Source organism: Halorubrum sp. 48-1-W, assembly GCF_003287355.1.
In the GTDB taxonomy this organism is placed as follows: domain Archaea; phylum Halobacteriota; class Halobacteria; order Halobacteriales; family Haloferacaceae; genus Halorubrum.
On the sequence record NZ_QMIM01000008.1, the window covers coordinates 1 to 56,268 of the forward strand.

Consider the following 56,268-nt stretch of genomic DNA (forward strand, 5'->3'; position numbering starts at 1 on the left):
CGAAGCCACTCCCGTCCGTGCTCCCCATCAGGAGTGTAATCAACTCGGATCCGATGGCCAAGTGTGTCCAGATCCATCTCGTCGCGTTCACCGAGGAGTCGAACGATCCGACCACGGAACTGCCGACGGCTCCCCTCGAAGCTCGGCTGGGTGGGTACGTCGGGCGCCACACCTTTGGGGATGGGTGTTTCTCGGGCTACTATTCCTCTACTATCGAACTGATGTCGACTTCGAGCGTATCATAGACTGAGTTGAACTCGGGAAGATCCGCAACCAGGTCGGGAAGCGTATTCTGCCAGCCGTCACGGATCTCATCCCGTTTCTCTCTGGGAAGTCCATCTCGGAGGTCAATGTCCAGACCGTCGTGTTCACACTTTCGCGTGAATGCCGGAAGGATAACCGAGTCATCAACGTCAGCCTCGGTAATCATCCGATAGAGATCGTAGTAATCCCGAGCCTGTGATCGCTGATAGAGCGCCCGCAACTTCTCTGCGAAAATCTCCTCCAAGCTGTACGTGGTCAGCTTGAATTCAGGGACGTCCTCGTAGCTGTGGCGATGATCTACCGAGGGGAACGCAACGTATTCGTCTATCATAACGTCCAGACTCGTCGTGTTCTTGTGACCGAGCACAGCGGTGTACTGGATGTCGATATCGACGTAGTGCGTCCGATACGCTTCTTTCTGTAGTTCGCGGTGTTTGGTCACCTCGAAGTCGATGCCGGAGGCTCTGGCAGCGGCTTCTAATGCGCCTTGTAACTCCGTTTCGCTCCCTCGGTAATTCCCTTCCACACCGAAATCGAGATCCTCCGAGTATCGCCACGTCTCCGGGAAGTACAACTTGCTGAGGGCAGTTCCGCCCTTGAACAGCAGGTTATCCCCGTATGGGCTCGTGTAAATCGCCCACAAAATCCACGAGTTGACGTAGTTCTTCTCCGCGTAGCCGAGGCGAACATCCAGTTCTCTGGCCAGTCGTCGTAGTTGTGCTTCGGAGATCATTCTGAGAAGTTCTCCGGGAGGAACGATTCGGGGCTGACATTCAGGCGAATCTGGTAGTTGCTGTCGCGGGTTCCTGTCGCTTCTCTCGTCGGATCGAGCAGCGGGTACCCGGTCGTGAAGTTCTCGACGAGCTCGTCGCACTCCGGAAGATCGATGTCCAACTGGTCGGCGAGGTAGACGATTCGTTTCGTTGCAGCACCGTTCCCTACTCGCCGCAGGTACTCGACGACTCGTTCCCACGAACATCGCGTTTCGATCGCGTTCTGCATTGCCTTCGCAAGCTCACCGATACCGCCGCAGAACTCCGGATGGTCGGCACAATCGACCAACGTCTTCTCGATACTCGAAATATTCACCTGACTTGACCCGACCGCAGTCGGTTGATAGCCGAAGAACTTCTGTTCAGTGACGGTCACCGGTCGATACGTCACCCCGTGGATCTCTCGCTCTTGAGCCCGCTTTGTCGTCACGATGTACACAGTCCGGGACAGCTGCTCTGTTAGCCCGTGGTGATTCATCGCACTCCAGTACCCGATGTACATCGGCTCCACGAGTGCAGACGCGATCACGAACTCGTGTTCGGTATAGACGGCGTTTTCGCCCGCAGCGAGTGGCAAGATGAGATACTTCCCGTGAGCGATTCGCTCAAGCCAACCTTTCTCTTTGAGCGTATACGCCATGTCCTTGGCCGACTTCCGGTGGATGTCGAGGACGTCCGCGAGGTCACCGATGGTAACGATCTGTCGGCCCTCGCTTGCGAGCCGCGAGAGTGCCTGCGATTCACGTGTCGACAGGCTCTTTCTTAGGGTATCTTCCTCGTTTGTAGGCTCCATAGCCGCTTAGCGTACATAGTATCTAAATCCGAACGAGAATAAATGTATTCGTTGAGATCGGGTTTACCGAAAGTCGCCTTGATAAACGCTCAGAATACATAGACACAAATAGGGTGTGAAATAAAACCGGCCTTCTCGTATGTGAGTCGTTCAGCAGATCTGAATCGGACTACTGGAGGCGAGCAGTTGTCTGATCGTCCTCTTCCTCGATCTTGACGAGACCGTCGTCGTCGAGGTCCGAAAGGAGACCCCGAAGCCACTCCCGTCCGTGCTCCCCATCAGGAGTGTAATCAACTCGGATCCGATGACCAAGCGTGTCCAGATCCATCTCGTCGTGTTCGCCGAGAAGTCGAACAACGCGCCCGCGGAACTGTCGACGGCTCCCTTCGAAGCTCGGCTGGGTGGGTACGTCGGGCGCGGTGAAGTCCCCGGTTTGGTACGCGTGGCACCACTCGCGCCACGGGCAACCGGCCTCGTCACATCGCGGTTTCTTCCCGCAGGCGACGCCGCCGAGTTCCATAATGGCGTTGTTCCAGATTCGGGACTCTCCGTCCGGCATAAGCGCGTTCGCAACGGTTTCGTAGTCCGGATCGTCCGCATTATGGATTTCTGTAAACGCGCGGTAGAGCACGCGTTTCACGTTGGTGTCGACGACTGCGTCACCCGCGTCGAACGCGAAGGAGGCGACCGCGTTGGCGGTGTACGGGCCGACGCCCATCAGCTGTCGAAGTCCGTCGGGAGTCTCAGGGAATTCGCCGCCGTACTCCGATTCGACCTGCGTCGCCGCCTCGTGGAGGTACGTCGCGCGGTTGTTGTATCCGAGCGAGTGGTCCGACCAGAAGGCGACCACGTCGCTCCGGTCGGCGGCGGCGAGGGCGGCTGCCGTCGGCCAGCGTTCGAGGAAGTCCTCCCACGCGGGGACGACCCGGTCGAGTTGGGTCTGCTGGCTCATCACCTCGCTGACGAGGACCTCGTACGGGTCGGTCGTCCGCCGCCAGGGGAACTCGCGGTGGTCCTCCTCGTACCACGCGACGAGCGCCTCCCGGACCGCCTCGCGGTCCGCGGGAAGCGACGGCGCATCGCCGTCGGCGGGAGTGGAGGTGTCGCCGTCGGCGGGGCACGGACGGCGGGAACCGCCTTCGTCGGGTCCGGTCGTACCCTCGTCGGGTCCGGTCATATCCACCGTCGGCGCGCGTGCGGTTTATCGGTGATGGTCCGAGGTGACCGGCGCTGATCCGAGGCGGATTTCGAGCCATCGTGGGGGTGCCCGAACGCCCCCTCAGGCGACTTCCTCTATCGCCGTCGTCAACAGGTCACAGCCGAGTTCGATCTCGCGTTCGGTGACGTCGAGCGGCGGGAGGATCCGGATCACCTTCTGCCCGCACGCGAGGGTGAGCAGGCCGTGTCGAACCGCCCGATCGACGACCTCGTCTCTGCGGTCCGTCGTGTCGAACTCGACGGCGAGCATGAGCCCCTTCCCGCGCACGTCGACGACGCCCTCGGGGTCGGCGTCGCGCATCGTCTCGAGGAACTGCCGGCCGCGTTCGATCGCGTTCTCCATGAGCCCCTCCTCGCGGATCGCGTCGATCGTGAGCGAGCCCTGGAGCGCGCCGATGACGTCGCCCGCCCCCCACGTCGAGGAGATCCGGCCGGTCTCCTCGGGGAACACGTCCGACCGGGAGACGGTCGCCCCGACGCGCAGGCCCTTCGCGCTCGTGATCACGTCGGGTTCGATCGCGTAGTTGTCCGCGCCCCACATCTCCCCGGTGCGCCCGAGCCCGGACTGAATCTCGTCGGCGATGAGGGTGATGTCGTGTTCCTCGACCAGGTCGGCGATCTCGTCGGTGAACGCCTCCGAGGGGAACCGGTAGCCGCCCTCGCCCTGGATCGGCTCCATGATCAGGTACGCGACCTCGTCGGGGTCGATGTGGCCGCTCTTCGGGTCGAGCCGCTCGCGCAGTCGCGACTCCCCGTCGGCGAAGAAGCCGCACGAGCAGGTGTCGGGTGAACACGTGCGGTCGTCACAGTACGGCGCGTCGTGGACGCCGCCGATCTCGGGGAAGTCCCGACGATAGACGGACTTCGAGCGGTTGAGCGAGAGCGCGCCAAGGGTCCGGCCGTGGAACGCGCCCTCGAAGGTGATCGCGTACTTCGCACCGTCGGCGTCGTCGTAGGCGACCTTGATCGCGTTCTCGACCGCCTCCGCCCCCGAATTCGAGAGGAAGACGGTGTCCATGTCGTAGTGGGCGGTGATGTCAGTGAGCCGGTCCATGAGGTCGGCCGGACCGGGAACTGCCTCGCCAGGGGGGTTGCCGTCGGAGACGTAGAAGTCCTGACCCGCGATCTTCGTCGGGTCGACGACGTCGAACTCCTCCATCGGTTCGGTGATGAGCGGGTTGTTGTACCCGAGCGGCGCGGCGGCGACGTGGCTCGTGAAGTCCATGAGGACGTTGCCGTCGACGTCGGTACAGAAGGGTCCCGTCGCGGGGGCGGTGCGGTCCCATACGAACTCGTAGACGTACGTGCTCGGCGCCGCCGATCGGTGGTGGTGGTCGACCCACTCTTGGGCTCGCTCGCCCGGGAACTCGGTCACTTCGGGTGTTACGGTATCACGGTCCATACCACGGTGTACGTCCCGACCGCGAAAAAACGGGGGGCGACCATGGGAGGAGGGTCGGCGGTGAATCCGACAGCGGTCGAGGGGGAGGAGGGTCGGATCGGTCAGTGCTCGATATACGTGGTCTCCCACTCCGTGCGCGCGTCGATCTCGCGTCGCCCGCGGCGGGTGAGCGTGTAGTAGTTCGTCCGTCGGTCGCGTTGTCCCTTCTCGACGAGCCCCTTTTCGACGAGCGTATCGAGGTTTGGATAGAGCCGACCGTGGTGGATCTCCTTTTCGTAGTAGTCCTCCAGTTCGTCCTTGATGGCCAATCCGTGCGGCTCCTCGAGACCGGCGATCACGTAGAGCAAGTCGCGCTGGAAACCTGTGAGGTCGTACATGCGGCTGTGCGGACATATATGTTGAAAATAAATAAATATACCGTTACATAGATCGGAATACGAGGTAATCCGACTCATACCGCGGTGGCGTGAGGCGTTCGGAACTACCACGTAATGTACACTAGTTCTCGGATCGGCCGCCGTTTTCGGCGGCTCGGGTATACACTATATCTAACATGAATCCGACGGATCCGACCCGCCCGTCATCGATGATCGATGAGTTCGGCGCCGACGAACCGGTGGCTGGGGGTTCGATCCTCGAGAACGAACGCAGGCCCCACGCGGAAAAAAGCCGCGTGAGGCGCACGTTCGAAATTGGTCCCCGCTGACGCTTCGGCCCTCCAGACGAAGCGTCACGTGACGGTATTGGGTTGATAGTAATAAACCTATCGAGGGTGCGCTACATGTGTTCCTCTTCTAACACCCACCCGAGCGCGCGTTTGTAGTGGGTGAAAAGCTCCTCGACCCCACGGTGGGACATGTCGTCGTCGGCCAACTCCTCACACAGGAACTCGTACTGCTCGCGGACCTCCTCTTCCGAGCGCATGGGTGCGGTACGGGCGCCCGACTCAAAGGGTTGTGGTCGCCCTCGAGCCGTAGTCGGCCGTGAGTCGGCTCGGCCGCGAGCGACACGTCTATACGGCGACCCCGGATACACGGTGGAACGATGGACGACCGGACGCGCGAGTACCTCCGGGGGCGGTTCGGCGACTACTATCGGGGGACGTCGCTGTCGCCGCCGCCGGACGCACACCTCCGCGAGTGGGGACACATCCCGTGGACGCCCGGCGCGGGCACGACGATGGTCCGTCACCAGTCGACGTACGACCTGGGCGATCTCGACACGTTCTTCGCGGACAACGCCCCGCGACACGCGTACTTCTCGACTGCGCGATACGACGACCCCGGCGCGTCGACCATGGCGAAGAAAGGGTGGCGCTCCGCGGACCTCGTCTTCGACCTCGACGCCGACCACCTCCCTGGGGTCGATCCCGCGGAGGCGACGTACCGGGAGATGCTCGAGGCGTGTCAGGACGCGCTCCGTCGACTGCTCGACTTCCTCGAGACCGACTTCGCGTTCGAGGACCTCACGGTCGTCTTCTCCGGGGGACGCGGCTACCACGTCCACGTCCGCGACGAGTCGGTCCGGGAGCTGGAAAGCGAGGCCCGCCGGGAGGTCGTCGATTACGTCCGCGCGATCGACCTCGACGTCGACGGGCTGGTCCGCACCGTCTCCGACCGCGGAACGACGAAGCGGATGCTCCGAACCGAGGGCGGCTGGGGCGCGCGCGTCCACGACGCGCTCGTCGGGTACGCCGACGACCTCCGGGAGATGGACGACGCGGACGCCCGCGAGCGGCTCATGGAGCTCGACGGGATCGGCGAGGGTCGCGCGGAGACGATCCTCGGCGCGTTCGATCGGAACCCCGACGCGGTCCGCGAGGGCAACGTCGAGGCCGGCGGCCCGGGCGTGCGCCGGCTCGTCTCCGCGCTCGCCGCCCGGGTGGCTGCGACCGACGCCGCCCCGATCGACGAGCCGGTGACGACCGACACGCGCCGGCTCATCCGGCTACCCGGAACGCTTCACGGTGGGTCGGGTCTCGTCGTCACGCCAATCGATCGCAACGACCTCGACGAGTTCGACCCGCTCCGGGACGCGGTCCCGGACCGCTTCGTCGGGCGCGACATCCGGATCGAGGTCGACGAGGACGCGACGGTAGAACTAAACGGAAAGAGGCACACAGTCCAAGCCGGCGAGAACACCGTACCCGAGTTCGCGGGCGTCTTCCTGATGGCCCGCGGCGAGGCGCGGAAGGCCCCCGAACGATGAACCTGGACGAACTGCGCTCGGTACAGGCGAAGGAACGCCGCAAGGACAGCCTCCAGCACCTGCGGGACGCCTTCTACGACGACGTGGCCGGCTACGTCTCCGACCTGCGCGCAGCGCGGGACCGACGCGCCGACCAGGTCGACAACCCCTTCTCGGACGACGACGTCCGGCGGATGTCGGACGAGCTCGAGACGGCAGAAGAGGTCGCCGAGGCGCTCTACGAGCGCCGCGTCGGCAAGGTCGTCAAGCTCGCGTCGTTCGCGGCGGCGGACATGTCCGTCGAGACCGACGGGATGACGAGCCCGGAGCGCGCCCTCTTCGACGACCTCGTCGCGCGGATCCGCGACAACAAATCCGAGGTTCTCGCGACGCTGGCCGGCGAGGTGCCGCCCGCTGGTGACGACGAGCCGGTCCCGGATCCCGAGGTCGGGGACGAACCGGAAGGGGCCTCGACCAGCCGTGCCGATGCCGCTGGGGCACGGGAGGCCGACGCCTCCGTTCCGTCGGACCCCGTCGACCCGGCCCCGCCGGAATCCGATCCGGGTTCGGACGTCCTCGCGGGAGCGATGGGCGGTGACCCCGCGGGATCGGGCGACGACGGCTCGCCCGACGAACCCGCCGAACTGCCCGACTCACACGCGTCTACAACCGACACCGAACCCGGCACCGCGAGCACCGACGGCGGCCCGACGACCGTAGATCCCGACCCGGCTCCCCCCGGCGCGCCGGGCGTGGACGGCCCGGAGGTCGACGGTTCGGAGCCGACGGCGACCGACCCGGCCCCGTCCGGGGACAGCGAGTCGTCGTCGACGCGCGACCCCGCCACGACGACGATCGATCGCGAGACCGTCCGCATCACTCGCGACGTCGGCGAGATATTCGGCGTCGACGAGCGCGAGTACGACCTCGCGAGCGAGGACGTCGTCACCCTCCCGACCGCGAACGCGGAGCCGCTCGTCGAGCGGGACGCCGCCGAGCGGATCGAGTGAGGCCCGTCGCGGTGTGGATGCGTCGACGTTTTTATTCCACGGTCAGGTAGGGTACGGTCATGGAAGACGACGGACCGACGGACGGCCCGATCGGGTTCCCGTCCCCGGTCACAGCCCGGGTCTTCGGCGCGGTCGCGACGCTGGCCGCGCTCGGCGGGATCGTCGTCGCGATACGTCTCGATCCGACGTTCTCGTGGACGACGGACGCGCTCTCGGACCTCGGCGTTCGCGAGCGGAGCGCCCCGGCGTTCAACGGCGGGCTGGTCATCGGCGGCCTCGCGGGGCTCGGCTACGCTGTCGGGCTGTGGGAACGCGGCCGAGCACGCACCGCGGGCCGGCTCCGGGCAGTCGTCTTCGCGCTCGCGATGGTCTCGATGGCCGGCACCGGCGTCTTCGATCTCACGCGGGCGCTCCACGGCCCGGCGGCCGTCGGCTTCTACCTCCTCGCCACGGTCGCCTTCGGGATCGACGGGGTCGTTCGCCGGAACGTCGCGACCGGCCGGGTCGCGCTCGGGTTCGTCCCCGTCCACGTGGCCGTCTGGACCTCGTTCCTCGCGGGACTCTGGCCGGTGACGGGGCTCGCGTTGCCCGAGCTTCCTGGCGCGCTCATGCTCGCCGTCTGGGTGTGGCTCGTCGGCCCCCTGCCGGTGCTCGGGAGGCGTTCGATCGAGTCCGAGCCCGCGACCGACGGACACTAACCCGGTCGCGGGCTAGGGTCGGCCGATGGAACTCGAGTTCCTCGGTGGGGCCCGGGAGGTCGGCCGGAGCGCGGTCCTCGTCGACGGCTCGCTCCTCCTCGACTACGGTGTCCTGACCGCCGACCCGCCGCAGTACCCGATCCGCGACCCGGAACCCGACGCGGTCGTGGTCTCGCACGGCCACCTCGACCACGTCGGCGCGGTGCCGGCACTGTTGAAAGGGTCGCGTCGCCCCGCGGTCCACTGGACGCCGCCGACGGCGGACCTCGCGCGGGTCCTCGCGCGCGACACGTTGAAGCTCCACGGGCACAGCCCACTCTGTCCCTTCTCGGCGGAGCACGTCGCGCGCCTCGGCGAGGTGGCGGTCCCGCACGGCTACGGGGAGCCCTTCCCCGTCGCCGGCGGGATCGGGAGTGGCGGCTACGAGGTGACGCTCCGCACTGCGGGGCATATCCCCGGCTCCGCGCACGTGCTCGTCGACGACGGCGACACGCGACTGTTGTACACCGGCGACTTCCACACCGACGACCAGCGGCTGGTGGCGGGGACGACGGCACGGCCCGACGCCGACGTCGTGGTCTGTGAGTCGACCTACGCGGACGTGACCCACGAGGACCGCGCAGTGGTCGAGGAGCGCTGGGCCGAGCGCGTGCGGACGACCCTCTGGGAGGGCGGCACCGTCGTCGCGCCCGCGTTCGCGATCGGGCGGACCCAGGAGCTTCTGCTCGTCGCTCACGCAGGCGACCTCACCCCCTACGTCGACGGGATGGGCAGGGAGGTCACCCGCCTGCTCCAGCGGCATCCCGCGTTCCTGCGCGACGCCGAGGCGCTCCGGCGCGCGGCGGGGGCCGCGCGCTTCGTGACCGGCCGGGACGGCCAGCGCGAGCGGATCGCAGCCGAGAACGCGCTGATCGTCACCACCTCGGGGATGCTCGCCGGCGGGCCGGTCCACTCGTACCTCCCCGAGATCCGGGCGAACCCGACGAACGCGGTGACGCTCACGGGCTACCAGGTCGAGGGGACGCCCGGGCGGGAGCTTCAAGAACACGGCCGGATGGAGATGGACGGCCGGGTCCGACCCGTCGCCGCGCGGGTCGATTCCTTCGATTTCTCCGCGCACGCGGACCGCGGCGGGCTGGAGTCGTTCCTCGACGCCTACCGCGACTCGCGGGTGCTGGTGACCCATGGCGACCGCTGTGTGGCGTTCGCCGAGGACCTGCGGGAGGACGGGTTCGACGCGAGCGCGCCGGCGTTGGGGGCGCGGGTCGAGGTGTAGATGGCACGCTCGATGGCGGAGGACGCGTACGATACGATCTCGCCGTTAGTCCGGGGAGAAGTTTGGGGCGTGTTTCTCGATCCCGTACTCCGGAATCCGAACGGTCTCAATCTTCCCCGAGACGTTACCTCCTTTCCGTACCTGTCCGTCTGAGACCTCAACGGTGGTATTGTAGGTCCCCTGATTCGTTTCCACTTCGACGTCGAGCGGGAAGTACCGCTCCGGACCGTCGATCCTGGCGTTCCCGTTTCCGCTCCCGTTACCGACGAACTCGATATCGATCTGATCGTCGGGCGAGAGACACGTCACGTTGTGGGTTCGATCCAGCGAGACGCTCACCCCACCACCGTTTCCGTTCGCCTCGAACAGGAGTTCGACGTCTGCCCCGGTGGAACAGGTCAGGGTGACGAACACCGAACTCGCGTTCACCTTCCCGAGTTCGTCAGGTGTGTTCGTCGACTCGATCGACGCGTCGGTGTTCCCGGAGTTCACGATCGACACGTCGACGTCGAACTCGTCGAGATCGTTGCCGAACTGGTTTCGATACTCGACGACTGCCGTGGATTCCCCGCTGGCAGTCTCGTTGGCGGTCGGTTCGTAGCCGAGGTACGCGTTCCCATCGTCGGTCACGTTGGCGGTGAGGCCGCGGTCGGCCTCCATCGCGGAGAAGCCCGCGGTCCCGAACACCAGCCCGACGGCCGCCGTGAACGCGAGCAGGATGCTCAGGGTACGGAGCGTGCTCACCTGGGCCGACGGCGTTCGGGTGCTGGTGCTCATTCTGATTCACTCGATCTTGCGGAGTTCGGGCGGCTTCTCGGTGTCCCCGAGGCGGGCGCGTCGGCCGACGACGTGGTGGACGACGGAGGACACGCCGAAGGCGGTGGCGGTGAAGACCCCGACGTCGAGCGATTCGAAGCTCGCGAACCCCGGAACGCCGGTCGCGACCGCGAGCAGGAGCGCGAGGGCGACGCCCGCGAGCCCGACGTAGTAGAGGCTCCACGGGATCTCCCTGCCCTCGAGGGCCTCGATGTAGATGTCGAGGTTCCGGAGGGCGTGCGTGGCCTCGACGACGTTCTCCTCCTCGTCGAGGTCCACGACGTCCTTCTCCTCGAGTTTCGGGAGGTGGGTGCGCTGGAGCGTGCTGTACACGTTCCGCCGGTCCTCGTACTCGACCGCTTCGGGTTCGACGTCGAGTTCCCAGGCGGTGACGTGCGTGGAGAGCTCGGACACCTCGATCGGTTCCTCCGCGCGCTTGAGCGCGTGGATGACGAACCGCCGCCGCCGGTTCGACAGCACCTCGAAGATCTCGTCTTCGGACAGCTCTCTTCCGTTCGAATTCGACCCGTTGACCACAGCGAGATCGGATGACATTGATGTGAACCCCTCGTTCCCCGGTCGAAGACCCCCGACCCCCCAACCGGCGACTCTCGGTCGTAGGGTATGTCTGAGTCCGACATAAAGCAGTTGGATAGTTTATCTGTTATTATATCCAATCTTTCAACAGATGGGGTCGCTCGCCGTCCGCGAGGGGATCGCCTGAACTGGGGTAATGGCTCCATACGGTTCGATCGGTGGTGGCCGACCGCGAGTAAACGACTGCCTGAAAAGCGACATGGAGAGCCTATACGGCCAACAGGGTTCGATCGATGGAGACGCGAGAGGTGCTCGGTCGCGACGAGCCAGCCCCGAGGTGCTAACGAGGTAGCCTCGCGAACGTGTCGAGGATCTCATAACGAAGTACCATCCCCCGTATGGGTTATCCGAGCGCTCCCGGCCCGGACGTCCGGGTTGCGGGGGTGCGTGAACACAGGTGAGATACGACATGGAACGTCGCAAATTCGTGATCGGTCTGGGTGCATTGGCAAGTGGAAGCGCGGCCGCGATGGGTACCGGGGCGTTTACCGCCGCGGAACTCAGCGGTCGGGAAGCGAACATCGAGGTCGTGGATGACACTGACGGGCTGATCGGTCTCGAAGCAGGTGATAGCGAACTCGTCTCGGACAACGGCGGCGACAACGGCAACGAGCTCGTCATCGATTTCAACCCCGACGACCCGGACGGAATGGGTGTCAATCCGAACTCGAAGTACCAAGTCGGCGGACTCGGAGGGATCGATAATCTCGACGAAGTCCCCGGCAACCCGACGCTGGAGACCACCGTCGAGGACGTCGCGATCGACACGGACAGTGACATTGAGGACAACTGCGCGTTCGAACTTGTCAACCAGTCCGGATCGGACCAAGCGATCGAAGTGGAGTATGAGGCCAACTCGGACTTCCCGCAGGATGCTGAAGTGTACATGGTCTCTAAGTACGCGGAGGGGAGCGGTGACTCGGAGCAGACGAGCTCGCTCATCGCGTCGGCGACGCCCGATGCCCGGGAAGCGAGCATCATCTACTCCGACGACACCGACTACTCGACGGATGTCGATTCGGGGAAGGACGTCAAGGTCAGCCTCCTCGTCGTCGTCGGCGACGCGGCGACGGGTGCCGATCTGGGCGGCAGTATCACTGTCCGCGCGGGGAGTCACGACGATTTCTCCACCGCTGATCAGGAGTCGTAACGCCACCACAGGGATTCAACCATGAATCGACGCGACGTGGTAGTCGGGCTGGGAGCGCTGGTCGGTACGGGAGCGTTCGCTTCCGGAACCGGTGCGTTCGGCGCCGCAGAGGTCTCCCGGCAGGCGGAGATCGAGGTCGTCGACGACAGCGACGGGCTCGTCGGTCTGGTCGCGAACGAAGCGGTCGCGGGTGTTCGGATGGACGAGGGCGGCGAACTGACGATCTCGATCGGTGACGACGATCCCGGCGTGAACGTCAACTCGGTCTATCAGTTCGGGGCCTTCGTCAGTGACGACGACGTAGAAGATATCACGGGAGACACGTTCTCCGTGGTCACGGACGACGATCCTGCCGATATGAGCGACGGTCAAGAGTCTCTCGAATCCGCGCTCGCCGTCGTGAACCAGTCCACAGAAGACCTCTCGATCACGATCGACTTCGAACTGAACGAGGACATCGACGGCGGTACCGAGTACGCCTTCGAGCTCCAATCTTCCCAAGACGGAAATAGTACACGCGAGGGGCACGCGACGAGCCCGATAACCGGTCAACTCTCCGCGGAACTGGCTATCGGTGAGTCGATCGGAGTGTCGTTCATCGTCAACGCGCTGGAAGGCGCGACGGCAGACGAGATCTCGGGGAGCCTGAGTCTCTCCGCTACCGCCGTCTAACAGCCGCGTTTTATTTTAATCGAACTCGTCTTCAAAATTCACTCATTCTTAGAGGCGTCGGTAGCCGTCAGAATCCCGCCTTCGAGACGAGTTGATGACTCCTCGACGAACACGATCACGGTACTGACGATCGTGCCGGCTTGTCGCCATGACTACCACACCGACGACGCGAGATCTACGGCTCTCAAGATGGCACTTGTTACGAATCATCGCGAGCATTCCTCGTTGCTCCATCGAGGACCGATTACTTTGGTGCCCGTAGCCCGTTTCCTTTCCCACAATGTCGGCCCGTGGATCGGCGACGCTGTTAGTTCTCGTCGTCCTCGTAGCGACCGCGCTCGTCGTCTCCACCGGCGCGGTCGTCCTCGACGGACCCACCGACCCCCTCACCGACGAGGTCGCCCTCCAGCCCGGCGACAACCCGTACACCTACCTCGACGAGGACGGCGAACTCGCGATCGACGTCACCGAGGACAACCCGAACCTCTCCGCCGGCGGGGTGAACCCGAACGCCCTCACGGCCGAGAACGACCTCTTCTACGTCGTCTACGACGGCAACGAGACCGCCGAGGCGTGGATCGAACACGACTCACAGGCCGTGACCTTCGTCGTCGACGGCGAGCCGATCGAGAGCGACGAGGAGCCGTTGCTCTTGACCCCCGAAGACGAGCGGGTCGCGGTGGGCGTGGAGGTCGACACCCGCGTCGTCGACGTCGTCCCCGGCGACCGCCTCATGGACGACATCACGGTACACGCCCGTCCCGCCGAGCCGGAGGCCATACCCCAGGACGAGGGCGGGAGTGATGGAGATGGCGAGGACGACGATGGCGAAGACGGCGACGATGACGGCGATTCCGATCCGAAGTGATCGGGTCCCGGGTACCGGACGGGTCCCACGTATCGGTCGGGTCCGGTGTCGTAGTCGGACCCCGTACACGGAGCGGGTTCCGTACGCCGGGGCGGACGGACCCCAGCCTCGGCTGACGGTCATCGATCAAAAGACGTCCACTGGAGGAAACGCGGGCCGCGATCTGGGGGAAATGCGGTGGGGGGAACGCGGGTCGTGGTCCGGTGGTCCGCGTGGCGACTACTCTCCGCCGTCGGTGTACGCCCGGTCGGCGAGGACGCGCTCGGCGGTCTCGTTCGCCTCGGCGGGGCTGGGACAGTCCCCGCCTGCGACCTCCGCGGAGAGGTCGCAGGCGAGCGCGTACACGGCCGAGCCGTCGGCGCGATCGGCGACGCGCTCGAACGTCGGGCGGTAGCCCGCGGCGGCGCGCTGGCCGATCTCGTCGAGCGAGGCGTCGATGGCGTATTCGAGTTGACGGACCGCTTCCTCGGGTCTCATACCCACTACTCCCCGCCCGACGCACTTAAAGGTACTTAGATTCGGAACTGAGTTAATACTGTCGCGGGTCCCCCCTCGCCGTCGGGGTCGTGTCCAGCCGTCGGCGCGTCCGGTCGTCGGGGTCGTGTCCAGCCGTCGGCGCGTCCGGTCGTCGGGGTCGCGTCCAGCCGTCGGATCGACGTATATAGACGTTCGGGAGCCGGACCCGCGGGCATGACCGACGTAGCCGAGCGCACAGCCCTCGCCGAGCGGGCCGCGCGGGCGGGGGCCCGCGTCGCCAACGACGCCTTCCGGACCGACGTCGCCGTGGAGGCGAAAGGCGAGGACGACGTGGTGACCGAGGCCGACCGGGCCGCCCAGCGGACCGCCATCGAGACGATCCGCGAGTCGTTCCCGGACGACGCCGTCGTCGCCGAGGAGGAGGACGCCCGCAAGCGCGTGCCCGACGAGGGGGCTGTGTGGGTGATCGACCCGATCGACGGCACCCACAACTTCGTCCGCGGGATCCGCGTCTGGGGGACCGCGGTGGCGGCCGTCGTCGACGGCGAACCGGTCACAGCGGCGACCGTCTGTCCCGCGCTCGACGACGTCTACACCGCCGACGCCGACGGGGCGTACCGCAACGGCGAACCGCTCCGCGTCAGCGACGTAGCGGAGCCCCGACGGGCGACGGTCGACCCGACGCTGTGGTGGGGCCACGACGCCCGCGACGAGTACGCCGACGCCTGCGAGGCGATCGTGACCCGTTTCAACGACATGCGCCGGTTCGGCACAGCCCAGGTCGTCCTCTCCACGGTCGCGGCGGGCGGGCTGGAGGGCACGGTCTCGAACCTCCGGGCGAACCCCTGGGACTCCGTCGCGGGCGTCTTCATGGTCCGACAGGCCGGCGGCCGGGTAACGGACCTCGCGGGGAACCGCTGGCGACACGACTCGGTCGGGCTCGTCGCCTCCAACGGCCACCTCCACGACGAGGTGCTGGCCGCGGCGCGTGCGATCGGCAGGGACGCCGCCGTCGACGGGGGCGGGTGACGCAAACCGCCTACCGTCCCAGGTCGGCGTGTGCGGACGCCAGGTGTCTCGACCCGAGCGCGGCGAGGAGCGAGAGCTCGCCCGCGAGCGCGCCGACCGCGATCGCCTCGGCGAGCGCGTCCGCGTTGCTTCCCGCGGGGTCGCCGCCCCCGCGGACGCCGAGCACGTCGAGGCCGGCCGCCTGCGTCGGGAGCTTCGTCCCGCCGCCGACCGTGCCGATCTCGAGGCTGGCGATCGACACCGAGACGTAGAGGTCGCCGTCGGCGGTCGCCTCGGCGGTGGTGATCGCGTTCGACCCCTCGACGACCTGCGCCGCGTCCTGGCCCGTCGCGAGGAACATCGCGGCCACCGCGTTGGCGACGTGGGCGTTGAAGCCGAGCGAGCCGGCCTTCGCGGAACCGACGTGGTTCTTTCGCGTGTTGATCTCGGCTATCGCCTCCGGCGTCGTGTGGAGCCGCTCCTCGACGACCTCGCGGGGGATCTCGACGTCCGCGGTCACCGACCGCCCCCGCCCCTCGACCGCGTTGACGGCGGCGGGCTTCTTGTCCGAACAGAGGTTCCCCGAGAGCGCGACGAGTTCGGCGTCGGTCTCCGCCTCGATCACGTCGCAGGCCTCGCCCGTCGCGATGGTGACCATGTTCATCCCCATCGCGTCCTTCGTGTCGAAGCGGAACCGGAGGTAGACGTTGTTGCCGACGACGTAGGGGGTGACCTCGAGGAGTTCGCCGTGGCTCGTCGTCGACTCGGCGGCCTCCCGTAGGGCCGGCTCGTTGTCGCGGACCCACTCGACGAGCGCCGCCGCCTCGGCCACGTCGGCCACGCGGAAGACGGGCGCACGGGTCATCCCGCTCTTGGTGACGCGGGCGGTCGCGCCGCCCGCCGTGTCGATCACCGAACAGCCGCGGTTGACCGAGGCGACGAGCGCACCCTCCGTCGTCGCCATCGGGAGGTACCGGTCGCCGTCGAACGCGCCGCCGTCGACGGCCACCGGCCCCGCGACGCCGAGCGGGACCTGGACCCCGCCGATCATGTTGTCGATGTTGGGGTCGGCGTCAGCGGCGTCGAAGGCGTACTCGCCGACGGCGTCGAGGTCTGCTCCGGATCGGTCCGCGACCAGCCGGCGGCGGACGGTCACTGCCGTCCCGGCGTCGACGTGGCCGTCCAGCTCGTGGAGCCGCACGTCGCCGTCGCGGACGCGCTCGAGGAGGTCCTCGACTGTGGGGTCGGTCATGCCCGCGTCTCCTCGCGGCGGGCGCTAATGCGTGTCGGTTCCGGGGCTCGTAGGGTGTGGCTCGACTTAGCCCCGGACGAACTCGGAGAGCCGCTCGCGCAGGCTGTTGGGTCCCAGCGTGAGGTAGTAGGCGTCGCCGCCATCCTCGTAGTAGCCGTCGATCCGGCGTTTCACCTCGAAGCCGACGTGTTCGTAGAAGCCGAGCGCCCGCTCGTTCGTGGTGCGTGCGTGACACGAGACGGACTGGTACTCCTCCGCCACCTCGGCGATCAGCCGCTCGGCGAGTCCGCGTCCCCGGTGGTCCGGGTCGACGGCGAGAAAGAGCACGTAGCCGTCGCGCCGGACCGAGGCGAACGCGATCACCTCGTCGTCCTCGAGGACGAGGTGCGTGGTGGACCGGCGGTAGGCGTCGGTGAAGAACCCGCGTCGTTGCCGGAGGACGCCGTCGACCCGGTGGATCCGCTCTTTGAGTTCCCACGCCTCACGGACGTGTTCGGAATCGCCGGGCGGGTCCGTCCGTCGCTCCACGTTGACGCTCACTGGGAAAACGTAACACGTCTGTGGAATATAACTCCACCGGCCGAGCCGTGCGTCGCGGGCGTTTCCGCCGGAAGCTCGAAGCGCTTCGGCGGGATCCGGCGCGTATCCGTCCTGGCGGAGACGCTCCGATCACTCCGGATCGAGTGACTGCCGTCGGCGACGATGGCAACGCGGAAACCGGTCCGCCTCGAAGGACGGACCGTGACGTACGAACTCCGCGACCACACCGCCGACGTCGCCGTCGAGGCGACCGCGCCGACCCTCTCGGCGCTGTTCGCGTCCGTCGCCGACGGACTGACGGCCGCGAGCTGTGAGTCGATCCCCGCGGATGGCGGCGAGCGGTTCACCCTCGAGGAGACCGCCGAGAACCGCGAAGCCCTGCTCTTCGATTATCTCGACCGACTGATCTACGAACGCGACGTACGGCTCGTCTTACCCGCGGACCACGAGTGTCGGGTGATCCCGCCCGGAGACGTCGCCGGCTCCGCGTGGCGCGTCGAGGCCAGCGCCCGCGGCGTCCCGCTCGACGCGGTGAGCGCCCGGGAGGTCAAGGCGGTCACGTACTCCGAGATGACGCTCGAACGGCGCGAGGGCGACGGTGGGGGCGGTGACGACGACGGCCGGGGCGGTGACGACGACGGCCGGGGCGGTGACGACGACGGCCGGGATGGGAGCGACGACGACAGCGGTGACGGTGACGACGGCGCGTGGTACGCGTACGTCGTCTTCGACGTCTGAACACGGCCTCTCGTAACGCCCTTCCCCGCCGGGGTCGAAGCCCCGCCCATGACCACACGCGAGTTCGACGGGATCCGGCTGGAGAAGCTGCGAGAGCACGTCTGGGAGGTCCCGCGCGAGGGCGACATGAACGTCCCGGCGCGGGTGCTCGCCAGCGAGGCGTTGCTCGAGGAGATCGGCGAGGACGACACGCTCCGCCAGCTGAAGAACGCGACGCACCTCCCCGGGATGGTCGAGCCCGCGCTGTGTATGCCCGACGGCCACCAGGGGTACGGCTTCCCGGTCGGTGGCGTCGGGGCGATCGACGCCCGGACCGGGTGTATCTCGCCCGGAGCCATCGGCTACGACATAAATTGTGGCGTCAGAATGATGAATACAAATCTCACCTACGACGACGTCCGCGGCCGTGAGACGGAGCTCGTCGACGCGCTCTTCGAGGCGATCCCGTCCGGGCTCGGCGGCGGCGGCGTGATCGACGGCGACGCCGACGCGATCGAGGGCGCGCTCGAACGCGGCGTCGAGTGGGCGATCGAGGAGGGGTACGGGATCGAAAGCGACCTCGCGCGCTGTGAGGACGAGGGACGGCGGCCGGACGCGCGACCGGAGTACGTCTCACGGAAGGCCACGGACCGGGGTCGCAACCAGCTGGGGTCGCTCGGGTCCGGCAACCACTTCCTCGAGGTCCAGCGCGTCACGGACGTCTTCCGCGAGGAGGTCGCCGAGGCCTACGGGCTCTCGGAGGGGCAGGTCGTCGTCCTGATCCACTGTGGCAGTCGCGGGCTCGGCCACCAGACGTGTAACGACTACCTCCGGCGGATCGAGACCGAGCACGCCGACCTGCTCGAGTCGCTACCGGACAGGGAGCTTGCCGCCGCACCCGCCGGCTCCCCGCTTGCCGAGGAGTACTACGGGGCGATGGGCGCCTGTATCAACTTCGCGTGGGCGAACCGCCAGCTGATCACCCACCGGACCCGCGAGGTGTTCGGCGACGTCTTCGACGCCGACCCGATCGACGACCTCGGGATGGAGCTGTTGTACGACGTGGCCCACAACATCGGGAAGAAGGAGACCCACGAGGTCGCCGTCGGCCCCGACGGCCTGCCCGCCGTCGGCGACGAGGCCGTCGACCGCGCCGAACGCGAGCTCTACGTCCATCGAAAGGGGGCGACGCGGGCGTTCCCGGCGGGCCGCGAGGAGGTCCCCGAGGCGTACCGCGCGGTCGGTCAACCCGTGATCATCCCCGGGAGCATGGGCGCGGGCTCGTACGTGCTCCGCGGCGGGGCGGAGTCGATGTCGGTCTCGTTCGGCTCGACCGCCCACGGGGCCGGCCGGCTGATGAGCCGCACGCAGGCGAAACAGGAGTTCTGGGGCGGCGACGTCGCTGCCGACCTCGAGAGCGAGCAGGCGATCTACGTGAAAGCCCAGTCGGGCGCAACCGTCGCGGAGGAGGCCCCGGGCGTGTACAAGGACGTCGACGAAGTGGTCCGCGTCAGCGACGAGCTCGGCATCGCCGACAAGGTCGCCCGGACGTTCCCGGTGTGTAACATCAAGGGTTGACGTCACCCGCGTCGACGGCGGACCGAGGGGCCCGGCAGTCCCTCAGGCTCGCCGGTCCAGTCGTTCCTCAGGCTCGCCGGCCCGGCCGTTCCTCGCGCTCGCCGGTCCGGACGACGTGGCAGTCGCGACACCGCGACTCGTAGGACTCCGCCGCGCCGACGAGGATCGTCGGGTCGTCGACGTGGGCGGGCTCGCCCTCGATGAGCCGCTGGTTTCTGGTGGCCGGCTCGCCACACACCGTACAGATCGCCCGGAGCTTGTCGACGTACTCGGCGGTCGCCATCAGCTGTGGCAGGGGCGCGAACGGTTCGCCCCGGAACGTCTGGTCCGTCCCCGAGACGATCACCCGGACGCCGCGATCGGCGAGCGCGTTACAGACCTCGACAAGCGCGTCGGAGAAGAAATTGGCCTCGTCGATCGCGACGACCTCGGCCGCCGGGTCGGCGTCGACGATCTCCAGCGGTCCGTCGCCCTCGTTGTCGACGACCGTCGCGTCCCACTGCCGGCCGTTGTGCGTCCCGATCGTGGTCTCGCCGTAGCGGTCGTCGACCGCGGGCTTGTAGACCGCGACCGACTGACCGGCGATCTCCGCGCGCCGTAGCCGCCGGAGTAGCTCCTCGGTCTTCCCGGAGAACATCGATCCGGAGATGACTTCGACCCACCCGGACTGGGTGATCGCGTGCATGCGCTCACCGGGTGGATCCAGCGACTAAACCGTTTCTCTCCGCGCGGACGGTCCTCGGATCGAGATAACGAAAACCGCGTCCCGACTTCACGCCCGGTGGACCGTCTCGCCGCCGATCACGACCCGCGAGACGTCGGCGCTCCCGGCGCGGCGCACGACCGCCCGGACGACGTCCTGCGCGCCCGAGAGGTTGTCGGAGTCGCCGTCGAGCACCAGCAGGTCCGCCGTCCTCCCCGGCTCGATGACGCCGCAGTCGAGCCCCGCGATCGCCGCCCCGTTCAGCGTCGCCATCCGGAGCACCTCGCGGGCCGGAAGGTCCGAGAGCTTCGCAGTGAACTCCATCTCGCGGAACATCGACGGCGAGTCGAGCATGACGTTGTCGGTGCCGAGCGCGACGGTCGTCCGTTCCGCCAGCTCGCGGATCGGCGGGACGCCGACGTTCGTCACGAGGTTCGAGCGCGGGCAGACGACGACCGGCGTCCCCCGGTCGGCGATCCGGTCGAGGTGTAGCGGCTCCGCGTGGACCATGTGGACGAGGAAGTCCGGGTCGAGGTCTATCGCGGGGTTGACGTCGGCGGCGTCGCGCTCGCCGGCGTGGATCCCGAACAGCTTGCCCGCCTCCCGGGTCGCGGTCCGGACCGACTCGAAGTCGGCGTCCCGCGCGCCGGACGCGCCGTAGCCGTCCGCGACGGGGAGCACGTCGGGGTCGTCGCGGCCGAGCACCACCGCCCGGAGGTCCCGCGTTCCGAACTCGACACCGTCGCCCGCGAGCGCGTCCCGGAGCGCGCGGACCCCGTCGACGCCCCCCTCGCGGAACTCGAGGAAGGCCCCGGTCCCCGTCGACTCCATGTACCGGAGGGTCCGCGCCATCGCCGCCACCTTCTCCTCGTGGCTCGCTGCCCGCAGCAGTCGGTGTTTCAACCCGTCCGGCGGGGCGACGAGTTCGTCGAGCGACAGCCCCGCGCCGGCCTCCTTGGCGATCGAGTCGCCGATGTGTGTGTGGGCGTTCACGAACGCCGGGAGGATCACCGCGTCGCGTTCGGTCCGCCTCTCCTCGACGGCGACGATCTCGCCCCCCTCGACGACGACGCGTCCCTCGACGGGCTCGAAGTCGGGGCCCCGGAGGACGGTCCCTTCGATGTCCATACGCGGGCGTCTCCGGCCCGGTCATAAAGCGTACCGGGACGGATCGACGGCGGCCGCGACGACGGCCGTCGCCGCGGTCGGCTCGGCGTCGGCGGCTGCCGGAGACCGCTATCGGCGGCGGCGGCCGCCCGACCCGGAACCGGTCAGAACTCGTCGAGCGTCGTCGGCATCGCCTTCCGCCCCTCGATCACGAGCGCGTCGGGATCGAGACCGAGCACGTCCGCGGCTGCCCGGCCGACCCGGTCGGTCGCCGAACCGGGCGCGTACACGCCGAGCCGCCACTGGTTCCGCTGGGCGACCCGTAGCGCGGAGACGAGCGGCGACTGTCGCTCCAGCCGGCGGACCTCCCCGTTGACCGTCACGCGCGCCGTCGACTCGCGCATCGAGGGCTCCGGGGGAACGTCGAGGATCACGTCCTCGCGGGCGACGTCGGCCTCCTCGGCGATCTCGCGTTCGAGCGACAGCTCCGTCGCGTGGTCGGCGTCGTGGACACGGTCGGGGACGTCGGCGTACTCCGCCCACACCGCCCGCTTGTAGAGGTCGCGCTCGTCGTACCGCCGGGACATCTCGGCCGTCTCCGGGCAGGCCCGGATCGCCGCCAGGAAGTCGTGGTCGTCCATCCGCCGGAGTTCGGCCGCGGTCGTCGCGGTCGCGTCGAGGAGGTCGGCCGCCGCCCGCCGCAACATCGCCTTCGAGATCCGCGCGACGTGGTGGGTGTACACGACCGGGTTCATCAGCGCTCGGGCGAGAAGCAGGCTCTCCGCCGTCTGAACGTTCCCCTCGTCGAGCACGAGCGTTGGCGAGGACCCGTCGTTCGACCCACCGCCACCAACCCCCGTCCCGCCCCCGTCCACTCCCGTCACGTCTCCGTCCACTCCCGTCACGTCTTCGTCCACTCCCGTCACGTCTTCGTCCACTCTCGTCCCGTCCTCGTTCGTTCCCGACCTCTCGACGAAGGTGAGCTCCCGAACGAACCGCTCGGTGTCGATGGTGCCGTAGGGGACGCCCGTGTGGTAGGCGTCGCGCACGAGGTAGTCCATGCGGTCGACGTCGAGTTCCCCCGAGACGAGCCCGGCGTACTTGCCCTCGCCGGCGACGACACTGGCGATCCGGTCGGGATCGAGGTCGTGGTCACGGAGGACCGCCCCCACCTCGCCGCCCTCGAGTAGCTCCGCGACGTCGTCGTGGTACTTCCCGGTCCGCCGGTGGGTGAGCGACTCGAGGTTGTGGCTGAACGGGCCGTGTCCGACGTCGTGGAGCATCGCGGCCGCCTCGATCCGGTCGGCCTGCTGTCCTTCGATCCCGAGGTGATCGAGCGCCTGCCGGGCGAGGTGGTAGACGCCGAGGCTGTGCTCGAATCGGGTGTGGTTCGCGGAGGGGTACACGAGCCGGACGGTGCCGAGCTGTTTGACGTGGCGCAGGCGCTGGACGGCGGGCGTGTCGAGGAGCGCCGCCCCGACGCCGTCGATCTCGATGTGGTCGTGGACGGTGTCCTTGACCGTGGTCATGCGCGGTCTTCGTCGGGATCGGTTAAAAACGCGGGCGTCCGGAGGCGGGACGACCGGGGGGTTGGCGTCCGGAGGTGGGACGACCGGAGAGTGCCACCGTTTATTATCCCAACCGATCGACCGTGTCGTATGTACGACGTGCTCATCGCCGTCGACGACGACGACGCGCGAGCGACCGCCCAGGCACGTGCGGTCGCGAAGTTGCCCGGATCGGAGGAGGACCTGACCGCCCACCTCTGTCACGTGTTCACGGACAACCCGGAGGGGGCGGCGGTCAACCAGCTCGCGGCGGTCCGTCGCGCCCGGGAGGTTCTCGAGGACGCCGGCGTCGCGTTCGCCCACCACGAGGCGAGCGGGGAGCCGGCCCCGGAGATCGTCGACGCCGCCGAAGACGTCGACGCCGACGCGATCTGCGTCTCCGGCCGGAAGCGCCGGCCGAGCGGCAAGGCCGTCTTCGGGAGCGTCACACAGGACGTGATGCTCTCCAGCGACCTCCCCGTGTTCGCGGTCCCGAAGCCGACCCCCGAGTGACCGGTCACCCCCCGGGTGGACGCACCCGGGGCCCGGCTCACTCCTCGACGAGTTCCACGCCGAGCCGATCCGCGACCGCGCGGACGACCGAGCCGCCGACGCCCGCGGTCGCCGCCCGTCCGTCCTCGATCGCCAGCAGGTCGTCCTCGTCGACGTCGAGCTCCGCGGCCAACTCCTCGACGGTGAGCCCCGCCTCTTGGCGCGCCTCGGTCGTCAGGTCGCCGTAGCCCGAGACGAGGTACGGGAGCCGGTCCGTCTCGTAGTTCGTCCCCTCCTCCTCCCAGTGGGAGGAGTCGCCGGTCGCCGCGTCGTACATCTTCGCCTGCTTGTTGGCGATCTCCTGGGTGCGGCTACGCGGGCCGTCGCTCCCGTCCGCGCCGCCGGCGCTACCGGTGCTGTTTCCGCCGGTGCTCCCCGAGCGACCGCCTCCGCCGCCGCCCGATCCCCGCCGTGAATCGTCGTGTGGGCGGCAGTTCGAGCAGACGAGCAGGCGCGCGCCCGCGACGTTCGCCCGCTGGAGGTTCGTCGTCTCGCGTCCGCAGAGCTCGCAGGCGCCGCCGTCGTCGTCGCCGCCTCCGCCGCCCGTCGAGTACTTTGGCATACCCCACGTAGCACCCCCGGCGCGGTAAAAGGTGACGGGCGGGGGACCGCCCAGCGGGCCGAGTTCGTTTCCGAACGCGTCATCGCCACCGCGTCACCGCCATCGTTTCACCACCACCGCTTCACCGCCACCGCTTCAACGCGGTCAGGATCCGGTCACGTCGGAGATACCCCACCACGGAGAACCCGAGCAGTATCACGAGGAGGCCGACCGAAAGCGCGAGGTCGCCGTCCGCGAGGCTCGACCCGGAGACGGCGACGACGACGTACGCCGGCGTTCGACCGACGATCATCACGGCGACGAGGGTTCGGAGCCTGACGTCGGTCAGCCCGCCCACGAGACAGAGGACGTCGTCGGGTAGGCCGGGGATGAGGAACACGAGGAACATGCCCGGGAGCCCGGCCTCGGCGATGAACGCGTCGAACCGGTCCAACACGTCCGGGTGGACGACCCGCTCGACGAACGGTCGGCCGTAGCGACGGGACGCCCAGAACGCGATGGAGCTCCCTATCACGACCCCGATCAGGCTGTAGACGCCCCCGAGGAACGCGCCGAACAGGTAGCCGCCCGCGAACGCGATCACCTGTCCGGGGATCGGCGCCAGGATCACCTGCGCGGCCTGGATCCCGACGAACACGACCGGAGCGAGGACGCCGTAGCCGGCGACGAACGCCCGGAGTTCGGGGGCGCTCGTGAGGAACGGGAAGTACTCGCGAACGAGCACGTAGGCGCCGCCGAAGACGACGACGAGGCCGACTACTGCGACGATGGAGCGCCGACGGTCCGCCTCCGATCGGAAGATCGCCATGGGTCGTGGTTCGATGACCGGTAGATCCGGTCGGACCGATATCAAACCCCGTGACCGGATCCGTGTGGCCTCCTTCCCCCGATCCGGCACGGCCGTCTTCTCCCGATCCGCAGCAGCCTATTTGTTCCGCCTGTTGGTAGCCGCCCGTATGGTGTTCACCCTCGGTATCCACGAGTCCGTCGAGCTACTGTTCCCGCCGACCGTCCTGCGTGACGCCCTCGATCCCACCGATGACGGCTCAACGGGCGGAGGGGATGACTCCGCAAGCAGAGGGGACGACTCCGAGATCCGCGTCGTCGGCTCGTCGGCCGAACTCGAGGGCTGTGACGCGCTGGTGACGTTCGCGTACGAGGACGCGTTCCTGTCGGCGGGGCTCTCGTGGATCCACTCCGTCCAGGCTGGCGTCGACCGGTTCCCGTTCGACGAGTTCGAGGAGCGGGGCATCCGGCTCACCAACAGCACCGGGATCCACGGCGACGCGGTGGGCGAGACCGTGCTCGGCTACATGACGAGCTTCGCCCGCAGGCTCCACCGTCACCGCGACCGCCAGCGGGACGGCGAGTGGAGCCACCCGACGTGGGACGAGCCGTTCACGCTCTCGGGCGAGTCGCTCTGTGTCGTCGGCCTCGGGACGCTCGGGCGGGGGATCGCCGCCCGCGCGGACGCCTGCGGGATGGACGTCGTCGGCGTGAGACGGACGCCGACGCCCGTCGACCACGTCGGGGGGGTGTACACGCCGGAGGGGATCGAGGCTGCCGTGACGGACGCCCGGTTCGTCGCGGTCGCGACTCCCCTGACCGCGGAGACGCGAGGAGTAACCGACCCCACCCTACTTCGCTCGGCCTTGCGGCCTCGCTCGTTGAGGGTGGGGCTTTGATGTGGTTCTCGCCCTCGGTTGGCGCGACGGGGCGTCTTGTGCGCCTCGCCTACCGGACGCCCTTCGGGGTCGACAAACCCACCATTCAGGGCCGGGCTACTGCGGCCCGTACTGCGCGCCACTTGTGGACGCACAGCACTAATTAGCAGTAAGATATGGTGTAAGATAGTGGTTGCGAAAGCTCATGTCGGCTTCCTCTCCGGCCTACTCGCGTCGCGCTTCCGACTGAGCGTCGGAACCCCTCGCTCCTTGAGGCCGGAGGCTCCGCCTCGAAAACTGCTGATCGGCGACGGGGTGCTGGCGGCGATGCCCGATGACGCGTACCTGCTGAACGTCTCCCGCGGCGGCGTCGTCGACGAGGCGGCGCTCCTCGCGGAACTCGAACGCGACCGGCTCGCGGGCGCGGCCCTCGACGTCTTCGAGACGGAACCGCTACCGGAGGACTCCCCGTTCTGGGAGCTCGACGACGTCATCGTCACGCCGCACGCGGCCGCGACGACGCGCGACTACTACCGACGGATCGCCGACATCGTTCGCGAGAACCGTCGTCGGGCGGTCGCCGGCGACCCGCTGGTGAACCGGGTGGTCTGAGGCCCCTCGGCCACCGTCCTCGAGCCCGTTACTCGCCGCCCGGACCGAGGTACCCCCACGCCTGGAGGCGGTCGCCGTCCCCGTCGATCCAGCGCTCGCCGATGTCGTCGCGGTAGTACATATTGGGCATCACGATGTCGTCGATGCGGTCGTACGCCCGTCGACGAGCGCTCTGCATCGTCTCTCCTTTCCCAGTGACGACGAGCGGCATACCGCTCTCACCAGCAACCCGCCACTGCCCATCGACCTTCTTCGTATCCTCTACGTGGATCCCGTCGCGGCTCTCGGTCTCGAAGACCACTGCCGCGTTTCGGGAGTTCTCGTCGTACGTCTTGTCGTCGTCGAACGGGAACGGGGGCAGGACGACGCGGATGGCGATCTGGTACCCGTTGTGTACCTCCACGTCGGGATCGTTACCGTGCGCGAGGTCGTAGAAGAACTCGGCGGTGGACGACTCGATCGACTCCTCCTGTAACGTGATCGTCGGGTACCCGAACCGCGGCGTGAACTCGAGCGGGTAGATCCCGGTCCCGTTGACGATACAGTTGATGTCGATACTCCCGACGTACCCCTCGTCGGCGAGCCAGCCTTCGAGTTTGCCGAACGTCTCCTCGAACAGCTTGTTCTGTCCCGCCCAGAACATCGACGTCCCCATCTCGCCAGTCTGTGGGCCGATGTTCCCCGGGAACAGTTTCTTGTGCTCGAAGTTGAAGTTGACCCGATCGATGAACTCCTCGCCGTTGAAGAAGCCGCAGATGGCGATCTCCACGCCCTCGACCTTCCGCTGTAGCTGGAAGCCCTTCATCCGGTGGCCCCACGCCTTCTTGTACGCCCGGAGGACGTCCACGACGTCGCTCCCGTCGTCCTCGTTGCCGACGTAGAGCAGCCGCTTGACGTTCTGGACCTCCCCGAGTGGCTTGATGACGTACGGTGCCGGGTGCTCTTTGACGTGGTCGATGCCCGCGTCGAAGTCGTCGAAGATGTGGTGTTCGATCGTGTTGACGCCGTGTTCTTCGAGGACCTCCATCGCGTATCCGCGATCCTCTTCCAGGTGATCGGTGTTCGGCGTCCCGCCGACGACGGCCTTCCCTTGCTCACGGAGTTCCCGAGCGAGTTTTCCCGTCCCGACATCGGAGCCGACCCAGATGTCGTCGAAGACGATGACGTCGGCCCACTCGACGTCGGCCTCCCAGTCGTCGGTCTTGGGGACGAACCCGTCGCCGATCTCCCTGTCGCTTTCGGCCTCGATGTAGTATTTCACGTCGTGGCCCTCGGTGTGAACCTGCCACGCGAGGTCGGTGATCAGCGCGGCGTCCGCGGAGACGAACAGGAAGCGATGGGTGTCCATATCGACATGTCTCACGGCGGGGACTTGAGTATGCGTACCGTTCGAGTACACACACCGGTGGCGACCGTCACGGACCGGACCCCACTCCGACGGCCGGCCGACCACGGCGGATTCGGCCGCGTCGACTCCCTCGACGATCCCCGTCACTGGCCGCCCGCCTGTCCGCCCCCCCGTAGGGGACCGAGTCCACCGGCGACCGGTCGATGCGTTGGACTGTGGGCGTACAGCGTCTCGCGGTCGCCACCCTCGAGTACGGTTCGAAGAGAGGATCCTCGAGGACGGACCCGCACCCTACCCATCTCATCGAGTTTCCTGACGCTTAACCTCGCAAATATATCTGTACCCGTAACGAAATCGTGCGATCTTCACAACATCAAAAAGTGATTTTTATATATCAAAATAAAAGTTGTTATCTCGGGAATATCCCTGTGAAGTAAACAGGTTTTTATTTGAGGTGACGATGGGTTAAGACGGACCTAATGTCTCAGAAGACAACTCACGACTGGTGGCCAAACCAGTTGGATCTGGAGGTTCTCGACCAGAACGCCAACGACGCCGGACCGTACGGGGACGACTTCGACTACGCTGAGGCGTTTCAATCGCTGAACTTCGACGACGTGAAGGCGGACATCGAAGACGTGTTGACGACCTCTCAAGACTGGTGGCCGGCGGATTACGGTCATTACGGTCCGCTGATCATCAGGATGGCGTGGCACAGCGCCGGTACGTACCGTACTACCGACGGACGTGGGGGCGCATCCGGCGGCACACAGCGGTTTTCGCCCGTCGAAAGCTGGCCGGACAACGCGAACCTAGACAAGGCTCGACGGTTGCTGTGGCCGGTCAAACGAAAGTACGGACGCAACCTCTCGTGGGCCGACCTGTTGGTTCTCTCCGGCAACGTCGCCATGGAGTCGATGGGCTTCGAGACGTTCGGCTTCGCTGGCGGGCGTGAGGACGCTTTCCAAGCCGACAAGGGCGTCGACTGGGGGCCCGAAGAAGAGATGATGGAGGACAAACGCCACGACGAGGAGGGGACCCTCCAAGGCGATCTCGCCGCGGACCACATGGGCCTGATCTACGTGAATCCGGAGGGTCCAGGCGGTCGTCCCGACCCGAAGGAGTCCGCGAAGTACGTTCGACAGTCGTTCGATCGAATGGCGATGAACGACGAGGAAACCGTCGCCCTCTGTGCCGGCGGCCACACGTTCGGAAAGGTCCACGGCGCCGACTCGGACGAAAACCTCGGGGCGCCGCCGGCTGAGGCACCGATCGAACAACAGGGGCTCGGCTGGGAGAACGAGTACGGCGAGGGCAAAGGAGCCGACACGATCACGAGCGGCATCGAGGGTCCCTGGACCCAGTCGCCCATTGAATGGGATATGGACTACGTCGACAACCTGCTCGAATACGAGTGGGAGGCACACGAAGGCCCGGGCGGGGCGTGGCAGTGGCGGCCGAAGGACGGAGAGCTCCAGGGCACGGCGACACACGCACACAACGAAGACGAGGGCGCGACCCCGATGATGCTCACAACCGACGTCGCGCTCAAGCGGGACCCGGACTACCGAGAGATCCTCGAGCGTTTCCAAGAGAACCCGATGGAGTTCGGGATAACCTTCGCCAAGGCATGGTACAAGCTCATCCACCGGGATATGGGCCCGCCGGAGCGGTTCCTCGGCCCGGAGGTCCCGGACGAGACGATGATCTGGCAAGACCCCGTCCCTGACGCCGACTACGATCTCGTCGGCGACGAGGAGGTCGCCGAGCTCAAAACGGAGATCCTCGAATCCGACCTCTCGACTCGACAACTCGTCAAGACCGCTTGGGCATCGGCGTCGACGTACCGCGACAGCGACAAACGCGGCGGCGCCAACGGCGCCCGGATTCGGCTCCGCCCACAGCGTGACTGGAAGGTAAACGAGCCCGAACAGCTGGCGACGGTCCTGGACACGCTCCGGACGATCAAAGAGGCGTTCGACGGCTCCCGGTCGGACGACGTCCGAGTCTCGCTGGCGGACCTGATCGTCCTGGGCGGTAACGTGGCTATCGAAGAGTCGGCCGCCGAGGCTGGCTACGACGTCACGGTTCCGTTCGAACCGGGTCGCACGGACGCCTCACAGGACTGGACCGACATCGAGTCGTTCGAGGCACTCAAACCGAAAGCTGATGGGTTCCGCAACTACCGCTCCGACGAGGCTGAACGTCAGCCGGAGGAGCTGTTGGTCGACAGATCGGATCTCTTGGACCTGACTGCACACGAGATGACCGCGCTCGTCGGCGGTATGCGCGCGCTCGGCGCGAACTACCGGGACTCCGACCTCGGCGTCTTCACCGACGAGCCAGGGACGCTTACCAACGACTTCTTCGTGAACCTGCTCAGCATGGAGTACGAGTGGGAGCCGGTCGACGACGGAGATGTCTACGAGCTGATCGACCGCGAGACCGACGAGGTCGAGTGGAGGGGCTCCCGTGTGGATCTCGTCTTCGGATCGAACGCCCGCCTTCGCGCCATCGCCGAGGTCTACGGTGCCGAAGACGGCGAGGAGACGTTCGTTCGGGACTTCGCCGACGCGTGGAGCAAGGTCATGAAACTCGACCGATTCGACCTCGAGTGAGGCGCCCGTAGCCGCGGGATCCACTCCTCGGCAACGCCGGCCGATTGGGGTACCGTTTTCCCCGGATCCCGTGATGGACGGGTAGATGTTCGACCGCCTCGGGTTCGACTCCGTGCCGCGCGAGACCGCCCTCGTGGTCGGACTCGTGAGCGGTTCACACGTCGTGAACCACCTGTATCTCGTGTTGTTCCCGCCGATCCTGGGGACACTGGCCGCTGACTTCGACGTTGGGCTGGCCGCGTTGGGGATCGCGATGGGCGTCCAGGCGTTCGTCAACACCGCCTTACAGCTGCCGTACGGCTACCTCTCGGACAACTACGACCGCGTCATCACCCTCGCGCTCTGTCTCGGGCTCGGCGCGCTCGGTGCGGGGATCCTCGCCGTCGCGCCCACCTTCGAGGTGCTCCTCGTCGGACAGGCGGTGCTAGGGGCGGGCATCGCCGGCCACCATCCGGCGCACTTCCCGTTGCTCTCGGACGCCACCAGCGCCGACCTCCGTGGGAAGGCCTACAGCGCCCACGGCTTCGCGGGCAACCTCGGCTTCGCCGCCCCGCCCGTGGTCATCCTCGGCGTCACGTCGTTGCCGGGCACGACCTGGCGACACGCGTTCGGCCTCATCGCCGTCGTCGGCGCCGTGTACGGCGTGCTCGCCTGCTACGTACTCGTGCGCCACGTGAGCGGCGAGGTGACGCGGCCGAACCCGGACGCCGACGACGCGCGCACGGAGGCGGCCTCCCGGCTCGCCCGCGTCCGCGAGGAGGTCCGCGCGCTCGGCGCGTCACGGCCGATCCTCGGTCTCGGGGTGATCGCGCTGCTCGCCTCGACGGCGTTCTGGGGCGTCTCCTCGTATCTCGTGGTGTTCCTGGAGAACGGTTACGGCGTCGATTCCGGGATCGCGAGCCTCTCGCTGACGGCGATGTTCGTCGCGGGTGCGGCCCTGATACTTGCCGGCGGCGTGTTGGCCGACCGGTTCCGGCCGGGACCGATCCTCGCGACCGCGTACCTCCTCGTCGGCGTCGCCGTCTTCGCCCTGGCGTCCGAACTCGCCTCGCCGCTCGTCGCGGTCGGGATCGGCGTCCTCGCCGGGAGCCTCGGGAGCCTTGGGTTGCCCGCCCGCGACAAGCTCGCCGACCTGCTGTCGGCGCGGAGCGACATCGGGCGGAACTTCGCGGTCGTGACGATCGGGATCATGATCGGCAACACGGTCGCGCCGCCGCTCTTCGGCGCGCTCATCGAGTCGAACGGGTATCGCGGAACGTTCACGCTCGTCGGTGCCTTCGCCGTGCTCGCCGCGGTCGCGACGGTCGCGATCGTCGCCCGCTACCGCGACGGGATCCGGGCCGGCTCGGAGTCGGCGGCGACCGCGGAGTAGGGCTCTGAGGGGAGACGGGATCGGAACGGGGGAGGGGATGTCGGGACCGGAACGCAGGAGGGAGTCGGATGCTCACCACGCCGGGACGAGAAGCAGCGCGACGGTCAGCGAGATGAAACACAGTTTCAACGCCGTGTTGACCGCGATCACCTTGGTGCCGAAGGACGCGCCCCAGATCCCGTACTGGAACGGGATCGACCGCCGGAACGTCGAGACGGCGAACGAGAGGATGCCGCCGATGAGCAGGGTCGCGACCGCGGTGCGGGGCGTGAACGTCGTCTCCAGGAGCGGCTCGATGGCGACCGCGCCGGCGGTCGTATCGAGGGTGTACACCGCGATCACGGGGACGGCCGCGCTCGGTAGCCCGAGCACATCCGTGATCGGCTCCGCGACCGCCGTCAGCGACTCGACGTCGTAGGTCGTGACGAGCGCGATCACGAGCGTGTACACGACCGCCAGCCGGGGAACGATCCGGCGGAGCGTCGACCACGACTTCGCCCCAGCCTCGCGGACGCGCTCCCTGCGGGTCCGGTCGTCCGCGTCCGGGCCGGCGGTGTCGACGTCGGCGAGCGCGTCGCGGTCAACGTTCCGCTCGGACAGCAGGAGTCCGCCGAGGAGCACCCCAGAGACGGTGATCGCGAGCGCGATCCCGGCGCGCGCGGAGACGTACAGGACGCCCGTCGTCCGCCCGAGGATCGGGATCAACACGGGGACGTAGTAGGTGAACACGTGCTGGAGGAACCCGAAGAACGTGTTGATGACCACCGCGACGAGCGTCGCGCGGTCGTCGAGCAGTCCGGACTCGCGGTACTCCGCGAGCGTGGCGTAGCCCGCGGTGGTCGACGCCGCGGTCGTGAGGATCGCGGTACCGACCTCGTCCGGGAGGTTCGCGGGCCGCGTGAGGTATCCCGAGAGCCCGGCCACGTACCGGATCAGCCCGAACGCGACGGCGACGTTGGCGGCGAACACCCCGATCGCGATGAACACGGTGATCCGCGCGAGCCGCGGGATGACCTCCGCGAACAGCCCGAGGAGTTCGGCGACGACCGATTGCACGCGATCCGGTATCGTGTACGCCGACATATGGCCGTCGGATCCGGAGCTGGATGGACGCCGTGACCCGCAGGACGGGACGGGCGTCGTGGGCACCGGGTCGGGACGGGCGTCGTGGGCACCGGGTCGTCCACGAGGTCGACGGCGTCGCCGTCCGTCGCCATCGGCACGGGGACGAGCCACGCCGGGCTTATGCCCGCCGGGCGCGAACCCCTCCGCGATGGCACCCGCCGAGGACGACATCTCGATCGCAGAGAAGCGCGTGTACGCGGGCTCCGCGGGCCGGACCGACGCCTACGTCGCGACCGGGACCGGCGTCGTCCGGGTCGCGATCTCCGGCGACAAGGTCGGCGAGTTCGGGCTGGCGACCCGCGAGCCCGCCCGCGACGTGGCCGTTCTCGCGCGGGCGGACGACCCGGACCGCCTCGCGGTCGCGACCGACGACGACCTCCTCGTCGCCCCGATCGACGGGGACCGCGACGGCGTTAACGGTTCGACGTTCTCCCCCGTCGGGATCGGGTCCGCCGTCGCGGTCGGGGTCCACGACGGGGCGTTCCTCGCGGCCGACGCGACGGGCGGGATCCACCGGGTCGGCGTCGGCAGTGACGCGGACGACACGGCCGGCGACGGCGTGGACGACGAGGCCGGCGGCGACGTGGACGACGGGGGCGACCGCGCCCCGACGGAGCCGACGCGGGTCGGGAGCGTCGACGACCCGCGGGCGGTCGACGGTCCGCTGGTGGCGGCTGTGGACGGGGTTCACCGGGTCGTCCCCGGCGGGCCCACCGGGGACGGCCGTCCGTCCCTCGAGCCGGTCGGGCTCGAGGACGCCCGCGACGTCGCCGGCGCGGGGGTGCCGTTGGCGGCGACGCCCGCGGGACTCTACTGGCTCGGGAACGGGTGGATGGTTGCGGTCGAGGGGGACGCGACGGCGGTCGCGGCCGACGGCGACGGGCACGCCCTCGCGGTCGTCGACGACGACCTGCTCGTGCGCGACGACGGGGGAAGGACCGGCTCCGCGTCCGGTGCCGGCTGGGACGCCGACGCGTGGCGTGTCGCGGAGCTCCCGGTCGACGATCGGCCGGCAGTGATCGGGTACGGCCCGGGGCTCTCCGTCGTCGTCACCGACGCCGGGACGCTGTGTGTCGACGCGGGCGACGGCTGGCGACACCAGGCGATCGGCGTCCGCGGAGTCGCGGGCGTCGCGCTGTCGGTCGTCGAGTGATCCGGTAAGGGGAGGTGCCCCTCCCGTTCAGGGGCTCGGAAGCTCGACCTCCTCGCCGTCCGCGTAGACGGTCGGGTCGCGGAGGATCCCGTCGAGGTGGAGCGGGGCGTCGGTCTCGCCGCCGATCCCGGCGTTGTCGCCGATGGCGACGTGGACCGTCCCCGCGGCCTTCTCGTCGAGGAGGACGGAGCCGATCAGTTCCTCGACGCCGACGTTGGTGCCGATCCCGAGTTCGGCCAGGTTGTACGCGGCGTCGCCGACCTCCTCGGCGGCGGCCTCCACGTCGGCGCGGATCGCGTCGTCCCCGATCGAGGTGACGAACCCGTCCTCGACCTCGAAGGCGAGTTCGCGGCCGTCCTCGAGCAGTCCGTGGGGCATCATCGTCCCGTCGACGACGTAGGTCCCCGTCGCGGTCTCCGGGGCGACGAACACCTCGCCGGCCGGGAGGTTCGAGAAGTCGCCGGGCTCGTGGACCATGCCCGTGTCCGCGAGCCACTCGCGGTCGCCGATCCCGAACGTGATGTCGGTCCCCGCCGGCGACGTGACGCGGACCTCCTCGGCGTCGCCGACCGCGTCGAGCACCCGGTCACAGGCGTCGTCGATGGCGGCGTAGTCCGCGTCCAGCCCGGTGACGAACACGTCCTCCGTGATACCCGGGAGCGTCGCGCCGCGCGAGCCGGCCTCGCAGGCGGAGCCGCGGGCGCGGGTGTGGCTCAGGCTCTTCGTCGTCGGCGCACAGAAGACGTCGCTTTCGGCCATCGCCGCCGCGACGGGGGCGGGCGGCTCGGTCCCGTGCTGTTCGCTCGGCGGGTAGCGGAGGACCGTCACGTCGTCGGTCACTGCGGTCGCGGCCGTGTACAGCGCCTCGCCGATCGGCTCGCGTTCGTCGTCGGTGACGACGACGAGCGATTCGTCTTCCCCGACACGGAGACACTGTTCGATCGCGGTACGGGCCGGCTCCGCGAGATGGTCGCTCATGTCACCTCCTCGGTCGCCGCGGGCGTTAGTCCTTGTCATCCCGGACCGACACGCCGCCATCGCGAATCGACACGTCGCCATCGCGAATCGACACGTCGCCATCGCGGACCGACCCGCGCGTTCGACTATTCTATTATTACTCCGTTACGGAACAAGGTTGTAACCTCGAGATGGCCCGAATTAACCGAGTTATTACTCGCGGCGTAGTTAGTTTCTGTGATATTTACTCGAAAGAATTATGCCTGCGCACGGTGGACGTAAAGATATGATACGTGTGGGCGTCAACGGCTACGGGACGATCGGGAAACGGGTCGCGGACGCGGTCGCGACCCAGCCCGATATGGAACTCGTCGGCGTCACGAAGACGAAGCCGAACTACGAGGCCGAGGCGGCGACCCGACGCGGCTACGACCTGTACGCCGCGCTCGCCGACCGCGCCGACGACTTCGCTGCCGCCGGCGTCGGGATCGCCGGTACCCTCCCGGACCTGCTCGAGTCCGTCGACGTCGTCGTCGACTGTACGCCCTCCGGGATCGGCGCACGGAACCGCGCGATCTACGCGGCCCACGACACGCCCGCGATCTTCCAGGGCGGCGAGGACGCCGACGTGGCCGACGCCTCGTTCAACGCCCGGACGAGCTTCGAGTCGGCCCGCGGGGCCGACTCGCTCCGCGTGGTCTCGTGTAACACCACGGGGCTCGCCCGCCTGCTCGCCCCCCTAGAGGAGGCCTACGGGGTCGAGAAGGCCCGCGTCACGCTGGTCCGCCGCGGCGGCGACCCGAGCGAGACCGGGCGCGGTCCGATAAACGACGTTCTGCCGGACCCCGCGACGGTCCCCTCACACCACGGCCCAGACGTGAACACCGTCCTGCCGGGGGTGCCCGTCGACACTGCCGCGCTGAAAGTCCCGGTGACCACGATGCACACCCACAGCGTCAACGTCACGCTCCGCGAGGCACCGACGACCGGGGAGGTTCACGACCTTCTCGCCGAGGAGTCCCGGATCTTCACCGTCCCCGAGGCGGCCGGCATCGACGGGGCCGGGAAGCTGAAGGAGTACGCGATGGACCGCGGTCGCCCCCGTGGCGACCTCTGGGAGAACTGCGTCTGGGAGGAGTCGATAAACGTCTCCGGTCACGACCTGTATCTCTTCGAGAACGTCCACCAGGAGGCGGACGTGGTCCCCGAGAACGTCGACGCGATCCGCGCGCTGACCACGGACCTCTCCGCGGCGGAGTCGATCGAACGAACGAACGAGACGCTCGGCGTCGGGTTGGAGAGCCTGCTCACGTCCGACGAGGACGCCCGCGACCCGATCACCGCGGACGACTGATAGCCCAGTGGGTAGCCGATCCCACCGGTGACTGCTGTCTCCCGCGACGACTGTCTCACACGATGACCCGTTTCCGGCGATCACCGCTGGCCGATGTCGACGTCACTCCATCGGTCGCTTTTCGATCCCTCACCGCGACCGCGGCGACTCCCCGTCGGTTGGCGTCGCCACGAGGTACGTCCGGCCGCCCCGGCGTTCCAGGTGGACTTCCCCGCCGGCGACCCGGTTCGACCGGATCCGGTCGGCGATGCGGTCGGTTCGACACTCCGTGACGTCCACGCGCGTCGGCGCCGCGTATCTCGGTCGCTCCTCGAGTGACACGCTCATGCTTCCGGATACGGACCGACCGTTCCTATAACCGAGCCAACCGCGGAGTGAAACTGAAAGTGAAGCGCTTCCCCGGTGGTATCGGGCGGATTCCCTCGGCGATCTCGGACGGATCCCCGTCGGCCGCCTACGCGAACCGCTCGGGCGGACGCCGGGGGTCCGCGGCCCGCTCGTAGGCGGACGCGAGCTCGAGGAGTCGCGGTTCGTCGAACGGTCGGCCGAGCAGCTCGAACCCGACGGGGAGCCCGTGGCCGTCGTCGCCTCCCGCGTCGGCGAATCCGGCGGGCAACACGATCGAAGGCAGTCCGGTGTGTGCCGAGAGCTCACACCGCATCTCCGAGAAGGGCTGGTTTTCGGGGATCTCGACCGGGAGCGCCATCGAGGGCGGGTACAACAGCGCGTCGAGGTCGTCTTCGACCAGTCGGTCGATCGTCTCCGTCCGGGCCGTCTCGCGTCTCGCCAGCGCCCGCTGGTACTCGAGGTCGTCGTCCAACCCGTCGACGTCCGTGTCGAGGATCCCGCCCTCGAGGACGCGCTCCCCGACGCTCGGCGCCATCGTCCCGCTCTCGGCCAGCTCCCGGAGCGAGTCGACGGGGGTCCCCTCGTGCGTCGCCAGATACGCGTCGTAGTCGCGCGCGAACTCCTTGCCGACGACGCGCGCCGAGTCGAGGAACTCGCCGTCGACGACCTCGACGGGGTCGACGAGGGTGGCCCCCGCGGCCTCCAGCTCCGCCATCGCCGACTCGACGGTCGAGACGACCGCCTCCGCCGTGTCCGCCGCCGGGTTCTCCGGGTCCGACACCTCGAAGAGGTCGCGGACGACGCCGATCCGTGCGCCCTCGAGCCCGTCGGGACCGAGGTGTGACGTGTACCCCTCATCGGGGACCTGGCCGACGCCGAGCGCCGTGACGGGGTCCTCGGGGTCGTACCCGACCATCGCCTCGAGCGTCCGCGCCGCGTCGGCGACGGTCCGGGTGATCGGGCCCGCGGTGTCCTGCGTCAACGAGAGCGGAACGATCCCGGTACGGCTCACCAGCCCCAGCGTGGGCCGGAGCCCGACGAGGTTCGTGAACGCCGGCGGCGACCGGACCGACGAGCAGGTGTCCGTCCCCGTGCCCACCACAGCGAGGTTGCTCGCGACCGCGGCGACGCTCCCGCCGCTCGAGCCGGACGGTCGCCGGTCGAGCGCGTACGGGTTCCGCGTCTCCCCGCCGAGCGAGCTCACGGAGTCGACCCCGAAGGAGAGCTCCTGGAGGTTCGCCTTCGCGACGATCACCGCGCCCGCCTCACGGAGCCGTTCGACGACGAACGCGTCGCTCTCGGGGACGAACTCCGCGAAGAGCTCCGAGCCCGCCGTCGTCGGCATGTCCGCCGTGTCGTGGTTGTCCTTGATCACCGTCGGGATCCCGTGGAGGGGACCGACGGGGCCGTCCGCCTCGTACCGTTCGTCCAACTCTACCGCGCGTCCCGTCGCGTCCTCGTTCACCGTCAGGATCGCGTTGAGCGCGTCCGCGTGCTCCGCGATCCGATCGAGGTACGTCTCGGTCAGTTCCTCGGCGGTCAGCGTCCCGGATCCGAACGCCGCGTGTATCTCGTCTACAGTCGCCTCGATCACGTCGAAGTCGCCGTCGATCGGTCGATCGTCCATCCCCTGAAGCCGACTGATCGCGTACAAATAGTGTTTTCGCCGATTCCCGGTTCGGTCCCCAGAAATTTACATCTGACTTCAACTTAGAACGTATTCGATATTCAGTGGAAATGCGCAATTTTTAATGATGTTTTCTCAATACATCTGTATTTGATATTGTTGTATTATGACCTACGTGGGTTACACTATGACCTACCATTGATCTGTACATAGTTTTTTAAATGGCTAGTCTGATCATGCGAGTTGTCGACAATGATCGAAGATATCGAGAGGGCGGAGCTGGAGGGACCGAAGATAGATCGGCGAACGACCGTCAAGCTACTCGGCGCGTCAGGGATCGCGGCGACTGCCGGCTGTCTCGGGGGAGATAGTGGTGGTGACGGAGACGACGGTAGCGGCGACGACGATGGTAGCGGTGACGACGATGGTAGCGGGAGTTCCGGTGACGACGGAGAGAGCTCCGGATCCACCGGCGGGCGGATAAGCGCCGGGTGGCTCACGGACGAGATCGAGTTCCTCGATCCGCACATGGTCGATCTGGGGATCCAGATCGAAGTCCACTCGAACCTCTTCAACGGCCTGTTGAAACTCGATGAGGATACTCAGATCGTCGGCGACGCGGCGGCGGACTGGTCGCTCCCGGACGAGTCGACGTACGTGTTCGAGCTCCACGAGGACATGACGTTCCACAACGGGGATCCGCTCGACGCGGAGGCGGTCAAGTGGTCCCTGGAACGGTTGGCCGGCATGGAGACCTCCCCGCACACCGGAAAGGTCTCCAACGTCGACTCGATCGAGGCGGACGGACTCGAGCTCACGATCAACCTCTCGGAGCCGTACGCGCCGTTCGTCTCGTTCATGCTCCGCGGTCCCGGGCGGGCGGGAACGATCGTCCACGAGAGCGCCGCGGACGACCCCGACGAGTACGCGCGGATGCCGATCGGCAGCGGGCCGTTCGAACTCACGGACCGGACCGCCGGCGAGTCGCTGACGCTCGACGCCTACGACGACTACTGGGAGACCGACGAGGACGGCAACCAGCTCCCGTACCTCGACGGGGTCGACATCGAACTGATCCCCGAACCGAGCACGATGTGGTCCGCCATTCAGGGTGGCGAGATCGATTACGCGAACCTGCTCACGGGCGAGTTCGCACAACAGGCGGAGGCGACCGACTCCATCACGGTCCAGACGGCGAGTTCGGGCGAGTGGTCTGGTATCGCGCCACTCCACATGAACCCTGCCGACGAAACGGAGACGGTGCGGTGGATCAGCGGTCTCGGCGAGGACCCCACGGAGATGTGGAACGGCGAGGACATCCCGACGTCGGACCCGCGCGTTCGAGAAGCGATCGCCATCGGGATCGACCGGGAAGAGATCGTCGAGCGGGCCTGGTTCGGGTACGCTGAACCGGCTCACACGCTGTACAATCCGGCAATCGGCTGGCTGTTCGAGGCGTTGGGCGGTAGCGAACCCGACACGGGATTCTATTACGACCCCGAGCGCGCCGAGGAACTCCTCGATGAGGCCGGATACACCGATGATCCGCGGATCGAAGCGACGGTCCTGGCCCTTCCGGAGGACGAACGGGAGCTCACGGTCGTTCAGGACCAACTCAGCGACATCGGCATCGAGATCGAACTCGATATCCAACAGCAGTCGTCCTACTGGGACAACACTTACCGATACGAGCAACTCCTGACGGCGTACGGTGGCGCGGCGGACGTCGACCCGTGGATGTCGGACTTCAAGCAGTTCGGCTACCCGAACGAGGAGACGACGGAGGGTGCGTGGCAGCGTAGCCTCTACTTCGACGAGGACTACAGCGAACTCATCAACGAAGCGAACGCGACTCCGGACCTCGAGGACCGCGCGGAGGTGTATCTGGACGTCAACGAGAAGTTCATCGAGGACGCGGTGTTCGTCACGACGGTGTTCCCGCTGAACCCGAAAGCGCTCGGTGAGGTCGTCTCGGGAGTAGGGACACAGGGGGGATTAAGCAACTTCCATCGTGCCTCGTTGGATGAGTAGCCTGGCTCCCGTAACGCGCGTTACCGTCCACACCATGACCCGAAGCACGCCGGTGAATCTCGAAGGGGATGATCTTCCGTGGGGTTGAAAAAGTATCTACTCAAGCGACTGGTACACTCCGTGTTCGTCATGCTCTTCGTGGTCACGGTCGTGTTCTTCGCGGTCCGGGCCGTTCCCGGGGATCCGGCTCGATTGATGCTCGGCGGCGACGCGGACCCGGCAGCGCTCACAGCGCTCCGACAGGAGTTGGGACTGAACCAACCGCTGTACGTTCAGTACTTCCAGTGGCTTCGACGCCTTCTCACGGGTAACTTCGGCGAGTCGATCCGAACGGGCGAGCCCGTTCTCGGCTCGCTCGCTCAGGTCGCGGGACCGACGATCAGCATCGCGGCACTCGGCATGGTGATCGCGCTCATGATCGCGGTCCCGACCGGGATACTCAGCTCGGTCAAGCGGTACGAGATAGAAGACTACGTGTCGACGACGATCGCGTTCTTCGGGATCAGCATGCCCGCGTTCTGGATCGGTATCGTCCTGATCCTCGTGATCGGCGTGAACGTCGACTCCATCCCGACATTCGGGTATACGCCGATCGACGAGGGCGTCAGCCCGTGGTTCAGATCGATCATCCTGCCGGCGTTCGCCGTCGGCTTCCCGTACGGCGGGATCCTGATGCGGATGATGCGATCCTCGATGCTCGAGGTACTCAACGAGGATTACATGCGGACCGCTCGTGCGAAGGGACTCAGCTCGAACCTCGTGCTGTTCAAACACGGGCTACAGAACGCGTTGATCCCCGTCGTCACGCTCGCGGGGATCTTCCTCGCCGTCGTTCTCGGCGGCGTCGTCGCCGTCGAGATCGTCTTCGGGATCCGCGGGATCGGTCGGCTCCTCATCGGGTCGATCAATCGACGCGACTTCCCGCTGATCCAGGGAACGGTGCTGATAATCTCTTTCGTGTTCGTTCTCGCGAACATTGTCGTCGACCTCCTGTATACGATGATAAACCCACGAATCAAGTACGGCGGTGGTGAGTGACGATGTCGAGCCGTTTCGACGGCGATGGCGGCAGAGTATTCGGCATCCGAACCGACCTCATCGAACAGTTCATCGGCACGGTCAACCGTGACCTGAAAGCCAAGGTCGGCGTGGTTATCGTCACGCTGTTCGTTATCGCGGCGGTGTTCGCACCGGAACTGGCACCGTACGATCCGATGGCCCAAGACTTCGCTCCGCTTCAGGCACCCGCACTCTCGAGTGAAACGCCGCTCGGGACCGACTCGTTCGGCCGGGACCTGCTCTCTCGGTTGATGTACGGCGCACGGATCAGTCTCGGCGTCGGATTGGGTGCCGTTCTGTTCGGCGCGATCATCGGCGTCCTTCTCGGATTGGTCGCCGGGTTCTACGGCGGCTGGATCGATGACCTCCTGATGCGTAGCGTCGACGTGATGTGGGCGTTCCCGTGGTTGCTCATCGCCATCATGCTCGTCGCGATCTTCGGGCAGGGCGTCTGGAACGTCGTCATCGCCGTCGGGTTCGCGTACATCGACGACTTCGCCAGGATCACTCGCGGCGAGGTTCTCTCCATCCGCGAGGAGGAGTACATACTCGCCGCAGAGAGCGTCGGGCTCGGGGACCTCGAGGTCGTCTTCGAGGAGGTGTTCCCGAATACCGTCGCTCCGATCATCGTTCAGTTCACCGTACTCGTGGCTCGCGCCATGCTCGCGGAAGCGACGCTCTCGTTCCTCGGACTGGGAGTGAAACCCTCGACGCCGACGTGGGGTGCGTTGTTGGGTCAGGGTCGTGACTTCATCACGCAGGCGTGGTGGATCTCGATCATTCCCGGAGTACTGATCATGATCACAGTCCTCGGAATAAACCTCTTCGGCGACGCGTTACGTGACGCCTTCGACGTCCGGGAGGTGGATAGCGAATGAGCGAACCGCTGTTGGACGTACGGGGACTCACGACGTCCTTCGAGACCGGGCAAGGTAAACTCACCGCGGTCGACGATATCTCCTTCAGTATCGGAGAGGGAGAGGTGTTCGGCGTGGTCGGTGAGTCCGGATCGGGAAAAAGCGTCACGGCGCTGTCGGTGATGCGCCTCCTCGACGACGCGGGGACCGTCGAAGCGGACGAGATCCGGTTCAACGGCACCGACCTGCTCTCGTTGAGCGAACGGGAGATGCGGAACGTTCGGGGAGGCGAGATCAGCATGATATTCCAAGACCCGATGACCAGCCTGAACCCGGTGATGACGATCGGCGAGCAGATCGCCGAAGTCGTCCGGCACCACGGCGACGTCGGCGAGCGCACCGGGTTCTGGAGCGAGATGCGACGGAAGTACGTCACGGGCACCTCCAAAGAGAGCCGGTCCTGGCAACGGGCCGTCGAACTGTTGGAGACGGTCGGTATTCCCGAACCCGAAAAGCGGGCGACCGAGTTCCCCCACCAGCTTTCGGGCGGAATGCGTCAGCGAGTCGTTATCGCGCAGGCCCTCGCGGGGGACCCGTCGCTCATCATCGCCGACGAGCCGACGACGGCGCTGGACGTGAGCATCGAAGCGCAGATCCTGAACGAGATCCTCGAGTTGAGCGACGAGTTCGGGATCTCGGTGCTCCTCATCACCCACGACCTCGGCGTCGTGAGAGAGACGTGTGACCGGGTCGCCGTGATGTACGCCTCGGAGTTCATGGAGACGGGTCACGTCGACGATATCTTCGAAGACCCACATCACCCGTACACCGAGGGGCTCCTCGCGAGCATTCCCCGGATCGACGACGACCGCGAGTGGCTGAGCGTCATCGAAGGGACGGTCCCGGACCTGATCGACAAGCCGGCCGGCTGTCCGTTCCGGGATCGGTGTGACTACGCCTTCGAGCTCTGTGACCGGCCGCTCGTCGAGTACGAGATCGAGGGATCGGCACTGGAGACGCATACGGTTCGATGCCACCGGGAGAACGAACACGTCGAGGTCGACGATTCGGGCCACATCGACGCGGTGCCCGAGGAGGCCGTCGCGGCGCTCGAACGGCGGATCGAGGCGGAATCGCCCGGTGACGCCGGCGGAAGCGTTACCTCCACCACTGATGTGAACGCGCGTGCGGACGGGGGACGGCCGACGTCCCCCGCTACGGGCTCCGAGAACGGAGGTGACCAGGATGAGTACTGACGCATCTGGGACGACCGGAACGTCCGTCGAACGGACCACCGAGGAACCGTTGCTCCGTGCGACGGGGATAAAAAAGTACTTCCAGACGGAGACCGGGCTCCTTGATCGGTTCTTCGGGGAGCCGACACACGTCAGGGCCGTCGACGGTGTCGACCTCTCCGTCGGCGAACGGGAGACGCTCGGGCTCGTCGGCGAGTCGGGGTGCGGGAAGACGACGCTCGGCCGCGTCCTCTCCCGTCTATACGACCCGTCGGCCGGAACGCTGGAGTTCGACGGGGACGACATCACGGACTTGAGCGGCGACGCGCTCAAGCGGCTCAGAAAGCGGGTTCAGGTCATCTTCCAGGACCCGATGTCGTCGCTCAATCCGCGGAAAACCGCCGGCGAGATCGTTGGCAAACCCTTGGAGGTCCACGACATCGCGACCGGCCAGGCCAAGCGGGACCGGCTCGCCGAACTGTTCGACGAGGTCGGGCTTCAGGAGTCACACCTCGACCGGTATCCACACGAGTTCTCCGGCGGGCAGCGTCAGCGGATCGGGATCGCGCGTGCGCTCGCCGTCGAACCGGACCTGATCGTCGCCGACGAGCCGGTGAGCGCGCTCGACGTCAGCGTCCAGGCACAGATCATCAACCTGATGAAACGACTTCAGGACAAGTACGGGCTCGCGTACGTGTTCATCGCTCACGACCTGAGCGTCGTCAAACACATCAGCGACCGGGTCGCGGTGATGTACCTGGGGCGTATCGTCGAACAGGGTACAAAACGGGACATCTTCGGCAACCCGCAACACCCGTACACGCGGGCGTTACTTCACTCCATTCCGCGCGTCGACGGCGGACAGAAACGCAACGAGTCGTTGCTCCAGGGGAACCCGCCGAGCCCGATCGATCCGCCCTCGGGATGTCGGTTCCGGACGCGTTGCCCGGAGTATCTCGGCGACGAATGCTCCGAGATCGACCCCGACCTTCGACCGGTTTTCGGCGCGTCCGGAACCGTGGCTCCGCCCGAACGCGTCGAAGCGATCACCACCGACGGGGAGTCGTCCCCCGAACACCTCGCCGCCTGTCACTGGTTGGGCGAGTCCAGCGAGAGACGCACGAGAGAGGACCCGATGTCGTAGCGGATTCCCGGACCGGTTCGATCTCGATCAGCGGTCGGGGGTGACGCCGTGTCCGGGCCCCGAGATCTCGTGGATCGGGCCGTCGCTGCTCTCGACGACGTCCTCGGCCAGCAGTCGATTGCCGTCGAGGTCGACGTACGAGAAGCTCCCGATCCCGGAGACGACGTGGGCGCTGGCGTGGATGCCGATCGAACTCTCGAGCATACAGCCGACCATGAGATCGAGACCCGCCCCCTCGGCGATAGCGGCGATGTCGGCGACCGCGAGCGGTCCTGATTTCCCGAGCTTGACGTTGATGACGTCGGCCGCCTCCTCCCGAACGACGCGGACCGCGTCCTGCGGCGTGAAGACGGTCTCGTCGGCGGCGATCGGTACGTCGAGACGGCGACGCGTGTCCGCCAGTCCTGCGACGTCGCTCGCCGGAACCGGCTGTTCGATCAGTTCGAGGTCGATCCCCCGTTCGGCGACGCGCTCGGCGAACGACGCGGTCTCCTTCGGGGTCCACCCCTGATTGGCGTCGACTTTCAGGTCGGCGTCCGGCGCTGCCTCCCGTATCGCGGCCACCCGCGCTACGTCCTCGTCAACGTCGTTTCCGGTCTTGATCTTCAGATGGCTGTACCCGCGTTCGACCGCCCGCCCGGCACGTTTCCCGGCGGTTTCGGGGTCGACGATGGGGATGGTCATGTCCGTCTCGACCGGGGAGGGCGTGCCGCCGAACAGCTCCGAGAGCGCGATGTCTCGCTCCCGACAGAACGCGTCCAGAAGGGCTGTTTCCACGGCGAACGTCGCCGAAACCATCCCCGGGAACGTGCTCCGTACCTCGTCGACGATCCGCCGGTAGTCGCCGACCGATCGTCCCTCGACGACCTCCTCAGCCGTGCGGGCCGTCGCGAGCGCCGCCTCGCGCGTTTCGCCGGTCACCGGTGGGAGCGGCGACCCTTCGCCGTATCCCTTCGTTCCCGTCTCCGTCTCGACCGTCACGAGGACGTTCGCGGCCTCGCGTTGAACGCCGAGCGAGATCTCGAACGGCTCCGAAAGCGGGAGGTCGAGCGGTTCGGCCCGGAGGTCGACGACGGTGCTCACGCTTCACCTCCCGCCGTTTCGCGCGGTATCTCCGGCAACTCGCCCCGAACCGCCCGCAGGAGGTCTTCGGCTCCCCCTTCGTCGTAGACGTTCGCTGTCGGGAGGTCGTGTCGATCCCGCTCCGTCTCCGGGTCACCCCAGGTCGAGACCGCGGCGACGACGGCGTCGGAGAGGGATTCGACGAGTTCGGCCTCCTTCTCGACCCCGTCGACGCCGAAGCGGTCGAAGTGTGTCCGTCGTGTTCGCCGTGGATCGTCCGCGAGGACGACGGTATCGGGCCACGAGCCGTGGAGCACACCGAGCGTGACGCTGGAGTACGCCCGATGTGTGAGCGACGCCTGCCCCTCGACGAAGACGAGGTCGTGGTCCGCGCCGACCGACTTCACCATGTCCTCGACGACGCCGCCGGTGAAGTCGGCCGGGACTCGGTCGACCACGACACCCTCGTGGGCCCCGACCATGATCCCGGTCTGGCCGGTGGCGACCCAGCCGGCGTTCAGACCGGCCTCCCGCGCAGCCCGATAGAGCTCGAACGTCGTCGTGCGCTTGCCGACCGCACAGTCCGTCCCGAGCGTGAGCACCACGTCGGCGTCGACGTCGTCGACGGACCCGTCCCCGACGCGAAGCGCGTCCTCATCGGGTGGTTTTCGTACGTCGTGGATCCGGGCGTCGTGTTCGTCCGCCAGTCTCGACCAGCGTTCGTCGTCGCCGAGGAAGTAGTGGAGACCGCTCACGACGTCACAGCCGTGACGAAGGGCGTCCTCGATGTCGCCGACCCACGCGTCGGGGAGCTGTCCGCCCGCCGGCGCGACCCCGATGACGAGTGCCTCGGCTTCCGGAGCGATGTCGAGGGCGTCGTCCACGCACTCCACGATCGGGACGTCGGGTGCGTCGCGCTTCTCGAGGACGTCGGCCGGCGTCTGCCCTGCCGTCTCCGAATCGACTATCCCCCGGACGTCGAACACCTCGCTGTGCGTGACGACCCCGTTGGCCGTCTTCCCGCCTTTCTTCCCGAACTCCCCCTCCGCGAGAACGATGGCGGGTGCCGGGACGTCGAACGTGTCTCGAAGGTTCATCGGATACGAGACCGTCGCTCCCGTTCAAGCAAAACCCCACAACCTTCCATGATCGGTCCCTCCACGGTCCCACGTCGAGCGGCCGTTCAGTTGACTCGATACCGTTCGACCGCTGTATCGTCCACCGTCACGCCGAGGCCCGGGTCGCTCGGAACCGTGAAGCGGTCGCCGGACGGTTTCCAGGCTCCCGGGTCCTCGACGAGCGTCGACGTCGCGTGGACGTTCAACACGCCGGACGGATAGGTGACCGCGGGTGATGACGCCGCGAAGTGGGCGTTGGCGGCCGTTCCGATCCCGAGTTCGAGCATCGACCCCATGAAACAGGGGAGTCCGTGCGCGTTCGCGACGGTCGCGACGTCACGCGCACGCGAGAGTCCGCCGGTTTTCGCGAGTTTGATGTTGACGGCATCACAGGCGTCCCGCCCCGCGAGGTCCGCGACGTCCGCCGGAGAGAAACAGGCCTCGTCGGCAAGCACCGGAACGGCCGTCGCCTCCCGTACTCGGCGGAGTCCCTCGACGTCGTCGTGGGGCACCGGCTGTTCCACCAGAACGAGGCCGTCGGCGGCCTCGTCGAGACGGCGAACCCGACGTATCGCTTCGGCGGCTACCCACCCCTGGTTGGCATCGATCCGGACCTCCGCGTCGGGAACCGCCTCGACGATCGCGGCGATCGCCTCCCGTTCGGCCTCGAAATCCGGTCCGCCCACCTTCACTTTGAACGCCGTGAACCCCTCCTCGCGGGCCTCGACCGCGAGTTCGCGAACCTCCTCCGGCGGACGGATACCGATGGAGTAGTGGAGGTCGATCGTCGGCTCGCCGTCGGGTGCGCCACCGAGCAGGTCGTACACGGGGCTGTCGCGGAGCTTCCCTAACGCGTCGTACAGCGCGACGTCGACGCCGCTGAGCGGGAACGGCTCACCCGAGAGGACCCGCTCCGCTCTGTCGACGAGACGCGGGATCCGGTGGAGCTGCTCGCCCTCGACCAGCGGCGCGAGGCGGTCCTCGATCAGGTCGACGACCGCGCGCCGTGTCAGCCCGTGTGGCCACGTCGAGGACGGCGCGACCTCGCCGACACCCGTGACGCCGGCGTCGGTTTCGACGCGGACGAGGACGTGGTCGTACGACCCCTGTCCGCCGGTCGCGACCGAGAGGCTCGTCTCGTAGGACGTCTCCGCCGGCACCGACACCGGGATCGCCTCGACGGCGGTGACCGTGGCCGTCATGCGCCGATCACGTCTCCGGGGCGTGCGCCGGTGTGGTCGCCGTCGCGGACGACGAACTCCCCGTTGACGAGGACGTGCTCGATACCGGCGGGGTAGACGGCGGGGTCGAGGAAGTCGCCGGTCTGCTCGACGGTCTCCGGGTCGAACACCGTCACGTCGGCCCGAGCGTCCCGTTTCAACACCCCCCGGTCGTCGAGCCCCAGCCGCGAGGCGGGCATCCCGGTCATCTTGTGGACGGCGCTCTCGAGCGGGACCACGCCCTCCTCGCGGACGTAGTTGCCGAGCACGCGGGGGAACGTCCCGTAGTTCCGCGGGTGCGGAACGCCCTCGCCGAGCGGGCCGGACTGCTGGAGGGAGGACCCGTCGCTGCCGACCATCGTGAGGTCGTGACGCATCACCGTCCGGACGTCGGCCTCGTCCATCCCGAAGTTGACGTGCATGGTCCGGTTCTCGTCTTCGAGGACGATATCGAGGAGGATCTCGGCGGGCTGTCGCGTCTCCCCCTCGCGGTCTGCGAGCTCGGCGATCGTCTTCCCCTCGTACGCCTTCATATCGGGGTTCTGGACGCCAGTGACGAGGATCCCGTCCCAGTCGCTCGTGCGGTCGTCCTTCAGATCGTCGCGGATTCGGCTCCGCGTCTCCGGGTCCCGGAGCCGCTCTAAGAGCGCGTCGTCGCCGCCGTCGTGGGCCCAGTTCGGGAGGAGCGCCCCGAGGCTCGTCGAGGAGGCGACGTAGGGGTACTGGTCACACTGGATCTCGATCCCCTCACGCCGTCGGACGAGTTCCATCCGTCGGAGCGTCGCCCGCACCTTCCCCCAGTTGTCGGGGCCGACGGCCTTGTGGTGGGACACCTGTACCGGAACCCCTGCCCGGCGGCCGATCTCGATGGTCTCCTCGACGCTCTCGAGGAGGCCGTCGCTCTCGGAGCGCATGTGGGTCGCGTAGAACCCGCCGTGTTCGGCCGCCACCTCGGCGAGCGCGGTGACCTCGTCGACGTCGGCGTAACAGCCCGGCGGGTAAAACAGGCCCGAGGAGAGGCCGACCGCCCCGTCCGCCATCGCCTCGGCGACCAACTCGCGCATCTCGGCGAGTTCGTCGGGCGACGGGTCGCGGTCCTCGTATCCGACGACGGCCGCGCGGACGTTCCCGTGGCCGACGAGCGACCCGACGTTGAGCGAGAGGCCGTCGGACTCGAGGTACGCGAGGTATTCGGCCATCGACTCCCACTCGCCGGCGTCGACCTCGTCGTCCAGTCCCCGGCTCGCGAACCAGTCGTCGACGGAGCGGGCGGCCGCCCCGTACCGCGGTGCCGCGCTCGTGCCGCAGTTCCCGACGATCTCGAGTGTCACCCCCTGTCTGACCTTGCTGTGGGCGTCCCGGTTCGCCGGCAGGGTGAAATCCGAGTGGGTGTGGATATCGATGAACCCCGGCGCGACGACGTCGCCGTCGAGGTCGACCTCGACGTCCCCCTCGCCCTCGACCGTGCCGAGGGCGGCGACCCGACCGTCGGCGATGGCGACGTCGCCGCGATACCACGGGGAGCCGGTTCCGTCGACGATCCGTCCGTTCCGGAGCACGCAGTCGTATCCCATGTGATCGAACCGCGTACCGGGGAGGGTAAAGTATGCCACCGTCCAAGTGCGGGGTGTTCCCACCCGGATCGTTCGATCCGAGCGGACGCGCCACGCCGGGCGGGCCGTCACGAACCGGGTCGCGGAAAGACGGCCGTCAGGAGAGGAAAAACGGCCGTCAGGAGAGTATCCCCACGTACGTCGCGACGAGTGAATAGAGGAGAGTAACGGTCAGAAAGACGGTTTCGTTGACGTCAACCGTGACGTAGACGAAGACGAAAACCGGGTACGGGGAGACCAAAAGGAGCGTCTCGATGACGTACCACTGACGTGGCGTGACGCCTAACCGATCGCGGAGCCGGTCCCGGAGCAGCGGGCCACGTAGCTCCGTGGGGGGGCGAAGCCCGGTTTCGTCGGACGATCCCTCGGTGACGGAGGGATCCCTCCCGGCGGAGTTGGTTTCGTTGTCGGCGTTCCCTCCTCCTTGCGGTGGCCCCCAGCCTGCGTACTCCTCCCGGTCCGGATCGTCTCGGGTCACGTCCTCGCCTCCCGATCGCGGCTCCGTACGGTCGTCGATCGCTCCGATCGCTTCGATCGTTCGCGAGCGAGGTCGGGAGACTCCCGCAGCGGACGTGACCTCGGTGGGTCGACACGGAGAGCCATGCCTCCGGATGTCGGTTGGGATGGGTAAACCCTTCGGCCGACCACCCATATTGAAAAGCGTCCATCGGCACTACTGGCTGTATGGGACTACAGGACATCATCGATGCCGCCGAGGCCGTCGGCGATCACGACGAGGCCCGCCGGTCGACGTTCCGGGAGGAGTTCGAGGCGTACGAGTCGGGGGAGGTCGACTCGTTCCCCCGGACGTGGGAGGCTATCGCGGACGAGCGTGACGCGCTCGAACGGCTCGCGGACCAGCTGGACGCCGAGGAGGGGAACATCGACGAGCTGGTCGATCGAACCGAGTTCCTCACCGTGGATCAGGCGGTCCGCCACCGGGAGCAGACGATAAAAAAACTGGAGGCACACAACGAACACCTCCACCAGTTCCACGACGCGATGGCCGCCGCGCTCGACAGGATCGAGACGAACCTCTCCGAACTGGGGTCTGGCGACCCGGGATCGCTCGATGAGGACCCACAGCCACAGTTCGAGCGTGCTCGCGACGCCTTGGACGACCACAACGAGGCAGTCGAGGATCTGGGTACAAACCTCACGATCCTGAACGCGTACCTCCGGTGAGTCGTCGGCTGGGTCGCCGAGCTAAAAACTAATTCTATTGTGAGTTATCCACGGCGGATGCGCTAGAAACGTCACCACATTCTGTACGTTCGTGGTCCGATACCCCAGAGAATCGTGAGACCGACTCGGGACCCTCCATAGTTTGGTGGTGGCTATATCCCCGGGAGTTGGCATTGGCCTTGTGTATGTCTACCAATCGACGCGAATTCATGCGTAAGATGGGTGCCGCCGGGGCGGCCATCGGCAGTGTGAGCATCGCCGGGTGTTCCGGAGAACAAACGACCACGACCGACGGCGGCGGCGACGACGGCGGCGGCGGATCGGGTGCCCGAGTGGTGGAGGAGGACCTCCCCGAAGAGCGGATGATGGACGACGTGATCCACCTGGCGTACACCGAACAGTACAACCCCGGTCGCTACCAGGCGAACCGGCTGGTCGACCAACGCCTCACCGACGAGATGGGGATCCCGACGGTGACGGACCCGGTGGAAGCGACGGTGGTCAGCGACCGCGAAGAGTCTGGCGACTACGACATCGTCACGTACCGGTGGAGCGCGAACAACGGCGAGCCGGACAGCATCATCGTGACGCGATTCGCCTCGGACGGATCCGAGAACTGGACGGGGTTCTCGAGCGAGGAGTACGACGAGATCGCCTACGAGCAGCGACAGGAGACGGACGACGAGACCAGACAGGAGCTCGTTCACGAGGCACAGGACATCATCGGGGAACAGCGCCCGGAGAACCAATACCTGTTCAACGAATACTACTACGCGTTCCGTAGCGACCGGTTCGAGGAAGACTCCGTCGTCGTGACCGACACGGGACTGCGTAACATCTGGAACTACACCCAAATCGAGCCGAAAAACGAGGAGGGGAACACCATCATCACGAACAACTGGGACCCGTCCGACCAGTTGAACCCCCTCAACGCCAACGCCATCGGGCCCAGCCGGAACTGGGTTCCCACGCGGTTCATGCACGACTTCCTCATCCGGACGGGACCGGAGCTGGAGGCCCAGCCGTGGGCGGCGACGGAGTGGGAGTGGGAGGACGACACCACGGTCACGTTCCAGCTCCGTGAGGGGATGACCTTCCACGACGGGGAACCGGTTACCGCCAGCGACGTCGTGTGGACCTACGAGATGATGCTCGATCTGGAGCCGCCGGCGTACCTCAACAACGTCGTTCAGGTCGTCGATAGCGTCGAGCAGGACGGCGACTACACGGTGACGTTCACTCTCGAAGAGCCGTACGTTCCCTTTATCAAGACCACCGCTGGGATCGTGCCCATCCTCCCCGAACACTACTGGACCGCGCTGATGGAGGAGACGGGGACGACCGAACAGCCCTGGCAGATCACGATCGACGACGACAACCCGGTGGTCGGATCCGGCCCGTTCCAGTGGGGAACGTGGGACCAGGGATCGCGGTTCGAGATGCCGTCGTTCGACGACCACTTCATGGCGCCGAACATCGACAGGCGGATCCAGCGGCCGCTGTCGACGAGCGACGCCGAGATGGAGGCGTTGATCAACGGTGACTACGACCTGCTCGATTACTGGTTCGGCGACACACAACAACTCCAGGAGACGGTCGAGGAGAACGACTCCCTGGGTGCGATAGAGACGCTCGGGAGCGGTCGGCAGTCCGCGTGGGTGAACTGTCAGCGGCCGCCGTTCGACCACGTGCCGATGCGCCAGGCGTTCAACGCGGTGGTCAACGACACCCAACAGACCATCATCGACGAGGCGTTCGACGGGTTCGGACAGGAGGCACGCACGTTCATCAATCCCTCGCTCGAGTTCTGGCACAACGAGGACACGACGTTCTTCGATGGCGGGATCGAGGGCGCGACGACGATCCTCGCGGACGCCGGCTACGTGTGGGACGAAGAGGGGAACATCCACTACCCGGAAGGGATGACCGGAAAGTGAGCGTCTCGATCCGTCGAAGCACATCCAACCCCTGGTCAACCACCTCTATACGACATGGTTAATAAACGATACGTCGCCCGCCGGTTCGCGCTGATGCTGGCCTCGCTTTTCATCGTCATCACGATCCTGTTTTTCCTCTTCCGGCAGGTCCCGGGTGGCCCGATGTCGGCGTTCACGAACCCCCGGATGAGCCAGGCAGCGCGACAGGCCGTCATCGAACAGTACGGGTTGAACGATCCCCTGTGGCGACAGTACATCCGGTACATGGTGAACGTGGCCCAACTCGACTTCGGCCAGTCGTTCTACTACGGGAGTTCGGTGTCGGCGCTCATCACCGACCGGTTCCTGAACACGATGAGCCTGATGCTGACGGCGTTCACCATCTCGTACACCGTCGGGACGTACCTCGGCGCACAACTGGGGTGGCTCCGGGGGACGGCGAAGGAACGGGTCGGCATGGTGGTCGTCCTGTTCGTCCGCTCGATGCCGGTGTTCTGGACGGGGATGGTCATCCTCTACGTCTTCGGCTTCCAGCTCGACGTCTTCCCGATCGGCGGGATGCGGGAGTCGACCGCGAGCTACGACACCACGACGGCGAAGTTCCTCAGCACCGACTTCCTGTACCACCTGGTGTTGCCCGTGTTCACGCTATCCACCTACTACACGGGGTTGCCGTTGTTGTTGATGCGAAACAACATCCTGGAGGTGCTCTCGGAGAGCTACATCGACACGGCGCGCGCCAAGGGACTCACCAATCGGCGGGTCCTGTTCGTCCACGCCGCACGCACCGCCATCCTCCCGGTCGTTACCGCGTTCGCGATCGCGATCGGGTTCGCGGTCGGCGGACAGGTACTGATCGAACAGGTGTTCTCGTGGCCCGGTCTCGGCCGCGAGATGGTTCAGGCGTCGCTTCGGAGCGACTACCCCGTCGCACAGGGTGCGTTCGCGCTCCTGTCGGCGATCGTCATCACGATGAACTTCGTGGCGGATCTGGCCTACACGTACCTCGATCCGCGAGTCAGGCTGGGGGAGAGCTAACATGAGCGAGGAAACGGACACGAGCGGACGAACCGTGACCGAATCGAGGGGGACCAAACAGGGATGGCGTCGGTTCTTCCAGAACCTCAAGCGGTCGAGCCGCGAACAGGCGGAACTGTTCGTCCAGTCGCGGCTGGCGGTCGCGGGACTGCTTATCGTCCTCTTTTATTTCATGCTCGCAGTGATCTCGCCATACATCGTCCCGTACGGACCGAGCGAGCGGATCTACATGGCTGACGGAACCTGGGCGTCGCTCCAACCGCCGATGGCCGGCCATCCACTCGGCACGACGGACGCAGGGTACGACGTGCTCTCACAGTTGCTTTTGGGGTCGCGTATCGCGATGTTCGTCGGCCTGCTCGGTGCCTTCATGGTCGCCGTCATCGGGACGACGGTCGGTATCGTCGCCGGGTACTACGGCGGCTGGATCGACGAGGTCGTGATGCGGGTCGTGGACATCCTCTACGGGCTCCCGTTCATCCCGTTCGTCGTCGTGATCGCGACGGTGTTCGGCGCCAGCGTCTGGAACATCATCTTCGGGGTCGCCCTGTTGTACTGGCTCTCCACCGCCCGGGTGATCCGATCGGAGGTGTTGAGCGTCCGCGAGCGACCGTACATCGAGGCCGCCGAGGCCGCCGGAGCCTCCGATTTCCGGATCATGGCCGTTCACATCCTTCCGAACGTCATTCCGCTGTCGGCGCTGTACGCCGCCATCGCCGTGGGGTACTCGATCGTCGCGCAGGCGAGTATCGCGTTCCTCGGGTTCGGCGACCCGAACGTTCCTTCGTGGGGCGTGATGCTCCAGCGGGCGTTCGTGACCCAATCGTTCGGCGAGGCGTGGTGGTGGACGTTACCGCCCGGACTGTCGATCACGTTGGTCGTCATGGGGGCGTACCTCGTCGGTCGCGGATACGAGGAGGTCGCCAATCCGCAGCTACAGGAGAAATAACATGAAACGAGCAACAGCAACCTTCGATTTCGACGACGACGCACCGTTGTTGGCCGTCGAGGACGCCGTCGTGACCTACTCGACGAGCGGCGGTGACCTCACTGCCGTCGACGGCATCAGCTTCTCGGTCGACGAGAACGAGATATTCGGCCTCGTAGGCGAGTCCGGTTGCGGGAAGAGCACGGTGGCACAGGCCATCTTGAGCCTGCTTCCGAGCAACGGTCGTGTCGCCTCCGGGTCCGTCCGATTCCGGGGAATAGAGCTCACCGAACTGTCGAAACGCGAACTCGACGCGCTCCGCTGGGAGCATTTCTCGCTCATCAGTCAGGGCGCGATGAACGCGCTCAATCCGGTCCATCGGATCTCCAACCAGATCGTCGAGGCGATCCAGGCCCACCGGGACGTCACGACCGACGACGCACGGGAGCGAGCAGCCGAACTGTTCGAGGTCGTCGGGCTCGATCCGGACCGAATGGACGATTACCCTCACCAGTTCTCCGGCGGAATGAAACAGCGGGCGTACATCGCCATGTCGCTGGCGCTCGATCCCGACCTCATCATCGCCGACGAACCGACGACCGCACTCGACGTCATCGTTCAAGACCAGATCCTCAAGCGGTTGAAGCAGCTCCGCGACGAGCTCGGCATATCGGTCATCATCATCTCCCACGACATCAGCGTGATCGCGGAGACGTGTAACCGACTCGGCGTGATGTATTCGGGGAAGCTGATGGAGTACGGCGACCTCAAGGAGATCTTCGCCGATCCGTACAATCCCTACACGCTGGGGTTACAGAACGCGTTCCCCACGCTCCGGGGCGATCAGTCGGACCTCATCAGCGTCCCGGGGAGTCCGCCGGACATCGCTGACCTCCCTGACGGTTGTCGGTTCCTGGATCGGTGCCCGTTCGCTACCGCCGAGTGTGAGACGGAACACCCCCCGTTAGAAACTGTGGGGGAGGATCACGCGTCGGCGTGCTACCATCACGACTCCATCGAACGGATGCGCGAGGAGGCGAAGAACCGGGAGACGTGGGAGCGAACGGGATCCGACACTGTTCCTACTGGAGGTATCGGTGATGACTGAGGACGCCCCCGTCCCCGACGGCGGCGACGCCGAATACATCATGGAGTGTGAGGGCCTGAAAAAGTACTTCAATACGGAAAAGGGGTTGCTGAGCGGGCTCTTCGGTGGGGACGAACAGGTCCGCGCGGTCGACGGGATCGACCTCCAGATCGAGGAAGGCGAGATCGTCGGCCTCGCCGGCGAGTCGGGATGTGGGAAGACCACGGCCGGAAAGACGCTCATCCGCCTGCTCGACTCGACTGACGGCCGGATCTACTTTCGCGGACGAGACGTGACGAACATCTCCGGTTCGGAACTTCAGCGGTTCCGTCGGGACGTTCAGATAATCTTCCAGGACCCGTTCGAGAGCCTGAACCCGCGGATGACCGTGTACGATGCGGTCGTCGAGCCGCTGAAGATCCACGGGATCGGGGACGCCGACGAGCGGTACGAGCGGGTTATCGAGGCGCTCGAGCGTGCGGAGCTCACGCCGCCGGAGACGTGGTTCGAGAGCTATCCACATCAGCTCTCCGGCGGCGAGCGTCAACGGGTCGCCATCGCTCGGGCGCTCGTGCTCGAACCGGAGTTCCTCCTGGCCGACGAGCCGGTGTCGATGCTGGACGTCTCGATCCGGGCCGGCGTCTTGGAGTTACTCCAGCGGCTGAACAGGGAACTCGACCTGACGATCCTCTTTATCAGCCACGACTTATCACTACTCAGACAAGTGTGTGACCGGATCGGGATCATGTATCTCGGGAGGATAATCGAGTCAGGGGAGACGGAGCGGATAATCAGCGACCCGGTACATC

Annotated in this window: 54 protein-coding genes and 1 pseudogene (1 of these 55 only partly in view); 28 read left to right on the forward strand and 27 right to left on the reverse strand. The window is 66.8% G+C overall.

Annotation, left to right across the window (positions count from 1 at the left end; genetic code table 11):
- From DQW50_RS18375 to DQW50_RS18080, 7 genes and pseudogenes are all read right to left on the reverse strand, one after another.
- Positions 1-167: pseudogene (locus DQW50_RS18375) on the reverse strand (A/G-specific adenine glycosylase); the annotation flags it as partial.
- Positions 168-199: 32 nt separating this feature from the next.
- The gene (locus tag DQW50_RS04215) at positions 200-997 is read right to left on the reverse strand and encodes a nucleotidyl transferase AbiEii/AbiGii toxin family protein (RefSeq protein WP_112078060.1); all 798 of its coding nucleotides are present in this window, start codon (positions 995-997) and stop codon (positions 200-202) included.
- Positions 994-1,830 carry a type IV toxin-antitoxin system AbiEi family antitoxin domain-containing protein gene (locus DQW50_RS04220; RefSeq protein WP_112078061.1) on the reverse strand — a complete coding sequence of 279 codons (837 nt, stop codon included), beginning with the start codon at positions 1,828-1,830 and terminating at the stop codon, positions 994-996. Before DQW50_RS04220 ends, DQW50_RS04215 begins: the two co-directional genes overlap by 4 nt.
- A 169-nt stretch (positions 1,831-1,999) precedes the next feature.
- Positions 2,000-3,007 (reverse strand): A/G-specific adenine glycosylase, encoded by a 1,008-nt coding sequence (locus DQW50_RS04225; protein ID WP_112078062.1) that lies wholly within the window; start codon positions 3,005-3,007, stop codon positions 2,000-2,002.
- A gap of 102 nt (positions 3,008-3,109) precedes the next feature.
- Positions 3,110-4,450, reverse strand: coding sequence for an aminotransferase class III-fold pyridoxal phosphate-dependent enzyme (locus DQW50_RS04230; RefSeq protein ID WP_112078063.1), 1,341 nt, complete (start codon positions 4,448-4,450; stop codon positions 3,110-3,112).
- Between the two features lie 101 nt (positions 4,451-4,551).
- Positions 4,552-4,827, reverse strand: a complete 276-nt coding sequence (locus tag DQW50_RS04235) for a PadR family transcriptional regulator (protein WP_066411259.1) — start codon at positions 4,825-4,827, stop codon at positions 4,552-4,554.
- Between the two features lie 400 nt (positions 4,828-5,227).
- A complete protein-coding gene (locus DQW50_RS18080) occupies positions 5,228-5,374 on the reverse strand; it encodes a hypothetical protein (RefSeq protein ID WP_198664597.1) in 147 nt (48 codons plus the stop codon).
- 120 nt (positions 5,375-5,494) lie between these two features.
- On the opposite strand from DQW50_RS18080, the gene priS reads away from it, so the two are divergent.
- The 4 genes from priS to DQW50_RS04255 are packed head-to-tail and all read left to right on the forward strand — an operon-like array spanning position 5,495 to position 9,621.
- The gene (gene priS, locus DQW50_RS04240; protein ID WP_112078064.1) at positions 5,495-6,658 is read left to right on the forward strand and encodes a DNA primase small subunit PriS; all 1,164 of its coding nucleotides are present in this window, start codon (positions 5,495-5,497) and stop codon (positions 6,656-6,658) included.
- Complete coding sequence (locus DQW50_RS04245; protein ID WP_112078065.1) at positions 6,655-7,647, forward strand: hypothetical protein; 993 nt, start codon at positions 6,655-6,657, stop codon at positions 7,645-7,647. The genes priS and DQW50_RS04245 overlap by 4 nt, the downstream gene beginning before the upstream one ends.
- Before the next feature lie 59 nt (positions 7,648-7,706).
- A complete protein-coding gene (locus DQW50_RS04250) occupies positions 7,707-8,345 on the forward strand; it encodes a DUF998 domain-containing protein (protein WP_112078066.1) in 639 nt (212 codons plus the stop codon).
- A 25-nt stretch (positions 8,346-8,370) separates the two neighbouring features.
- Positions 8,371-9,621 (forward strand): MBL fold metallo-hydrolase, encoded by a 1,251-nt coding sequence (locus DQW50_RS04255; RefSeq protein ID WP_112078067.1) that lies wholly within the window; start codon positions 8,371-8,373, stop codon positions 9,619-9,621.
- 45 nt (positions 9,622-9,666) lie between these two features.
- Here DQW50_RS04255 and DQW50_RS04260 read toward each other — a convergent pair whose 3' ends face one another.
- Positions 9,667-10,398 (reverse strand): hypothetical protein, encoded by a 732-nt coding sequence (locus DQW50_RS04260; protein WP_112078068.1) that lies wholly within the window; start codon positions 10,396-10,398, stop codon positions 9,667-9,669.
- A 6-nt stretch (positions 10,399-10,404) separates the two neighbouring features.
- Positions 10,405-10,992 carry a transcriptional regulator gene (locus tag DQW50_RS04265; RefSeq protein ID WP_112078069.1) on the reverse strand — a complete coding sequence of 196 codons (588 nt, stop codon included), beginning with the start codon at positions 10,990-10,992 and terminating at the stop codon, positions 10,405-10,407.
- Between the two features lie 451 nt (positions 10,993-11,443).
- On the opposite strand from DQW50_RS04265, the gene DQW50_RS18380 reads away from it, so the two are divergent.
- The 3 genes from DQW50_RS18380 (at position 11,444) to DQW50_RS04280 (ending at position 13,724) form a co-directional block, all read left to right on the forward strand.
- Positions 11,444-12,184, forward strand: a complete 741-nt coding sequence (locus DQW50_RS18380; protein ID WP_241964330.1) for a hypothetical protein — start codon at positions 11,444-11,446, stop codon at positions 12,182-12,184.
- Between the two features lie 21 nt (positions 12,185-12,205).
- Positions 12,206-12,856, forward strand: a complete 651-nt coding sequence (locus DQW50_RS04275; RefSeq protein ID WP_112078070.1) for a hypothetical protein — start codon at positions 12,206-12,208, stop codon at positions 12,854-12,856.
- 280 nt (positions 12,857-13,136) lie between these two features.
- Positions 13,137-13,724 (forward strand): DUF1102 domain-containing protein, encoded by a 588-nt coding sequence (locus tag DQW50_RS04280; protein ID WP_112078071.1) that lies wholly within the window; start codon positions 13,137-13,139, stop codon positions 13,722-13,724.
- Between the two features lie 219 nt (positions 13,725-13,943).
- On the opposite strand, the gene DQW50_RS04285 is transcribed toward DQW50_RS04280, so the two are convergent.
- Positions 13,944-14,201: a hypothetical protein gene (locus tag DQW50_RS04285; RefSeq protein ID WP_112078072.1), complete on the reverse strand. Its 258-nt coding sequence runs from the start codon at positions 14,199-14,201 to the stop codon at positions 13,944-13,946.
- Between the two features lie 213 nt (positions 14,202-14,414).
- Between DQW50_RS04285 and DQW50_RS04290 the strand changes: the two genes are divergently transcribed.
- Complete coding sequence (locus DQW50_RS04290) at positions 14,415-15,230, forward strand: inositol monophosphatase (protein ID WP_112078073.1); 816 nt, start codon at positions 14,415-14,417, stop codon at positions 15,228-15,230.
- Positions 15,231-15,240: 10 nt separating this feature from the next.
- Here the strand turns inward: DQW50_RS04290 and hmgA are convergent, their stop codons facing one another.
- Both hmgA and DQW50_RS04300 read right to left on the reverse strand, forming a co-directional pair.
- Positions 15,241-16,461, reverse strand: a complete 1,221-nt coding sequence (gene hmgA, locus DQW50_RS04295) for a hydroxymethylglutaryl-CoA reductase (NADPH) (RefSeq protein ID WP_112078074.1) — start codon at positions 16,459-16,461, stop codon at positions 15,241-15,243.
- 66 nt (positions 16,462-16,527) lie between these two features.
- Complete coding sequence (locus DQW50_RS04300; RefSeq protein ID WP_112078075.1) at positions 16,528-17,001, reverse strand: N-acetyltransferase; 474 nt, start codon at positions 16,999-17,001, stop codon at positions 16,528-16,530.
- Between the two features lie 162 nt (positions 17,002-17,163).
- Here DQW50_RS04300 and DQW50_RS04305 point away from each other — a divergent pair, with 162 nt between their 5' ends.
- Together DQW50_RS04305 and DQW50_RS04310 are read left to right on the forward strand one after the other, a co-directional pair.
- Complete coding sequence (locus DQW50_RS04305) at positions 17,164-17,739, forward strand: archease (protein WP_394338566.1); 576 nt, start codon at positions 17,164-17,166, stop codon at positions 17,737-17,739.
- A gap of 48 nt (positions 17,740-17,787) precedes the next feature.
- Entirely contained in the window at positions 17,788-19,296 is a 1,509-nt protein-coding gene (locus DQW50_RS04310; protein WP_112078076.1) for an RtcB family protein, read from the forward strand.
- Between the two features lie 67 nt (positions 19,297-19,363).
- On the opposite strand, the gene DQW50_RS04315 is transcribed toward DQW50_RS04310, so the two are convergent.
- The 3 genes from DQW50_RS04315 to DQW50_RS04325 form a co-directional block, all read right to left on the reverse strand.
- On the reverse strand, positions 19,364-19,981 hold the full coding sequence (locus tag DQW50_RS04315; protein WP_112078077.1) for a thymidine kinase: 618 nt from the start codon (positions 19,979-19,981) through the stop codon (positions 19,364-19,366).
- 87 nt (positions 19,982-20,068) lie between these two features.
- Positions 20,069-21,127, reverse strand: coding sequence for an amidohydrolase family protein (locus DQW50_RS04320; RefSeq protein ID WP_112078078.1), 1,059 nt, complete (start codon positions 21,125-21,127; stop codon positions 20,069-20,071).
- Positions 21,128-21,270: 143 nt separating this feature from the next.
- Positions 21,271-22,635 (reverse strand): HD domain-containing protein, encoded by a 1,365-nt coding sequence (locus tag DQW50_RS04325; RefSeq protein ID WP_112078079.1) that lies wholly within the window; start codon positions 22,633-22,635, stop codon positions 21,271-21,273.
- 129 nt (positions 22,636-22,764) lie between these two features.
- On the opposite strand from DQW50_RS04325, the gene DQW50_RS04330 reads away from it, so the two are divergent.
- Entirely contained in the window at positions 22,765-23,166 is a 402-nt protein-coding gene (locus DQW50_RS04330; protein ID WP_112078080.1) for a universal stress protein, read from the forward strand.
- Between the two features lie 37 nt (positions 23,167-23,203).
- On the opposite strand, the gene DQW50_RS04335 is transcribed toward DQW50_RS04330, so the two are convergent.
- Positions 23,204-23,767 carry a multiprotein-bridging factor 1 family protein gene (locus DQW50_RS04335; protein WP_112078081.1) on the reverse strand — a complete coding sequence of 188 codons (564 nt, stop codon included), beginning with the start codon at positions 23,765-23,767 and terminating at the stop codon, positions 23,204-23,206.
- Between the two features lie 121 nt (positions 23,768-23,888).
- Positions 23,889-24,575: a TVP38/TMEM64 family protein gene (locus tag DQW50_RS04340; protein ID WP_112078082.1), complete on the reverse strand. Its 687-nt coding sequence runs from the start codon at positions 24,573-24,575 to the stop codon at positions 23,889-23,891.
- A 148-nt stretch (positions 24,576-24,723) separates the two neighbouring features.
- Between DQW50_RS04340 and DQW50_RS04345 the strand changes: the two genes are divergently transcribed.
- The gene (locus tag DQW50_RS04345; protein WP_112078083.1) at positions 24,724-25,452 is read left to right on the forward strand and encodes an NAD(P)-dependent oxidoreductase; all 729 of its coding nucleotides are present in this window, start codon (positions 24,724-24,726) and stop codon (positions 25,450-25,452) included.
- A gap of 168 nt (positions 25,453-25,620) precedes the next feature.
- Positions 25,621-26,043, forward strand: coding sequence for an NAD(P)-dependent oxidoreductase (locus DQW50_RS04350; protein ID WP_255417617.1), 423 nt, complete (start codon positions 25,621-25,623; stop codon positions 26,041-26,043).
- Between the two features lie 28 nt (positions 26,044-26,071).
- Here DQW50_RS04350 and DQW50_RS04355 read toward each other — a convergent pair whose 3' ends face one another.
- On the reverse strand, positions 26,072-27,391 hold the full coding sequence (locus tag DQW50_RS04355) for a phosphoribosylglycinamide synthetase C domain-containing protein (RefSeq protein ID WP_112078085.1): 1,320 nt from the start codon (positions 27,389-27,391) through the stop codon (positions 26,072-26,074).
- A 479-nt stretch (positions 27,392-27,870) separates the two neighbouring features.
- Here DQW50_RS04355 and katG point away from each other — a divergent pair, with 479 nt between their 5' ends.
- Both katG and DQW50_RS04365 read left to right on the forward strand, forming a co-directional pair.
- Positions 27,871-30,009: a catalase/peroxidase HPI gene (gene katG / locus DQW50_RS04360; protein WP_112078086.1), complete on the forward strand. Its 2,139-nt coding sequence runs from the start codon at positions 27,871-27,873 to the stop codon at positions 30,007-30,009.
- 85 nt (positions 30,010-30,094) lie between these two features.
- Positions 30,095-31,381 carry an MFS transporter gene (locus DQW50_RS04365; protein ID WP_112078087.1) on the forward strand — a complete coding sequence of 429 codons (1,287 nt, stop codon included), beginning with the start codon at positions 30,095-30,097 and terminating at the stop codon, positions 31,379-31,381.
- 72 nt (positions 31,382-31,453) lie between these two features.
- On the opposite strand, the gene DQW50_RS04370 is transcribed toward DQW50_RS04365, so the two are convergent.
- Positions 31,454-32,437, reverse strand: a complete 984-nt coding sequence (locus DQW50_RS04370; RefSeq protein ID WP_112078114.1) for a nucleoside recognition protein — start codon at positions 32,435-32,437, stop codon at positions 31,454-31,456.
- 217 nt (positions 32,438-32,654) lie between these two features.
- Between DQW50_RS04370 and DQW50_RS04375 the strand changes: the two genes are divergently transcribed.
- Positions 32,655-33,659: a hypothetical protein gene (locus DQW50_RS04375; RefSeq protein ID WP_112078088.1), complete on the forward strand. Its 1,005-nt coding sequence runs from the start codon at positions 32,655-32,657 to the stop codon at positions 33,657-33,659.
- A 27-nt stretch (positions 33,660-33,686) separates the two neighbouring features.
- Here DQW50_RS04375 and DQW50_RS04380 read toward each other — a convergent pair whose 3' ends face one another.
- On the reverse strand, positions 33,687-34,637 hold the full coding sequence (locus DQW50_RS04380; protein ID WP_112078089.1) for an aminopeptidase: 951 nt from the start codon (positions 34,635-34,637) through the stop codon (positions 33,687-33,689).
- A 265-nt stretch (positions 34,638-34,902) separates the two neighbouring features.
- Between DQW50_RS04380 and DQW50_RS04385 the strand changes: the two genes are divergently transcribed.
- Entirely contained in the window at positions 34,903-35,970 is a 1,068-nt protein-coding gene (locus tag DQW50_RS04385; RefSeq protein WP_112078090.1) for a type II glyceraldehyde-3-phosphate dehydrogenase, read from the forward strand.
- Positions 35,971-36,099: 129 nt separating this feature from the next.
- On the opposite strand, the gene DQW50_RS04390 is transcribed toward DQW50_RS04385, so the two are convergent.
- Together DQW50_RS04390 and DQW50_RS04395 are read right to left on the reverse strand one after the other, a co-directional pair.
- Positions 36,100-36,297: a hypothetical protein gene (locus DQW50_RS04390; protein ID WP_112078091.1), complete on the reverse strand. Its 198-nt coding sequence runs from the start codon at positions 36,295-36,297 to the stop codon at positions 36,100-36,102.
- Between the two features lie 127 nt (positions 36,298-36,424).
- Positions 36,425-37,945, reverse strand: coding sequence for an amidase (locus tag DQW50_RS04395; protein ID WP_112078092.1), 1,521 nt, complete (start codon positions 37,943-37,945; stop codon positions 36,425-36,427).
- 252 nt (positions 37,946-38,197) lie between these two features.
- Between DQW50_RS04395 and DQW50_RS04400 the strand changes: the two genes are divergently transcribed.
- The 5 genes from DQW50_RS04400 (at position 38,198) to DQW50_RS04420 (ending at position 44,271) form a co-directional block, all read left to right on the forward strand.
- Positions 38,198-39,976: an ABC transporter substrate-binding protein gene (locus DQW50_RS04400; protein WP_112078093.1), complete on the forward strand. Its 1,779-nt coding sequence runs from the start codon at positions 38,198-38,200 to the stop codon at positions 39,974-39,976.
- A 78-nt stretch (positions 39,977-40,054) separates the two neighbouring features.
- Positions 40,055-41,014, forward strand: coding sequence for an ABC transporter permease (locus DQW50_RS04405; protein WP_198664598.1), 960 nt, complete (start codon positions 40,055-40,057; stop codon positions 41,012-41,014).
- Between the two features lie 2 nt (positions 41,015-41,016).
- The gene (locus DQW50_RS04410; protein WP_112078116.1) at positions 41,017-41,913 is read left to right on the forward strand and encodes an ABC transporter permease; all 897 of its coding nucleotides are present in this window, start codon (positions 41,017-41,019) and stop codon (positions 41,911-41,913) included.
- Entirely contained in the window at positions 41,910-43,148 is a 1,239-nt protein-coding gene (locus DQW50_RS04415; RefSeq protein WP_112078094.1) for an ABC transporter ATP-binding protein, read from the forward strand. The genes DQW50_RS04410 and DQW50_RS04415 overlap by 4 nt, the downstream gene beginning before the upstream one ends.
- The gene (locus DQW50_RS04420; RefSeq protein WP_112078095.1) at positions 43,138-44,271 is read left to right on the forward strand and encodes an ABC transporter ATP-binding protein; all 1,134 of its coding nucleotides are present in this window, start codon (positions 43,138-43,140) and stop codon (positions 44,269-44,271) included. Before DQW50_RS04415 ends, DQW50_RS04420 begins: the two co-directional genes overlap by 11 nt.
- Before the next feature lie 27 nt (positions 44,272-44,298).
- Here DQW50_RS04420 and DQW50_RS04425 read toward each other — a convergent pair whose 3' ends face one another.
- From DQW50_RS04425 to DQW50_RS04445, 5 genes are all read right to left on the reverse strand, one after another.
- Positions 44,299-45,354, reverse strand: coding sequence for a dipeptide epimerase (locus DQW50_RS04425; RefSeq protein ID WP_112078096.1), 1,056 nt, complete (start codon positions 45,352-45,354; stop codon positions 44,299-44,301).
- Positions 45,351-46,430 carry a DUF1611 domain-containing protein gene (locus tag DQW50_RS04430; RefSeq protein ID WP_112078097.1) on the reverse strand — a complete coding sequence of 360 codons (1,080 nt, stop codon included), beginning with the start codon at positions 46,428-46,430 and terminating at the stop codon, positions 45,351-45,353. Before DQW50_RS04430 ends, DQW50_RS04425 begins: the two co-directional genes overlap by 4 nt.
- Before the next feature lie 86 nt (positions 46,431-46,516).
- Positions 46,517-47,653 carry a mandelate racemase/muconate lactonizing enzyme family protein gene (locus DQW50_RS04435; RefSeq protein WP_112078098.1) on the reverse strand — a complete coding sequence of 379 codons (1,137 nt, stop codon included), beginning with the start codon at positions 47,651-47,653 and terminating at the stop codon, positions 46,517-46,519.
- Entirely contained in the window at positions 47,650-49,245 is a 1,596-nt protein-coding gene (locus DQW50_RS04440) for an amidohydrolase family protein (protein ID WP_198664599.1), read from the reverse strand. Before DQW50_RS04440 ends, DQW50_RS04435 begins: the two co-directional genes overlap by 4 nt.
- 157 nt (positions 49,246-49,402) lie before the next feature.
- Entirely contained in the window at positions 49,403-49,762 is a 360-nt protein-coding gene (locus DQW50_RS04445) for a hypothetical protein (RefSeq protein WP_127341309.1), read from the reverse strand.
- 206 nt (positions 49,763-49,968) lie between these two features.
- On the opposite strand from DQW50_RS04445, the gene DQW50_RS04450 reads away from it, so the two are divergent.
- The 6 genes from DQW50_RS04450 to DQW50_RS04475 form a co-directional block, all read left to right on the forward strand.
- The gene (locus DQW50_RS04450) at positions 49,969-50,469 is read left to right on the forward strand and encodes a hypothetical protein (RefSeq protein WP_112078100.1); all 501 of its coding nucleotides are present in this window, start codon (positions 49,969-49,971) and stop codon (positions 50,467-50,469) included.
- A 185-nt stretch (positions 50,470-50,654) separates the two neighbouring features.
- The gene (locus DQW50_RS04455) at positions 50,655-52,406 is read left to right on the forward strand and encodes an ABC transporter substrate-binding protein (protein ID WP_112078101.1); all 1,752 of its coding nucleotides are present in this window, start codon (positions 50,655-50,657) and stop codon (positions 52,404-52,406) included.
- A 54-nt stretch (positions 52,407-52,460) separates the two neighbouring features.
- Complete coding sequence (locus DQW50_RS04460) at positions 52,461-53,444, forward strand: ABC transporter permease (RefSeq protein WP_112078102.1); 984 nt, start codon at positions 52,461-52,463, stop codon at positions 53,442-53,444.
- A gap of 1 nt (position 53,445) precedes the next feature.
- Positions 53,446-54,393, forward strand: coding sequence for an ABC transporter permease (locus DQW50_RS04465; protein WP_112078103.1), 948 nt, complete (start codon positions 53,446-53,448; stop codon positions 54,391-54,393).
- Position 54,394: 1 nt separating this feature from the next.
- Positions 54,395-55,480 carry an ABC transporter ATP-binding protein gene (locus tag DQW50_RS04470; protein WP_112078104.1) on the forward strand — a complete coding sequence of 362 codons (1,086 nt, stop codon included), beginning with the start codon at positions 54,395-54,397 and terminating at the stop codon, positions 55,478-55,480.
- Positions 55,473-56,268: the 5' portion of an ABC transporter ATP-binding protein gene (locus tag DQW50_RS04475; protein ID WP_112078105.1), read on the forward strand. 380 nt of this gene lie beyond the right edge of the window; 796 of the gene's 1,176 nt are visible here — the first part of the coding sequence; it begins with the start codon at positions 55,473-55,475; its stop codon lies off the right edge, out of view. The genes DQW50_RS04470 and DQW50_RS04475 overlap by 8 nt, the downstream gene beginning before the upstream one ends.

Coding starts and splice junctions, on each gene's coding strand:
- DQW50_RS04455 (WP_112078101.1), top strand. CDS start 50,655: ATGTCTACCAATCGACGCGAATTCATGCGTAAGATGGGTGCCGCCGGG.
- DQW50_RS04435 (WP_112078098.1), bottom strand. CDS start 47,653: ATGACGGCCACGGTCACCGCCGTCGAGGCGATCCCGGTGTCGGTGCCG.
- DQW50_RS04390 (WP_112078091.1), bottom strand. CDS start 36,297: ATGAGCGTGTCACTCGAGGAGCGACCGAGATACGCGGCGCCGACGCGC.
- DQW50_RS04465 (WP_112078103.1), top strand. CDS start 53,446: ATGAGCGAGGAAACGGACACGAGCGGACGAACCGTGACCGAATCGAGG.
- DQW50_RS04320 (WP_112078078.1), bottom strand. CDS start 21,127: ATGGACATCGAAGGGACCGTCCTCCGGGGCCCCGACTTCGAGCCCGTC.
- DQW50_RS04420 (WP_112078095.1), top strand. CDS start 43,138: ATGAGTACTGACGCATCTGGGACGACCGGAACGTCCGTCGAACGGACC.
- DQW50_RS04400 (WP_112078093.1), top strand. CDS start 38,198: ATGATCGAAGATATCGAGAGGGCGGAGCTGGAGGGACCGAAGATAGAT.
- DQW50_RS04225 (WP_112078062.1), bottom strand. CDS start 3,007: ATGACCGGACCCGACGAGGGTACGACCGGACCCGACGAAGGCGGTTCC.
- DQW50_RS04380 (WP_112078089.1), bottom strand. CDS start 34,637: ATGAGCGACCATCTCGCGGAGCCGGCCCGTACCGCGATCGAACAGTGT.
- DQW50_RS04440 (WP_198664599.1), bottom strand. CDS start 49,245: ATGGGATACGACTGCGTGCTCCGGAACGGACGGATCGTCGACGGAACC.
- DQW50_RS04335 (WP_112078081.1), bottom strand. CDS start 23,767: ATGCCAAAGTACTCGACGGGCGGCGGAGGCGGCGACGACGACGGCGGC.
- DQW50_RS04355 (WP_112078085.1), bottom strand. CDS start 27,391: ATGGACACCCATCGCTTCCTGTTCGTCTCCGCGGACGCCGCGCTGATC.
- DQW50_RS04450 (WP_112078100.1), top strand. CDS start 49,969: ATGGGACTACAGGACATCATCGATGCCGCCGAGGCCGTCGGCGATCAC.
- DQW50_RS04385 (WP_112078090.1), top strand. CDS start 34,903: ATGATACGTGTGGGCGTCAACGGCTACGGGACGATCGGGAAACGGGTC.
- DQW50_RS04265 (WP_112078069.1), bottom strand. CDS start 10,992: ATGTCATCCGATCTCGCTGTGGTCAACGGGTCGAATTCGAACGGAAGA.
- DQW50_RS04315 (WP_112078077.1), bottom strand. CDS start 19,981: ATGCACGCGATCACCCAGTCCGGGTGGGTCGAAGTCATCTCCGGATCG.
- DQW50_RS04255 (WP_112078067.1), top strand. CDS start 8,371: ATGGAACTCGAGTTCCTCGGTGGGGCCCGGGAGGTCGGCCGGAGCGCG.
- DQW50_RS04245 (WP_112078065.1), top strand. CDS start 6,655: ATGAACCTGGACGAACTGCGCTCGGTACAGGCGAAGGAACGCCGCAAG.
- DQW50_RS04275 (WP_112078070.1), top strand. CDS start 12,206: ATGAATCGACGCGACGTGGTAGTCGGGCTGGGAGCGCTGGTCGGTACG.
- DQW50_RS04220 (WP_112078061.1), bottom strand. CDS start 1,830: ATGGAGCCTACAAACGAGGAAGATACCCTAAGAAAGAGCCTGTCGACA.
- DQW50_RS04460 (WP_112078102.1), top strand. CDS start 52,461: ATGGTTAATAAACGATACGTCGCCCGCCGGTTCGCGCTGATGCTGGCC.
- DQW50_RS04250 (WP_112078066.1), top strand. CDS start 7,707: ATGGAAGACGACGGACCGACGGACGGCCCGATCGGGTTCCCGTCCCCG.
- DQW50_RS04330 (WP_112078080.1), top strand. CDS start 22,765: ATGTACGACGTGCTCATCGCCGTCGACGACGACGACGCGCGAGCGACC.
- DQW50_RS18380 (WP_241964330.1), top strand. CDS start 11,444: ATGGAACGTCGCAAATTCGTGATCGGTCTGGGTGCATTGGCAAGTGGA.
- DQW50_RS04375 (WP_112078088.1), top strand. CDS start 32,655: ATGGCACCCGCCGAGGACGACATCTCGATCGCAGAGAAGCGCGTGTAC.
- DQW50_RS04410 (WP_112078116.1), top strand. CDS start 41,017: ATGTCGAGCCGTTTCGACGGCGATGGCGGCAGAGTATTCGGCATCCGA.
- hmgA (WP_112078074.1), bottom strand. CDS start 16,461: ATGACCGACCCCACAGTCGAGGACCTCCTCGAGCGCGTCCGCGACGGC.
- DQW50_RS04290 (WP_112078073.1), top strand. CDS start 14,415: ATGACCGACGTAGCCGAGCGCACAGCCCTCGCCGAGCGGGCCGCGCGG.
- DQW50_RS04280 (WP_112078071.1), top strand. CDS start 13,137: ATGTCGGCCCGTGGATCGGCGACGCTGTTAGTTCTCGTCGTCCTCGTA.
- DQW50_RS04365 (WP_112078087.1), top strand. CDS start 30,095: ATGTTCGACCGCCTCGGGTTCGACTCCGTGCCGCGCGAGACCGCCCTC.
- DQW50_RS04395 (WP_112078092.1), bottom strand. CDS start 37,945: ATGGACGATCGACCGATCGACGGCGACTTCGACGTGATCGAGGCGACT.
- DQW50_RS18080 (WP_198664597.1), bottom strand. CDS start 5,374: ATGCGCTCGGAAGAGGAGGTCCGCGAGCAGTACGAGTTCCTGTGTGAG.
- DQW50_RS04305 (WP_394338566.1), top strand. CDS start 17,164: ATGGCAACGCGGAAACCGGTCCGCCTCGAAGGACGGACCGTGACGTAC.
- priS (WP_112078064.1), top strand. CDS start 5,495: ATGGACGACCGGACGCGCGAGTACCTCCGGGGGCGGTTCGGCGACTAC.
- DQW50_RS04340 (WP_112078082.1), bottom strand. CDS start 24,575: ATGGCGATCTTCCGATCGGAGGCGGACCGTCGGCGCTCCATCGTCGCA.
- DQW50_RS04215 (WP_112078060.1), bottom strand. CDS start 997: ATGATCTCCGAAGCACAACTACGACGACTGGCCAGAGAACTGGATGTT.
- DQW50_RS04230 (WP_112078063.1), bottom strand. CDS start 4,450: ATGGACCGTGATACCGTAACACCCGAAGTGACCGAGTTCCCGGGCGAG.
- DQW50_RS04285 (WP_112078072.1), bottom strand. CDS start 14,201: ATGAGACCCGAGGAAGCGGTCCGTCAACTCGAATACGCCATCGACGCC.
- DQW50_RS04235 (WP_066411259.1), bottom strand. CDS start 4,827: ATGTACGACCTCACAGGTTTCCAGCGCGACTTGCTCTACGTGATCGCC.
- DQW50_RS04430 (WP_112078097.1), bottom strand. CDS start 46,430: ATGAACCTTCGAGACACGTTCGACGTCCCGGCACCCGCCATCGTTCTC.
- DQW50_RS04325 (WP_112078079.1), bottom strand. CDS start 22,635: ATGACCACGGTCAAGGACACCGTCCACGACCACATCGAGATCGACGGC.
- DQW50_RS04470 (WP_112078104.1), top strand. CDS start 54,395: ATGAAACGAGCAACAGCAACCTTCGATTTCGACGACGACGCACCGTTG.
- katG (WP_112078086.1), top strand. CDS start 27,871: ATGTCTCAGAAGACAACTCACGACTGGTGGCCAAACCAGTTGGATCTG.
- DQW50_RS04345 (WP_112078083.1), top strand. CDS start 24,724: ATGGTGTTCACCCTCGGTATCCACGAGTCCGTCGAGCTACTGTTCCCG.
- DQW50_RS04310 (WP_112078076.1), top strand. CDS start 17,788: ATGACCACACGCGAGTTCGACGGGATCCGGCTGGAGAAGCTGCGAGAG.
- DQW50_RS04415 (WP_112078094.1), top strand. CDS start 41,910: ATGAGCGAACCGCTGTTGGACGTACGGGGACTCACGACGTCCTTCGAG.
- DQW50_RS04260 (WP_112078068.1), bottom strand. CDS start 10,398: ATGAGCACCAGCACCCGAACGCCGTCGGCCCAGGTGAGCACGCTCCGT.